Annotated in this window: 45 protein-coding genes and 2 pseudogenes (2 of these 47 running past the window's edge); 30 read left to right on the forward strand and 17 right to left on the reverse strand. The window is 50.7% G+C overall.

From position 1 onward, the window contains the following. Nucleotides 1-240 carry the 5' end (the start) of an Ig-like domain-containing alpha-2-macroglobulin family protein gene (locus ALFI_RS09020; protein ID WP_014775570.1) on the reverse strand. It extends 5,013 nt beyond the left edge of the window, so 240 of the gene's 5,253 nt are visible here — the first part of the coding sequence; the start codon lies at nucleotides 238-240; its stop codon lies off the left edge, out of view. Between the two features lie 39 nt (nucleotides 241-279). Here ALFI_RS09020 and pbpC point away from each other — a divergent pair, with 39 nt between their 5' ends. Then, nucleotides 280-2,589, forward strand: a complete 2,310-nt coding sequence (gene pbpC / locus ALFI_RS09025; RefSeq protein ID WP_014775571.1) for a penicillin-binding protein 1C — start codon at nucleotides 280-282, stop codon at nucleotides 2,587-2,589. Nucleotides 2,590-2,833: 244 nt separating this feature from the next. On the opposite strand, the gene ALFI_RS09030 is transcribed toward pbpC, so the two are convergent. The 4 genes from ALFI_RS09030 to ALFI_RS09045 all read right to left on the reverse strand — a co-directional run bounded on the left by ALFI_RS09030 (nucleotide 2,834) and on the right by ALFI_RS09045 (nucleotide 12,767). After that, nucleotides 2,834-4,978 carry a PL29 family lyase N-terminal domain-containing protein gene (locus ALFI_RS09030; RefSeq protein ID WP_244264957.1) on the reverse strand — a complete coding sequence of 715 codons (2,145 nt, stop codon included), beginning with the start codon at nucleotides 4,976-4,978 and terminating at the stop codon, nucleotides 2,834-2,836. Between the two features lie 348 nt (nucleotides 4,979-5,326). Beyond that, nucleotides 5,327-8,602 carry a glycoside hydrolase family 2 TIM barrel-domain containing protein gene (locus ALFI_RS09035; protein ID WP_014775573.1) on the reverse strand — a complete coding sequence of 1,092 codons (3,276 nt, stop codon included), beginning with the start codon at nucleotides 8,600-8,602 and terminating at the stop codon, nucleotides 5,327-5,329. Nucleotides 8,603-8,625: 23 nt separating this feature from the next. Continuing rightward, nucleotides 8,626-10,176, reverse strand: a complete 1,551-nt coding sequence (locus ALFI_RS09040; protein WP_052312784.1) for a sulfatase family protein — start codon at nucleotides 10,174-10,176, stop codon at nucleotides 8,626-8,628. Continuing rightward, entirely contained in the window at nucleotides 10,173-12,767 is a 2,595-nt protein-coding gene (locus ALFI_RS09045; protein WP_014775575.1) for a beta-mannosidase, read from the reverse strand. The genes ALFI_RS09040 and ALFI_RS09045 overlap by 4 nt, the downstream gene beginning before the upstream one ends. 237 nt (nucleotides 12,768-13,004) lie before the next feature. Here ALFI_RS09045 and ALFI_RS09050 point away from each other — a divergent pair. From ALFI_RS09050 to ALFI_RS09085, 6 genes and pseudogenes are all read left to right on the forward strand, one after another. Beyond that, nucleotides 13,005-13,931 (forward strand): annotated as a pseudogene (locus ALFI_RS09050) (sulfatase family protein); the annotation flags it as partial. 49 nt (nucleotides 13,932-13,980) lie between these two features. Then, complete coding sequence (locus tag ALFI_RS09055) at nucleotides 13,981-15,288, forward strand: beta-galactosidase small subunit family protein (protein WP_353934707.1); 1,308 nt, start codon at nucleotides 13,981-13,983, stop codon at nucleotides 15,286-15,288. Nucleotides 15,289-15,291: 3 nt separating this feature from the next. Beyond that, nucleotides 15,292-17,271, forward strand: a complete 1,980-nt coding sequence (locus tag ALFI_RS09060; protein WP_014775576.1) for a beta-galactosidase trimerization domain-containing protein — start codon at nucleotides 15,292-15,294, stop codon at nucleotides 17,269-17,271. Nucleotides 17,272-19,163: 1,892 nt separating this feature from the next. Further along, nucleotides 19,164-19,496 carry a hypothetical protein gene (locus tag ALFI_RS09075; RefSeq protein ID WP_014774406.1) on the forward strand — a complete coding sequence of 111 codons (333 nt, stop codon included), beginning with the start codon at nucleotides 19,164-19,166 and terminating at the stop codon, nucleotides 19,494-19,496. A gap of 62 nt (nucleotides 19,497-19,558) precedes the next feature. Beyond that, nucleotides 19,559-21,307: a DNA cytosine methyltransferase gene (locus ALFI_RS09080; protein WP_014775578.1), complete on the forward strand. Its 1,749-nt coding sequence runs from the start codon at nucleotides 19,559-19,561 to the stop codon at nucleotides 21,305-21,307. A 1,107-nt stretch (nucleotides 21,308-22,414) separates the two neighbouring features. Continuing rightward, nucleotides 22,415-23,308: a DNA-binding protein gene (locus tag ALFI_RS09085; protein ID WP_014775580.1), complete on the forward strand. Its 894-nt coding sequence runs from the start codon at nucleotides 22,415-22,417 to the stop codon at nucleotides 23,306-23,308. A gap of 139 nt (nucleotides 23,309-23,447) precedes the next feature. Here ALFI_RS09085 and ALFI_RS09090 read toward each other — a convergent pair whose 3' ends face one another. The 10 genes from ALFI_RS09090 to ALFI_RS09140 all read right to left on the reverse strand — a co-directional run bounded on the left by ALFI_RS09090 (nucleotide 23,448) and on the right by ALFI_RS09140 (nucleotide 32,392). After that, nucleotides 23,448-24,305: a DUF4138 domain-containing protein gene (locus tag ALFI_RS09090; RefSeq protein WP_014775581.1), complete on the reverse strand. Its 858-nt coding sequence runs from the start codon at nucleotides 24,303-24,305 to the stop codon at nucleotides 23,448-23,450. 27 nt (nucleotides 24,306-24,332) lie between these two features. Continuing rightward, the gene (gene traM / locus ALFI_RS09095) at nucleotides 24,333-25,430 is read right to left on the reverse strand and encodes a conjugative transposon protein TraM (protein ID WP_042493487.1); all 1,098 of its coding nucleotides are present in this window, start codon (nucleotides 25,428-25,430) and stop codon (nucleotides 24,333-24,335) included. A gap of 299 nt (nucleotides 25,431-25,729) precedes the next feature. Next, on the reverse strand, nucleotides 25,730-26,053 hold the full coding sequence (locus tag ALFI_RS09105; protein WP_014775584.1) for a hypothetical protein: 324 nt from the start codon (nucleotides 26,051-26,053) through the stop codon (nucleotides 25,730-25,732). Between the two features lie 4 nt (nucleotides 26,054-26,057). After that, nucleotides 26,058-26,672 carry a hypothetical protein gene (locus tag ALFI_RS09110; RefSeq protein ID WP_014775585.1) on the reverse strand — a complete coding sequence of 205 codons (615 nt, stop codon included), beginning with the start codon at nucleotides 26,670-26,672 and terminating at the stop codon, nucleotides 26,058-26,060. A gap of 6 nt (nucleotides 26,673-26,678) precedes the next feature. Next, nucleotides 26,679-27,731 carry a hypothetical protein gene (locus ALFI_RS09115; protein ID WP_014775586.1) on the reverse strand — a complete coding sequence of 351 codons (1,053 nt, stop codon included), beginning with the start codon at nucleotides 27,729-27,731 and terminating at the stop codon, nucleotides 26,679-26,681. Then, nucleotides 27,728-28,372: a hypothetical protein gene (locus ALFI_RS09120; RefSeq protein WP_014775587.1), complete on the reverse strand. Its 645-nt coding sequence runs from the start codon at nucleotides 28,370-28,372 to the stop codon at nucleotides 27,728-27,730. The genes ALFI_RS09115 and ALFI_RS09120 overlap by 4 nt, the downstream gene beginning before the upstream one ends. A 31-nt stretch (nucleotides 28,373-28,403) precedes the next feature. Continuing rightward, entirely contained in the window at nucleotides 28,404-30,782 is a 2,379-nt protein-coding gene (locus tag ALFI_RS09125) for a TraG/VirB4 family ATPase (RefSeq protein ID WP_014775588.1), read from the reverse strand. A gap of 3 nt (nucleotides 30,783-30,785) precedes the next feature. After that, complete coding sequence (locus ALFI_RS09130; RefSeq protein WP_014775589.1) at nucleotides 30,786-31,127, reverse strand: hypothetical protein; 342 nt, start codon at nucleotides 31,125-31,127, stop codon at nucleotides 30,786-30,788. Between the two features lies 1 nt (nucleotide 31,128). Further along, the gene (locus tag ALFI_RS09135; protein WP_014775590.1) at nucleotides 31,129-31,599 is read right to left on the reverse strand and encodes a hypothetical protein; all 471 of its coding nucleotides are present in this window, start codon (nucleotides 31,597-31,599) and stop codon (nucleotides 31,129-31,131) included. Further along, nucleotides 31,589-32,392, reverse strand: coding sequence for a ParA family protein (locus ALFI_RS09140; protein WP_014775591.1), 804 nt, complete (start codon nucleotides 32,390-32,392; stop codon nucleotides 31,589-31,591). The genes ALFI_RS09135 and ALFI_RS09140 overlap by 11 nt, the downstream gene beginning before the upstream one ends. 379 nt (nucleotides 32,393-32,771) lie before the next feature. Between ALFI_RS09140 and ALFI_RS09145 the strand changes: the two genes are divergently transcribed. From ALFI_RS09145 to ALFI_RS09165, 5 genes are all read left to right on the forward strand, one after another. Beyond that, nucleotides 32,772-33,134 (forward strand): plasmid mobilization protein, encoded by a 363-nt coding sequence (locus ALFI_RS09145; protein WP_014775592.1) that lies wholly within the window; start codon nucleotides 32,772-32,774, stop codon nucleotides 33,132-33,134. After that, a complete protein-coding gene (locus ALFI_RS09150) occupies nucleotides 33,131-34,291 on the forward strand; it encodes a relaxase/mobilization nuclease domain-containing protein (protein ID WP_014775593.1) in 1,161 nt (386 codons plus the stop codon). Before ALFI_RS09145 ends, ALFI_RS09150 begins: the two co-directional genes overlap by 4 nt. A gap of 160 nt (nucleotides 34,292-34,451) precedes the next feature. Further along, a complete protein-coding gene (locus ALFI_RS09155; RefSeq protein ID WP_014775594.1) occupies nucleotides 34,452-35,258 on the forward strand; it encodes a hypothetical protein in 807 nt (268 codons plus the stop codon). Between the two features lie 21 nt (nucleotides 35,259-35,279). After that, complete coding sequence (locus ALFI_RS16200) at nucleotides 35,280-35,711, forward strand: DUF4406 domain-containing protein (RefSeq protein WP_014775595.1); 432 nt, start codon at nucleotides 35,280-35,282, stop codon at nucleotides 35,709-35,711. A gap of 10 nt (nucleotides 35,712-35,721) precedes the next feature. Beyond that, nucleotides 35,722-36,585: an LPD29 domain-containing protein gene (locus ALFI_RS09165; RefSeq protein WP_014775596.1), complete on the forward strand. Its 864-nt coding sequence runs from the start codon at nucleotides 35,722-35,724 to the stop codon at nucleotides 36,583-36,585. A 149-nt stretch (nucleotides 36,586-36,734) separates the two neighbouring features. Here ALFI_RS09165 and ALFI_RS09170 read toward each other — a convergent pair whose 3' ends face one another. Then, nucleotides 36,735-37,703 (reverse strand): IS110 family RNA-guided transposase, encoded by a 969-nt coding sequence (locus ALFI_RS09170; RefSeq protein WP_014774638.1) that lies wholly within the window; start codon nucleotides 37,701-37,703, stop codon nucleotides 36,735-36,737. A gap of 564 nt (nucleotides 37,704-38,267) precedes the next feature. On the opposite strand from ALFI_RS09170, the gene ALFI_RS09180 reads away from it, so the two are divergent. The 18 genes and pseudogenes from ALFI_RS09180 (at nucleotide 38,268) to ALFI_RS09270 (ending at nucleotide 55,432) form a co-directional block, all read left to right on the forward strand. Then, a complete protein-coding gene (locus ALFI_RS09180; RefSeq protein WP_014775597.1) occupies nucleotides 38,268-40,043 on the forward strand; it encodes a WG repeat-containing protein in 1,776 nt (591 codons plus the stop codon). 61 nt (nucleotides 40,044-40,104) lie between these two features. Further along, nucleotides 40,105-41,958, forward strand: a complete 1,854-nt coding sequence (locus ALFI_RS09185) for a WG repeat-containing protein (protein WP_014775598.1) — start codon at nucleotides 40,105-40,107, stop codon at nucleotides 41,956-41,958. Between the two features lie 206 nt (nucleotides 41,959-42,164). Then, nucleotides 42,165-43,316: a toprim domain-containing protein gene (locus ALFI_RS09190; RefSeq protein WP_014775600.1), complete on the forward strand. Its 1,152-nt coding sequence runs from the start codon at nucleotides 42,165-42,167 to the stop codon at nucleotides 43,314-43,316. A gap of 178 nt (nucleotides 43,317-43,494) precedes the next feature. Further along, complete coding sequence (locus ALFI_RS09195; RefSeq protein WP_014775601.1) at nucleotides 43,495-45,903, forward strand: TraM recognition domain-containing protein; 2,409 nt, start codon at nucleotides 43,495-43,497, stop codon at nucleotides 45,901-45,903. A gap of 131 nt (nucleotides 45,904-46,034) precedes the next feature. Next, nucleotides 46,035-46,403 (forward strand): hypothetical protein, encoded by a 369-nt coding sequence (locus ALFI_RS09205; protein WP_014775603.1) that lies wholly within the window; start codon nucleotides 46,035-46,037, stop codon nucleotides 46,401-46,403. Nucleotides 46,404-46,414: 11 nt separating this feature from the next. Beyond that, nucleotides 46,415-46,942 carry a hypothetical protein gene (locus tag ALFI_RS09210; RefSeq protein ID WP_014775604.1) on the forward strand — a complete coding sequence of 176 codons (528 nt, stop codon included), beginning with the start codon at nucleotides 46,415-46,417 and terminating at the stop codon, nucleotides 46,940-46,942. A 114-nt stretch (nucleotides 46,943-47,056) separates the two neighbouring features. Beyond that, nucleotides 47,057-47,254 (forward strand): hypothetical protein, encoded by a 198-nt coding sequence (locus tag ALFI_RS09215; RefSeq protein ID WP_014775605.1) that lies wholly within the window; start codon nucleotides 47,057-47,059, stop codon nucleotides 47,252-47,254. Nucleotides 47,255-47,716: 462 nt separating this feature from the next. Further along, a complete protein-coding gene (locus ALFI_RS09225) occupies nucleotides 47,717-48,043 on the forward strand; it encodes a hypothetical protein (protein WP_014775607.1) in 327 nt (108 codons plus the stop codon). 39 nt (nucleotides 48,044-48,082) lie between these two features. Continuing rightward, nucleotides 48,083-48,439, forward strand: coding sequence for a hypothetical protein (locus ALFI_RS09230; protein ID WP_014775608.1), 357 nt, complete (start codon nucleotides 48,083-48,085; stop codon nucleotides 48,437-48,439). A gap of 9 nt (nucleotides 48,440-48,448) precedes the next feature. Next, nucleotides 48,449-48,661: a hypothetical protein gene (locus ALFI_RS09235; RefSeq protein ID WP_014775609.1), complete on the forward strand. Its 213-nt coding sequence runs from the start codon at nucleotides 48,449-48,451 to the stop codon at nucleotides 48,659-48,661. Between the two features lie 11 nt (nucleotides 48,662-48,672). Next, nucleotides 48,673-49,254: an ORF6N domain-containing protein gene (locus ALFI_RS09240; RefSeq protein WP_014775610.1), complete on the forward strand. Its 582-nt coding sequence runs from the start codon at nucleotides 48,673-48,675 to the stop codon at nucleotides 49,252-49,254. A gap of 41 nt (nucleotides 49,255-49,295) precedes the next feature. Then, nucleotides 49,296-49,427: a hypothetical protein gene (locus ALFI_RS17615; protein WP_014775611.1), complete on the forward strand. Its 132-nt coding sequence runs from the start codon at nucleotides 49,296-49,298 to the stop codon at nucleotides 49,425-49,427. 17 nt (nucleotides 49,428-49,444) lie between these two features. Then, nucleotides 49,445-51,271 carry a DUF4906 domain-containing protein gene (locus ALFI_RS09245; RefSeq protein WP_014775612.1) on the forward strand — a complete coding sequence of 609 codons (1,827 nt, stop codon included), beginning with the start codon at nucleotides 49,445-49,447 and terminating at the stop codon, nucleotides 51,269-51,271. Between the two features lie 1,066 nt (nucleotides 51,272-52,337). Beyond that, a complete protein-coding gene (locus ALFI_RS16570; protein ID WP_014775613.1) occupies nucleotides 52,338-52,556 on the forward strand; it encodes a hypothetical protein in 219 nt (72 codons plus the stop codon). Continuing rightward, the gene (locus tag ALFI_RS09255) at nucleotides 52,531-53,013 is read left to right on the forward strand and encodes a DUF6169 family protein (RefSeq protein WP_014775614.1); all 483 of its coding nucleotides are present in this window, start codon (nucleotides 52,531-52,533) and stop codon (nucleotides 53,011-53,013) included. The genes ALFI_RS16570 and ALFI_RS09255 overlap by 26 nt, the downstream gene beginning before the upstream one ends. A 425-nt stretch (nucleotides 53,014-53,438) precedes the next feature. Continuing rightward, on the forward strand, nucleotides 53,439-53,783 hold the full coding sequence (locus ALFI_RS09260; protein WP_014775615.1) for a hypothetical protein: 345 nt from the start codon (nucleotides 53,439-53,441) through the stop codon (nucleotides 53,781-53,783). Between the two features lie 4 nt (nucleotides 53,784-53,787). Next, a pseudogene (locus ALFI_RS17440) lies at nucleotides 53,788-54,282 on the forward strand (ORF6N domain-containing protein); the annotation flags it as partial. A 295-nt stretch (nucleotides 54,283-54,577) separates the two neighbouring features. Continuing rightward, on the forward strand, nucleotides 54,578-55,432 hold the full coding sequence (locus ALFI_RS09270; RefSeq protein WP_042493502.1) for a hypothetical protein: 855 nt from the start codon (nucleotides 54,578-54,580) through the stop codon (nucleotides 55,430-55,432). A gap of 89 nt (nucleotides 55,433-55,521) precedes the next feature. Here the strand turns inward: ALFI_RS09270 and ALFI_RS09275 are convergent, their stop codons facing one another. Then, nucleotides 55,522-57,671: the 3' portion of a DUF4906 domain-containing protein gene (locus tag ALFI_RS09275; protein WP_014775618.1), read on the reverse strand. It continues 253 nt past the right edge of the window; only the last 2,150 of its 2,403 coding nucleotides appear in the window; the start codon falls outside the window, past its right edge; the stop codon is at nucleotides 55,522-55,524.

Consider the following 57,671-nt stretch of genomic DNA (forward strand, 5'->3'; position numbering starts at 1 on the left):
GATCCGCAGCATCCGCATTCCCGAAAGGTAGACGTCGAAATCGACGGAGGGCGAGATCGATACGGCTTCCCGGATTCTGTCCTCTTTCGGCTCGACGTTCTCCTTGAACGTCACGAGAATCGGCATTTTGACGCCCGTCACTCCGTTCGGCGACGATTCGATGATATCGGACGGCTGCCTGCCGCATGAGGCGAAGAGCAGGAGAGCCGTTGCAAACAATACGTAGCGGATTGCTTTCATAGTGGTTTTTTTGGTAACTTTGTCAAAGATACATAAAATATGACTGAAAAGCTCAAGCGGAAAACAATATATTTCCTGCTGTTGCCGCTCCTTGCCGCGGCTGCGGCGGGGTATTGTTTCTGCCTGCCCCGGACGCTTTTCGACGAGCCTTTCTCGGCGACCGTCTGGAGCCGCGACGGCCGTCTGATGTCGGCCAAGGTCGCTTCCGACGGACAGTGGCGCTTTTTCCCTACGGACAGCGTGCCTTACAAATTCCGTGTCGCAATTACTACTTACGAGGACAAACGTTTCTACCGCCATTTCGGGGTCGATCCGCTGGCGCTCGGCCGCGCCGTGCGGCAGAACCTCGCTTCGGGAAGGGTGGCCAGCGGCGCCAGCACGCTTACGATGCAGACGATCCGCCTGAGCCGCGGCCGGAAAGCGAGGACCTTCCGGGAAAAGATCGTCGAGGCGGTGCTGGCGACCCGGCTGGAATTCAGATGCGGCAAGGAGGAGATACTCGCCCTGTACGCCTCCCACGCCCCCTTTGGCGGCAATGTGATCGGGTTGGAGAGCGCCGCATGGTACTATTTCGGCCGCAGCGCCGGCAGCCTCTCGTGGGGCGAGAGCGCCATGCTCGCCGTACTTCCGAACTCGCCCGCGCTCATCCATATCAGGCGCAACCGGGAACGGTTGCGGCGCAAGCGGGACGACCTGCTGGAACGGATATGGCGCGGCGGGCATATCGACTCCCTGACGTGCGCTCTGGCCCGGCAGGAACCGCTGCCCGACGCTCCCGAACCGATGCCGATGCAGGCGATGCACCTGCTGGGGCGGATGCGCGGGGGATCGCTCCGCTCGACGCTCGACTATGACCTGCAGCGCAGGGTCAACGAGCTGGCGCTGCGGCACAACCGGCGCAACAGGGGCAATAAGATAAACAACCTCGCCGTCGTGGTGATGGATGTGAAGAGCGGCGAAGTGCTGGCCTATGTGGGAAATGTCTACGATCCCGCGGACAGGAGCGAGGGCACCAGCGTCGATGTCGTCCGGGCGCCCCGCAGCAGCGGAAGCGTGCTCAAACCCCTGCTTTACGCCGCGATGCTGGACAACGGGACGGCCCTGCCCACGATGCTGTTTCCGGATGTTCCGACTTATTACAAGGACTTTACGCCCCAGAACTTCAACCACGACTTCAGCGGCGCGGTGCCTGCCAACCGGGTGATCGAACGTTCGCTGAACGTTCCTTCGGTGAAGATGCTCGACAAATACGGGCGCGAGAATTTTCTGGCGCTGGTGCGGAATCTGGGATTCGGGACGATTGACAGGAGCGCCGACCATTACGGGCTTTCGCTGATTCTGGGCGGTGCCGAGATCACGCTCTGGGACCTGACGTCGGTCTATGCGATGCTGGCCGCCAAGCTCGGCGGCGGGCCGGTCCGCATCCCGCACTGCGATCCGGAGGCCGTAAAGACGGTCAGCGCGGACGACATTCCGCTGTCGAGGGGTGCGATATGGCTTATGTTCAATTCGATAAGCCATGTGGCCCGTCCTGAGGAGGAGGGCGAGTGGCAGTATTTCTCCTCGTCGAAGAAGATCGGCTGGAAAACGGGCACCAGCTACGGCAACCGCGATGCGTGGGCCGTCGGGGCGACGCCCGACTATGCCGTCGGCGTCTGGGTGGGCAACTGTTCGGGCGAAGGCCGTCCGCTGATGACCGGGGTGGGGTATGCCGCGCCGCTGCTCTTCGACGTATTCGGGCTGCTGCCCGGCGGGGAGTGGTTCGCGGAGCCTCACGGCGATCTGGAAGCGGCCGTCGTCTGCCGGCAGAGCGGCTGTCTGGCTTCGCACATATGTCCCGACCGCGATACGCTGATGATTCCCCGCACGGCTGCCGCCGGCGAAGTCTGTCCCTACCACCGGATCGTGAATCTGAGCCGCGACCTCCGCTACCGGGTGACCGCGGACTGTTACGACCCGGCGCAGATCGTCCGGATGCCGATGTTTATCCTGCCGCCCGCGCAGGAGTGGTATTACAGGAAGCAGCATCCCGACTACCGTCCGCTGCCGCCTTTGCATCCGGGACTTTCGGGCAGCGGGGCGGGCGGCAATCCGATCGACATCGTCTATCCCCAGCCGGGGCGCGTGCTGGTGGCGCCCAAATCGCTCGAAGGCGAGGCGCAGAGTCTGGTCTTCACGGCCATACACCGCGACCGCAACGCCGTGTTATACTGGCATATCGACGACAATTATATCGGTGCGACGACCCTCGAACACAAGATATCCGTCCGTCCCGCTCCCGGTGCGCACCGGCTGACCGTTATCGACGAACACGGGGCGCGGCAAAGCGTCTCGTTCAGCTGCCGCTGACCGCAGCCTGTGGCTTCTTGCGGGTGCGGAGGGGCTTTGCGCTGGGTGCCGCGCAGTGCTTTCCGGGGGCCGAAGCCGGTTTTCCCGGAGGGTTTGTACTTCGGCGGACGGTAATGGGAGGGCCGGCCGTTATTGCCGGGATCGCTTGGGAATGGATCGAGGCCGTTTGCGAATTTGATGTGGTGTCGGTTAAACAAGAAGCCGGACTTAAAAAAGTCCGGCTTCCTTGTGTTTGCAATCCCCGTCAGCGGATCACACGGTATGCGGGCCGTGCGCTGACCGTGCGGCGGTGCTTGGCGGCCGAGTTCAGGTCGGGCTGGTCCACCGTTCCCTTGGTGTGGACCTCGACGATCTCCGGCTCGGTCGTGATTCTGCCGTCGGCGGAGCATCCGTACGCGAAGACGATGTAGGCCGATGCGGCTTTCAGGCTTACGACGTTGTAAGCCGCGTCGCCCGTGTAGAAGCAGTCGTCGTCCCCGATCGTCTGTCCCGCTTCCAGTCCCTGCATGCGCCAGTAGAGGTCGTAGGGCGGATATTGCCGCGGCGTGGCGAAATTGTCGCGGTAGGTGTCCCGCTCGTCGATGAACGTGATGTAGCTCGTGTTTTTGTCCGAAGGGATCACCTTGATCGCGAGATCCTGCTTGTCCACGGTTACGTCGATGGTGAAGGTGCACGCTTCGGTCGGCGTGAAGGCTTTGGTATGGAAAAGCTTGCGCGAGACGCGGCTGTTCGAGAATTCGCCGTTTTCGTTGCAGCCGAACGCCACGGCGTAATAATCGGTATTGGCTTCCAGCGGGTAAATGTCCTCCGAGATATAGAGCGGATCGCGCCGCATGAATCCCGGCGAGGAGAATGCGAGGTCGCCCGTTGCGGTGAAGTCGCTCCAGAGCAGGATGCCGTCGCTCAGCTCGCCGTAATAGGGCCACAGGTAGCGGTCGTCGATATAGGTCTGTGCGAAATCGGCGTCGTCATAGGCCATGTCGAAAGTCGATTTCTTGACGAACGTGCAGAAGTAGGGCAGGTCGTCCGAAGGATGGACGGCGCACTTCGCCCCGTACCACGAAATGTCGGAGAGGGTCATCAGATAGGCGGTGTTGATGATTTCGGGGGCTTTGGTGCTGAAGGGAACCCGCATGAGCGGCGTGACGATGTCGAGCGTCTTGGCCGTCAGGTCGTATTTTACGCCGACCACCGAGAGGTCGTAGCTCTCGCCGGGCGTCAGGCCGCTGTATCTGTAGTCGGTTTTGGCGCCTTTGAAGAAGTAATCCACATATTCCGGTCCGTCGACGATGTCGGCTTTGAAACGCTTCTGGAGCTGGGTGATACATGCCTCGTCGCTCTTGGCCGGATCGTAGGGATAGACGTAATAGGACATTTCGGGATCTTTCGGCGTGATGGCGGCCCTGACGCGGGTGTCCCCGACTTCGGTGATTTCGAGCGTGAAGTTGTCGCCTTCGGTTACGCCCGTGTAATCCTTGTCGATCTTGACCTTCATCTTTACCAGCGAGCTGCGGTCGTTGTCGCCGAAGTAGATGACGGCGATTTCGCCTTCCGTTTCGCAGACGGCCTCTTCGGCGGGGGCTTTGATCGTAAGCACCTCGTCGGCGTACGAAACGACCCAGCCGGTGGGCTTGGTCAGCACGACGTCGTTCACGCCCACGCTTTCGGTCTCATAGGTTTTGTTCTCGCCGTAGGCGTAGGTGCCAAGCGCCGGGGCCATTTTGACGAGCAGGTAGAAATCCGAACGCATGGCTACGGTGATCGTCGTGCCGTCCATGAGCGTGAAATAGGCGTATGCGCCGTCCTGCGTCACCTCCTTGAAGAACGAGTCGCTCACGCCGCCCTGACCCAGCGCCGAAACCGGCTGGTCCTTGTCGTCGGTGATGTAGTTCCACGTCGCGCCCTTGTCGCAGCTGATGATCCAGAATCCCTTGTCGTCGATCTTCAGCAGGGGCACGACGGCGGCGGCCGTGACGGGGATCTTTTTGCCGTCGGCCAGCAGCCATTCAGGCTCTCCCCCTCCCGATGTCAGGGTCCAGTAGTAGATCTCGTCCGTATCCTTCGCAACGCCGATTACGGGTGCCGCGGCGCCGTCTTTTCCGTCGGTGATCGTGATTTTGGTGTTTTCGGGGTCGGTGAAGTAGATCGTGTAGGAGCCGTCGGCGTTGGTTTCGACCTTCGAGACGTAGACCTTTTCGTTGAGTTTTTCGATCAGCGTCTGCATGGCCGAAACGTCGGAGTTGAGTTTGGCGACGGCGGTTTCGAGCGCTTCGACGCGTTTTTTGATGTCGTTCACGCTGTTCCACAGGTCGGTGTCGTCGTAGTCGCTGCATGCGGCGGCGAACGTCAGCAGGAGCGCGAGGCTCCAAAGGGCGAATTTTTTCATCATGATTTTGAGGTTAGGATAAATAAGTGACGGCCCTGCATTGTCGGTTGCAGGGACGCGGGAATTGCATGAGGGGCGCGGCAGGAATTTGCAGCCGGAGACCGCAGCCGCCGTTCCGCGGGCGGACGGGATTCATCGATGGACGGGACTTTCGGAGTTAGGTGACTTAACAAAGGTAGCAAAAAATCCGTACATTGTACGAATCGGCCGATTTTTGATCTTTTTTACACCCGATACTTTTGCCGGATCTCCGGTGGTATTGACATTACGCCCGGCCGAATTTCGGCCGGGCGTAATGAATGTTCCGTGACTTTCTGCCGCTCGTGTCTGGACGGCGGAAATTGCAGGGACTTATTGGTTCCTGAACAGGCTGCGGCCGTTGCGTATCGTTTCGGCTTCGCCGTTGCAGGGGATGATCGTGAACCGGCAGGCGTAGTGTTTCTCCAGCAGCCGGTACTGATCCGAAGGCCGGGCCTTGAGACTCCAAGTGTCCGTGCCGCCGACACCGGTCTGCGTACGGTCGATATTGACGGTCAGAGCATCGGCCAAAGGTTCGACTTCGTTGCTGTGGCGCGCCTTGTCCAGACTCTCCTGCGTGCAATTCCATACCGATACGCTCAGCGGTTCGGCCCCGACGAACTGAACGCCCCGGCCGTCGGAAGCTGTCAGCGAGAGCCAGCGGACGTCGCAGCGGTTGCCGTTTTCCTGAGGGGTGATGTAACTGTGCATGAATTTTTCGGGCGTGCTGCGGTAAAGTCCCAGAAAGGCGCCTTCGCAGCGGTCCGAATAGTTTTCCTGCGGACCTTTTCCGAAATAGGCGATTCGCTCTAGCGTGTTGGGGACGCAGGTTTGCAGTCCGACGCGCAGCGGCTCCGGCATCCGGTCGGAGATGTCGAGCTTGTAATCCACGGCCAAGGCCCCTGCGCCGTCGAGGGTATAGGTCAGCGTCAGCCGGACGCTGTCGGGTATCGCCTTCTCGACGGTGACCGAACCCGCCGATTCGTCGATTCGTACGGAGACGGTCTGCAATCTTTCGGGGGCTTCTTTCCAGCATCCTGCGATTTTCCCGACGCGCCAGCCGCGCCAGTCGTTGTCGGTGGAGGCGCGCCAGAAATTGGGGCGCAGCGGGGCGCTTATCAGTTTGCATCCGCGCACCGAGTGCGAGACGACGTACCCGCTGCGGCGGTCGATCTCGGTGCGGGAGCCGGCGGCGCTCAGCACGATGAACTCGTCATCCTGCGCGACGCTTGCCCTGCCTTTGGGCGCACTCCGGACCGGCTCTTTGTAAACGGGCAGTGCAAACTGCTCCTCGGCGGCTGCGTATCCGGCTTCGGCGTACGGCGTACGGCGCTTTTCGCGGGCCTGCACCCGGAGCAGGTATTCGGCGCCGGGTTCCGGTTTGAAGAGCCGGAATGCGATCGCGGCTTCGGAGCGGCAGCCGGCGGCGGTCGGCGGCACCTCGAAACTGCCGTGCTGGAGCACGCCCTTGTCGGTCGAGATTTCCCATGTGAAGTCATAGCGTTCGGTCCCGGCGAAGAAATTGCGGTTGCGGACTGCGATCTTTCCGGCCGCAAGGTCCGAAGCCGTGAACTCGACGGGCTGGAAGACATATTTGCACTCCAGTGCGGCGGGTTTCAGCGTACGGTCGGGATTGACGATGCCGTTGCAGCAGAAAGCGGCGTCGTTATGTTCTCCGGCCGGTTCGAAATCGCCGCCGTAGGCCCAGTAGGTGCGTCCCTGCGCGTCTTTTTTCACCAGTCCCTGTTCCACCCAGTCCCAGATGTGTCCGCCCAGCAGTCCGGCGTGTGTCCGGATGAGTTTCCAGTAGTCGTTCAGTCCGCCGGTGGAGTTGCCCATCGAATGGGCGTATTCGCACATCATCACGGGGCGGTCGAGCATCGGGTTGAGGGCCATCTGTTCGAGCTGCGCGGCGGTCGGATACATGCGGCTGAGGACATCGACATAGGCAGGGTCGGTGGGGTTGCCGCCGTTTTGCGGCTTCTTGACCTGTCCGGCGGCGGGCTGGTTGTCCGCAGCCATTACGCTGGTAAAGGCTGCGGCCGAAGTCCGTTTCAGCGGAACGTAAAGCGGGTGCATAGGCTGTCCCTGCGCTCCTTCGTAATGGATCAGGCGGGTCGGGTCGTAATCTTTGGCCCAGCCTGCCGCAGCCGCGTGCGCCGGGCCGCAGCCGGATTCGTTGCCCAGCGACCACATGATGACCGACGGGTGGTTGCGGTCGCGGATGACCATCCGGCTTACGCGTTCGAGAAAAGGCGTAATCCATTGCGGATCGTTCGAGAGCAGGCCGCCTTTGCCGTGCGTTTCGATGTTGGCTTCATCGACGACATAAAGGCCGTAACGGTCGCAGAGTTCGTAGAAATAGGGGTCGTTGGGGTAGTGCGACGTGCGTACGGAGTTGATGTTGAGCCGTTTCATAAGGCGGACGTCCTCCTCCATCGATTCGCGCGAAACGGTTTTGCCGCCATATTGGTCATGGTCGTGCCGGTTCACGCCGCAGAGCTTTACCGGCACGCCGTTGACGAGCATTTCGCGGCCGCGCAGGCGGACGTCGCGGAATCCGACCTTGCAGCTGCGGGCTTCGGCGAGTTTTCCGGCGGCGTCGCGGAGAGTCAGCACCAGCGTGTAGAGTGCGGGATTCTCGGCGCTCCACTTTTCGGGTGCGGTGATACGCTCTTCCAGCAGGGCGAAATAGACGTTGTCGCGCTGGGGATAGGCTTCCGCAAGAATCTCTTCGACGGGCAGCGTCAGTTCACGCCCGGAAGGGGTTCCGTCGGGTGCGTAAAGCCGTGCGCCGAGTTGCCAGCCTGCGGCGGAGGCCCCTTCGCGCAAATCTATTGCCGGACGGATTTGCAGCAGCGCGTCGCGCATGTCGGCGTCGAAGATCGTCCTGACGCCGAAATCGCCGATCGCGGCATCGGGCTTGGCCGAGAGGAAGACCTCCCGGTGAATGCCCGCCATGCGCCAGTGGTCGGCGTCTTCGAGATAGCTTCCGTCGGTCCATTTGAATACTTGGACGGCCAGTCTGTTCTCTCCCGGCTGTAAAAGTCCGGTGATGTCGAATTCGCTGGGCAGGCAGCTGTCTTCCGCATATCCGGCCAAGGCGCCGTTTACCCAGACGTAGAATCCGGAATAGACTCCCCCGAAGTGCAGGGTCACACGGTTGCCGCTCCACGCTTCCGGCACCGAAAAGGTGCGGACGTAACAGCCCGTGGGATTGTCGCGCGTGATGTAGGGCGGCTTGAATTCGAAGGGATAGACGACGTTGGTATAGATCGGGTAGCCGTAGCCCTGCATCTCCCAGCACGAAGGGACGGGTATTTCGTCCCAGCCGGTCAGGTCGGCTCCGGGGAGCCAGAAATCCGCGGGGCTTCGGGAGACGTCTTCGGCGAAACGGAATTTCCACATGCCGTCGAGCGATTGGATGCGCGACAGCGTGCGGTCGCCCGCAAGGGCGTCCTGTTCGGAGCTGTAAGAGTAGGAGGTGGCTCGTGCGGGAAGCCTTCGCAGGGCGTTGACGAATTGGTCGGCCGGAGCGTTCCGTTCGGAAGCGGCTGCGGCGGTGCAGAGGGTCGTTCCGCAGAGGAGAATTGCCAGAAGTCGGTTCATCGGTGAGGTTTTAGAATACAAATTTAATAAGTTTTCGCATTGCGATGGTCGCCGTGCCGGTAATAAACGCTCCGTTTGAGCGGAATCTGCATGCCGCCGGTCGTTTCGAGCCAGTCGTAGAGGTCGTTGGCCAGCGAGCGGATCGTATCCTGCAGCTCCGGACGGTCGATCAGGTTCACCGTCTCGTAGGGGTCTTCCTGCAGGTCGAAGAACTCGTTGGTGTCCCAGATGCCGTGGTAACGGATGTATTTGTAGCGGTCGGTGCGCACTCCGAAAACGGTCGGAGTCTGGGGGAACGCATATTCCCAATAGTATTCGTAATAGATGCGCTTGCGCCAGTCGGCTGCCGTGCCGCCCTTGAGCAGCGGCAGGAACGACTCGCCGCACATCTGCGGCGCTTTGGCGAGTCCGCAGGCGGCCATGATCGTGGGGGCGACGTCGATGTTCTGCACCATCTCCTCCACCGTGCGGCCCGCCGGAATGAGTTCGGGACAGTAGGCCAGCATCGGCACGCGTACGGAGGGTTCGTAGAAGTTGCGTTTGTCGATCAGTCCGTGTTCGCCCCACGTGAAGCCGTTGTCGCCCATATAGATCACCAGAGTCGATTCGTCCAGCCCTTCGGCCTGCAGAAAATCCAGCAGCCGCCCGATGGCGTCGTCCATGCTGGTCACCGTCTCGCAGTAATTGCGGAAGTCCTCCTCGTACGGCAGTGCGCCGTGATACTGGTAATCGACGCCGTGCCAGCTTTCCCGCTGGTTCTTTACCCAGTCGGGGAGCCGGCTCTCGCCGTACCAGCCCCGTCCTGCGAGCGGCCTGCCGTCCGCATCCTTGCCGGGCAGTCGGGGGATTCCGTACTCCGGCACGTTGAACGACGGCGGATAGACCGCTTTTTCGTCCTTGTACATCCCTTTGCGGGAGGGCGAAGGCTGAAACCCGGAGTGTACCGATTTGTAGGAGAGGTAGATGAAGAACGGACCCTCTTCGTTGTCGCGTACGAAGTCGATGGCGTGGTCGGTCAGTATGTCGGTGGAGTAAAGTTCCGGATCGAACTTTACGCGCTCGCCGTTGATGTTCAGTACCGTGTCGTAGTAGGTCCCCTGTCCGCGGAATCCCTCCCAATGGTCGAATCCGGGCTGGGGCATGTCGTCCTGATTGCCCATGTGCCATTTGCCGAAGAAGGCGGTGCGGTATCCGTTCTGCTGGAGGTACTGCGGGAAAAAGACCAGATCGTCGGGCTTCGGTGCCTGATTGTCCACGACGGTATGGGTGTGCGTAAACAGACCGGTGAGGATGGAGGCCCGGCTCGGCGAGGAGAGCGATGTGGTCACGAACGCATTTTTCAGGCAGGCGCCTTCGCGGGCCATGCGGTCGAGCGCCGGGGTCTGCAGCCACGGAACGGCTCCCGTGAACCCCATGAAGTCGTAGCGGTGGTCGTCGCTGAGGATGAAGATGACGTTGCGCGGTTTTTCGCCGTTGCGGGCGACCGGGACCGGAGCGGCCGGTCTGGCTGCCGCCTGCGAAATGGCGAGGGCTGCGAAGCCTGCGGGCAGCGTGATTCGTTTCAGGTGCATCATAGCTTTATGATTGTGGTTTCAGGATTGAGTGCCATACATTCGATGTGTCGCAGGATTTCTGCGGCATCTTCCGGCGCCGTAAGCGTGACGCTCCGGCTTTCGCCCGGCAGCAGGTCGAAATAGTTGTCGGAGAAGATTCCCGCCGTACCCCTGTAATGCAGGGTGAGATTCTTCGCCAGTTTGTCGCTGCTCACCGTAATCCGGCAGGTCGCTGCGTCGGGCTTCTCGGCGCGGATGCGGACCGCCGCGGCCGGGAGTGCGGCGTTTTTCATCGTCTCGAAATATTGCAAAGTCCGGTACGCGGTCTTGTCGGACCGGAATTCGCAGACCAGCACCGCGTTGCCGGGGTCTGCACCGTCCAGATAATCGCGTACGCCGTACCGGAGCGCACGCTGCGATGCGGCGGCTCCGACGGTCACGGGGTGGGAGCTGCTTTTCAGCTCGTTGCCTGAAAAATCCGTCAGCGTGAGTTTCATTACTCCCCGGAGCGGCTTCCGCAGGTCGGAGACGACGAAAATGTCGAGCGTATCGCCTTGGATGTAAGGGGAGACGACGACCGGTTCGCACGCTTTCCTTACAAAGTAGTGCATGGCTTTCCACCGGCCGTAATAGTCGATTCCCGACCAGCTGGCGCAGGGCCATACGTCGTTGAGCTGCCAGATGAGCGACCCCATGCAGTAGGGCATGTTGCGCCGATGCGCCTCCATCGCCGTCTTCATCCCTTCGGCCTGCATCAATTGGCTGAGGTACAGCGTGCGTGCGAAATCGTCGCTGCGCAGGTATGACCGATCGACATATTCCAGCATCCGGGCGTCTCCCTTTTTCCGGTCGCCCTGATGCGACGTCATGGACGGAGAGGCGAGGCGGCGCTCCCCTTCGGGGATGAAACGCTCGACCGAGGAGAGTTCGGGGTAGGATTGGAGTCCGTATTCCGAGATGAAACGGGCGATTTGGGTGTTGTAGGCCGATATGGGGTCGCCTTTGTGCCAGACGTCCCAGTTGTGTACGTCGCCGTAGCGCCAGCGGTCCGCCGTATCGAGCCCCCAGCCCGGCGAGGGCGACGAGTGCCAGTAGGGTACGGTGCCGCCGCAAAGGCTGTCCACCACGCCGGGCAGGATATTCCGGAAGATGGTTTCGTTTACGCGGTCGAACTGTTCGGCCTCTTCTTCCGTATAGAATTTGCGGAACCGGCTGTTGCGTTTGTCGTGGGGTTTCCATGCTACGTCTATTTCGTTGTTGCCGCACCAGAGGACGAGCGACGGGTGGTTGCGCAGCCGGCGTACGTTGTCTTCGGCTTCGGCCCGGATGTCGGCGTAGATCTGCGCCGATCCGGGATACATGTTGCAGGCGAAGACGAAATCCTGCCACACCATGATGCCGTACCGGTCGCACATTTCGTAGAAATCGTCCGACTCGTACGTGCCGCCGCCCCAGACGCGCAGCATGTTCATATTGGCTTGGGCGGCGCTCCGCACGAGAAATTCCGTTTTCTCCCGCGAAATCCGGGGCAAAAACGCGTCGGCCGGCACATAGTTGGAGCCTTTGCAGAATACCGGGATGCCGTTGATCTCGAAGCCGAAACCGCGGCCGCGGCCGTCCGCATCGTCGCGGCAGCGGAGCGATACGGTTCGTACGCCGCATCTGACGGCCGTGCGGTCAAGCTCCCTCCCCTCTTTTTCCAGCACCAGCTCCACGTCGTAGAGGTAAGGCTCGCCCATTCCGTTGGGATACCACAACCGCGGAGAGGGAATCTCGAACGGCTCTTCGATTGAATGCGTCCCGGCATCCAGCGTCTTGTCTGCCGTGAGGATGCTCTTGCCGTTCAACAGTATCCGGATGCGATAGCAGCCGGCCGCATCCGTCCGTAATGCGGCCGATGCGCTCATCTGCGCCTTTCGCGGCCCTGTCGAGCGGGTGCGCACGTGGAAATCCTCCACGCGGGCTTCGTTCCACGCTTCGAGCGCGACCGGACGCCACAATCCGGAGGTGACATAGCGCGGCGCCAAGTCCCAGCCGTACTGGTAGCCCGACTTGCGGGTGAAAACGCTTACCTTGTTGGGGCCCAGTCCGCCCAATGCGCCGAGGTCGTTGTTGGCGGTGAGACGGCCGCCGTAGGCCGCCATGTTTTTGAGCCCCTGCATGACCGGGGAGTGAAAAACGACGTGCAGGCGGTTGTTCCGGGATTTCAGCAATCCCTTGACGTCGCTTTTCCATGTGCGGAACATGTTGCCCGTGCGGTGAAGCAGTTCGCCGTTCAGCCTGATGTCGGCATAGCAGTCCACTCCTTCGAAGACGAGCCGCACGTTGTCGTACGACGCCAATTCGGGTGCGTCGAACGTGCAGCAGTACTCCCAGTCGGTCTTGTCGATCCACTGCAGATCGCTCTGGCTGCTGCCGTAGAACGGATCGGGGATCTGCCCGTTTGCCAGCAGGTCGGTATGCACGGTTCCGGGGACTGCGGCCGGGAGCCATTCGCCGAGTCCGTATTGCCGGAATTTCCATCCTTGGTTCAGTTCGGTGCGGCCGGCGGCCGAAATCCGGCTTCCCGCCGCGGCGGTCAGAAGCCATAGGATCAGGAGAAGTCTTTTCATCGTTTGTCGGGTTGGGTTGTCGCAAACATAACTCAAACGGCCGGAAATGATGGTCAGCGATCCGTCAAAAAATAACACACCGCCCTGATGCGGTAATTTTCCGACGCTGAAAACGCGCTTTCGGCTTTTCTGTTAGTTTTGGATGAATCCGTGCTTCGTGAGCTGCCCGGAATTTCGTAATATTGCCGTCGGGACAAAACGTATGCAGGTATGAAAACAACACATCTTTCAGGACTTTTGACCACCGCGGGACTGGTGTTCGGCGGCGGGAATTCGTATGCGCAGCAACGGCCGAACATATTATGGCTTACGATCGAAGACACGAGTCCTTATGATTTCGGCTGTTACGGCAACAGGCATGTCGCCACGCCCACGATCGACAGTCTGGCCGGAGCCGGCATCCAATATATGCGGGCCCATTCGGTCGGCACCCAAAGCTCGCCTTCCCGGTCGTGCATCATCACCGGATGCTACGCCTCGACTTTCGGCATGGAGTGGCACCGCTGCCGGTTTGCCACGCCGGAGACTGTTTTTCTGCCCGACTATATGCGTGCGGCGGGATATTACTGCACCAACAAATCCAAAACCGACTACAATACGCTGTGTGACAATAAGGCCATGTGGGACAGCTGCGGTCCGGCGGCGACATACAACAACCCGGCGCGGAAGAAGGACCAGCCGTTTTTTGCCGTATTCAACTCGATGGCCACCCATATGGGGCGCATCCGTTCCTATCATACCGACCAGCGGCGGGATTTCGCCCTCGAAGGGCTCGATCCGGCGCGGCTGGAACTGCCGCCGCATGTGCCCGACATTCCGGAAATCCGGTCTGACTTCGCGTTTCATATGGAGGGGTCGCAGGACATCGACGCATGGGTCGGGATGTTTCTCGACGATCTCAGGCGGCAGCGGCTCGATGAAAATACGATCGTCTTTTTCTTCAGCGACCACGGAGGATGCCTGCCCCGCGGCAAGGGGTTCGTCTATGAGACTGGGACCCACGTGCCGTTCATCGTCTACCTGCCTCCCAAATGGAGACATCTGGCCAACGGTCAGTCCGGCCGGACCGACCGGCTGATCGGGTTCCCCGATCTGGCGCCCACCGTACTCTCGCTCGCCGGCATCGAACCTCCGGCCTATATGCAGGGCAAGGCGTTTCTGGGCCTACGGCGGCGATTTCGGAAGCCGCGAGAACCATGACGCCAACTTCAATATCAACGGAATCATCAATCCCGACCGGAGTCTCAAGCCGGCCGCGGCGGAGGCGAAGCATGTCTTCCAGCCGCTCGAAATCGCGCAGCCGCGGCCCGGAGAGGATTTTTTCACGATCCGGAACCGCAATTTCTTCGTTTCGACCGATGAGTATGTTTTCGAATGGCGCATTACGTCCAGCATGGGCGCGACGCTGGGAAGCGGGACTTTCGAAGTGCCGCGCACGGAAGCGGGAGCCTGCACGGAGTGCCGCGTGGGGTACAAGGCGCCCCGTCCCGAATCCGGCGTCGATTATTGGCTGGATATCGTTTACCGCCTGAAAGAGGATAAACCCTATGCCCTGCGGGGATTCGAGGCGGGCCGTTACCAGTTCGCACTGCCCGCTGCGGCGCCCGTGCGCGCTGCGGCCGCCCGCAGTGCCGTCGTCAGCCGTACGGAACGTTCGGTGACGCTGACTGCCGGGAGTGTGACCGCGACGGTCGATGCGGCGACGGGATATCTGTCGGGATATGCGGTGCGGGGCTGCGAGCTGATGCGGAGTCCGCTCGTACCGAATTTCTGGCGGGCATCCACCGACAACGACCGCCGGGGCTGGCGTACGCGGGAGCGCATGGGCGCATGGCGCACGATGCCTGAGCGGCTGAAACTCGAAAGCCTGAATGCGGCCGACGGTGCGGTGACGGCCGTCGTGTGCGGCGGGGGCGTCAGGCTGGCTTTGCGCTATCGGCTTGCGGCGGACGGGGAGCTGGCCGTTTCGTACGACCTGCGGATCGCAGACACGCTTCCCGAACCGCTGCGCATCGGTCTGCAGGCTCTGTGGAGCGGGGAGCTGGACCGCTATGTCTACTGCGGCCGCGGTCCCGGAGAGAATTATGCCGACCGGAAGGAAGGCTCCCTGTTCGGGGTCTACTCCGGCAGTACGGCCGATTTCAGTCCCGCCTATATCTATCCGCAGGAGTGCGGCAACCGCTGCGACGTCCACTATCTCCAGCTTGGGGGCAAAGGCGGCGGAGTAGTTTTCGCCGGCCGGCAGCCTCTGTGCGTCTCGGTCTGGCCCTGCACGCAGGAGGCGCTGGATGCGGCGGAGCATACGCACGAGATCGTGCGGCTGGACGACGCATGGCTGGTGAATGTCGATTGTGCGCAGGCCGGCGTGGGCGGCACCGACTCGTGGAGCGTGAAATCGCGTCCTTCGGAGGCGTACCGGCTTTTGGAGAAGCACTACGGATATGAATTTGTAATTGCTCCTGCGGGAACTCCGGCCGATGCGGCGCGGACGAGCCGCCGGGTGGCGTATAAAAATGAATAAACGATGAAAAAGTGGTTGATGGCGTTCCTACTGCTGGCCGGAACGGCCGGGGTGCGCGCCCAGCAATGCGATGTGCCGCAGATCGGCGCTCAGGTTTTTGTAGAGCCGGGACAGACGCCGGAGGATATCGACGGATTTTTCCGCCTGTTGCACGATAACGGGATGAAGGTGGCCCGTATCCGGATGTTCGGGGCGCACATGTACCGCGGCGGGGAGTGGGATTTCTCGCTTTACGACGAGGCGTTCCGTGCGGCGGACAAATACGGCGTCCGGCTTTTCGCCACGCTGTTTCCCGTCACCGACGAGCTGAACGACGTGGGCGGTTTCAAATTCCCCCGTTCGAAGGCGCACCTGCGCGAAATCGACGATTATATCACGGCCGTGGTGTCGCATTTCCGGCAGTATGAATCGCTGTGGACATGGGTGCTGCAGAACGAACCCGGCAGCGGCGGGACGCGCGTCGCCATGACCGACCTCGCAAGGGAGGTCTATGACCGCTGGCTGGCGGACTTCCCGCCGGAAGAGCGCGGGGAGGGTTATCTGAAAGCCGATTTCACGCAGGAGAAGTTCCTGACCTACTATACGACGTGGTATCTGAACCATATCGCGCAGCTGGTCGAACGGCTCGATCCGCAGCGCGGGCGACATATCAATCCGCACCAGATTCTGGGCACGCTGCCCGATTACGACTTTCCGGCCTACTCGAAATTCCTCACCTCGGTCGGCGCGTCGCTGCACCTGAGCTGGCATTTCGGCATGTTCAGCCAGCGCGAATATCCGCTCGGCGTCTCCCTGATGTCGGATATCATCCGTCACAACGCACTCGGCAATCCGTTCTGGATCACCGAACTGCAGGGCGGAAACGTCACCGCCAGCGGCAATGTTCCCTACTGTCCCACGGCGGCGCATACGGCGCAGTATCTCTGGACGGCGATCGCTTCCGGCGCCGAAGGGGTGATCTTCTGGTCGCTCAATCAGCGGGCGGCCGTCATGGAGGCGGGGGAGTGGGGGCTGCTCGACTTCCTGCGCAGGCCCTCGGACCGTATGCTCGAAGCCGCGAAGGTCGCATCGGTATTGCAGCGTCACGGTGAAGAGTTCCGGGAGTTGAAGCCTGCGCCTGCTCCGGTGACGCTCCTCTATAACATCGCTTCCCTGCGCATTCAGCGGCGCAATGCCGAAACGCTCGCATCCGGTGAGGAGGGACGGCAGGCTTCGGCCTGCATGAAATCGCTGGCCGCCGCCTATGAGGCCGTCTCGGCATGGGGCGTTACGCCCGAAGTGGCCGATATGGCGACCTTCGACTGGGACGACGCGGCGGGCCGTACGGCCGTGATCCCGCATATGGTGGCGCTGCCTTCCGAATTCCGGCCCCGCATCGAGTCGTTCGTCCGCAACGGCGGCAAGCTGATCGTTACGGGATTGTCGGGATTCTACGATGAAAATATGCGATGTCTGTTTATGAACGGCTTCCCGCTGAAATCGTGTTTCGGAGCGGAGGTCAGCGAATTCAAAGTCGCCGGGGAGTATTTCACGCTGGGCGAGGAGCTGCCTGCGCATCTGTGGCGGGGGATATTGGTGCCTGCTTCGGGCGAGACGATGATGACGGACGGCGGCGATGTCGCGGCCGTGCGCAACCGCTATGGCCGCGGCGAGGTCGTGTGGGTGCCCTCCCCGATCGAATTGGGCGGATATCACCGCGATATGGTTCCGCTGACGGCTTTCTACGGGCGGGAGTGCCGCGATGCCATAGACGCGGCTCCGGCTTCGTTCCGCACGCCCGAACCGGACGTGCTGATGCGCACCATGCGCAAAGAGGGCGTTTTGACGACCGTGATTGTCAACAAGCGTCCGGAAAGCGCGGCCATACGGCTGCGTACGGGTCGATACGGCGTTCCGCGCGTGATCTACGGGGATGCCTCGGTTAAGGGGGCGCAGGTCACGGTCGGAGCGGATCGCTGCGCCGTGGTGGTCTGGAGCAGGTGACGATTTGAGGATAAGCCCTTCGGCCGTTCGGATAGGAATGCGCATCCCCGCTTGTTTGTCGGCGGATGCGCATTTTTTCGTGTGAATACGCCGAGAGCGGCCGGAACAGGCCGGGATTGTTGTTTCGGACATATTGGAGTCCGGCTGCCGGCGGGGATTTCACACAAACAAAAATCCCCGTAATCGTAAGATTACGGGGATCACCAAGTGCCCAGGACAGGAGCAATGGTATCAAGCTAAGATATATAAATAAGCAAGAAAAACGCGCATGAAGATTCTTCATGCGCGTTTTTTTCTGCTAAATCAATATTTTTACGGGATAAATTTTGCCGCCAATTTACTCATTTTATCATTAATTTTTGATAAGTTCTTTCTGGTTTTATCTGCCTTAAAGCGGAACCGCTCCATGAAGCGGCGGCCGGCCTTTAGGCCGTCTATTTCCCGCGCGGATCTTCTATCCTTTGCGCGGTCTTTCTCATCAGTTTTTATCACGGCACTTGAAGTACTCTCCCTGGTACAAAGCTAATAGTGCCAGTCTTGACACATCTCCCTTCGGCGCACTTCTTTGAAAAAATTAACCCCGGCTCCACCGGGGCGTCCTGAAATAATTTTTTCAAACAACTGCTTCTTCGCTCGCTTTAGTCACCACATTTCTCCGAACTGTTAGACTGGCCCTATATGTTTTGTACCAGGGAGAGGGAGGTAACCCAACCGACCTCACCCAGAGTTCTTTGACGTACTTGAGGAGCTAATAACAGCGGGTACATTCCCGCGTCTATCAATTCACAATTAAAACTCCGGCGCAGGAGTATAAAGTCTGCAAAGTATTATGGAAAACAGAGCGAAGAAATGTATTGAATGTGGCAAAACGCTCACATTGGATTACTTTCGGAGAACGCCGTTATCTCCTGACGGCTATGCCAAGATGTGCAAGTTATGTGCAAATATCAAGCGCACGCAAGGCAAGAATGAAGAACGGAATCCGGCACTGCTAAATTTTAAAGCACGAGAACTGATTGACGAACTCCGTGCGCGTGGTTATAGGGGGACATTGAGAATAACAAAGGATATTCAGGTATAGCCGGTGACTGAAGAGCCGGTTTATTCCGGCTCTCTTTTGCTTTTGTTTGTACTGCTGTACCATGCCCCGCCAGCGGGGCCTTGATCGCTCCTAAAAAGCACGACTTGCAGGGCGTTGCAAGTCGCGCTTTTCTCCACGTCGCGGCAGTGCACCCCTCGCGTTGCGAGGGAGAGCGGTATTTTCTCTCTGGGTCTGACCGGGCTGCGGTTTTACCCGGCCTCTGTCAGAATTCAAGCTTTCTGCGACCTGAAGGGTCACCCCTTACACGTTGCCTTCAGAGCCTTTCTGATACAAAGTAGTAACCCTGCATTTTGCCGGGCAATGAACCCGCGAAATATTTTCTTAGAAGTCCCTTCGGGAGAAGTGTTTATGATGAAAAAATTTACCCCGGCAGGCCGGGGCACACTGAAGAAATTTTTTCAAAAATATTTCCCGGAACCCTTGCGCCGGTTCAGCGGTAGAGAGCGGCCGCCTATGCCCATTCCAGAGGAACGGGCGGCCGCTCCATGTTCATTACAAAATGTCAGCGTCCCATACGAGTATCAGAAAGGCTCTGAAGGCAACGTGTAAGGGGATGCCCCTCGTTCTTTGAAATCTTGAAAACATCCATCGGCAGGGAAATCACAGCCCGGCAAACCTTCGAGAAAATGATAGTTCGATAGAAAGGATAAAGGGCGTGACGAGGATGTTAGCGAGTTTTCAACCACAAGTTCTTTGACGTATTAACCAGCTCCGCTCGATGTGGTCGGCGGATGGCGGGGAGCGAAGCCCCAGCGGAGCGCAAATACAAACATTTTAAAATTTTAATGCTATGGAAATATCACTGGATGATTATTTAGGGCAACGAGGGCTGAGGTCTCCGATAAGTGGGTACATGGATGACAAATGGCGAAACATGCGCTTAACGGCTCGGGGGCAAAAAAGATTCGAGAAAGAGGCGGAGGCTGCAATTATTGAATACAGCAAGCTACGCAAAGCCGCCATAGACGAATATAACAATTTGGTGAAATCGGGCGAGATAATCCCGCCGCATGAAACGAAATTGGAAGCCCTCTTGAGTGTGGCCAGAGGACACCCGGATAACGAAGGAACACAAGCAGCCCGTAGGTTGCTGAAAAAAAGATATGGTATAATATCCTGGTAATATGCCGCATAATTCAAATTCTTAAAATTACAGTTTTCTCCTGTTTAAAAAAAGCTATCCCAATGAATTCAAACGATAAAATCCGACTTTTGTACATCGACCTTTTCTGCGGTGCGGGCGGCACCTCGACCGGGGTACACCTTGCGCGGCATGCCGGAGATCCTTGCGCCAAGGTGATCGCGTGCGTGAACCACGACGCCAACGCCATCGCGTCGCACGCTGCCAACCACCCCGACGCGCTACACTACACGGAGGACATCCGTACGCTGGAGTTGGGGCCGCTCACGGCCCATGCGGCCCGGATGCGCCGCCAGTATCCGGATGCCTTCGTCGTCCTCTGGGCCTCGCTGGAGTGTACGAACTTCTCGCGGGCCAAAGGCGGCCTTCCGCGCGACGCCGACAGCCGCACGCTGGCCGAACACCTGTTCCGCTACATCGAGGCGCTGACCCCCGATTACATCCAGATCGAGAACGTGGAGGAGTTTATGTCGTGGGGCGATCTGGACGAGAGGGGCAAGCCCGTCAGCAGGGATGCCGGGCGACTGTACCGGAAATGGATCGACAACGTGCGGGGCTACGGGTACGACTTCGGCCACCGCATCCTGAACGCCGCCGACTTCGGGGCGTACACTTCCCGCCGGCGGTTCTTCGGGATCTTCGCCCGCCGCGGCCTTCCGATCGTCTTTCCGAAACCGACTCACACCAAGAACCCGGCACAGGGCGACCTGTTCGGCCAGCAGCTTCGCAAGTGGCGGCCAGTGCGGGAAGTCCTCGACCTTGAGGACGAGGGCGAGTCGATCTTCGACCGGAAGCGGCCGCTGGTCGAGGCATCGCTTGCCCGCATCCACGCGGGGCTGGTGAAGTTCGTCGCCGGCGGGCGCGAAGCGTTCCTCGTCAAATACAACTCGATGAACCAGTGCGGGAAGTATGTTGCACCCGGCATCGACGAACCGTGCCCGACCGTGGCGACGCAGAACCGCCTCGGCGTAGCCAAGGTGTACTACCTCTGCAAGCACTTCGGCGGGTCTCCGGAGGGGAAATGCACTGCCGTCGATGCGCCCGCGGGCGCGATCACCTGCCGGGATCACCACGCTTTCGTCTCGGCCTACTACGGCAACGGGTTCAACTCGTCGATCGAGCAGCCGTCACCGACGGTTACGACGAAAGACCGTTTTCAACTGGTGCGTCCGTTCTTCGCCAACTACTATTCCGGCGGCGTCCAGACGTCAGGAACGGACGGCCCGGCTCCGGCCGTCATGACGAACCCGAAGCAGCGGCTCGTCGCGCCGTGGATCATGAACACCAACTTCAGCAACGTCGGCAGTTCGCTCGACGCTCCGGCCCAGACCGTGACGGCCAACCGCAAATGGCAATACCTGATGAACCCGCAGTTCGCCTCGGCGGGTGCCGCTACCGATCGGCCGTGTTTCACGCTGATCGCCCGCATGGACAAGCGGCCTCCGCGGCTGGTGACGGCCGAAGCGGACGGCGAGGCGCTGCCCTCGTTCATCAGGCTGGAGGACGAAACGTTGGTTTACGAGATTTACCCGGAAGATACGCCGATGCTGGTGCAGATAAAGGAGTTCATGGCGCTGTACGGACTGGTGGACATCCGGATGCGGATGCTTCGTATCCCGGAACTGAAGCGGATCATGGGCTTCCCGGAGAACTACGTACTGATCGGCACGCAGGAAGAGCAGAAAAAATTTATCGGCAACGCCGTCGAAGTGAACATGGCGCGGGTTCTCTGCGAGGCGCTGGTGGCGAAACTTTACGAGTTGAACATCGTGCCGCAGCGGTTTGCGGCGTAATGGCAGTCCGCTCATACGGTGACAGCTCTGGAGCATTGCTTCAGAGCTGTTGTCGTTTAAGATATCCTCCTGCGGGATGCTAAAATGTAAGTTGGGGCAGTTCAGTGTTACCATTTTTGCGTTTTTTAAATTCAGTGTTACCATTTTTGCGCGCGAACCCCCTTTCAGTGTTACCAATTTTGTAGCTCTGTGTTACCATTTTTGCGCTTGTATACCTTATATATAATCAGAAAAATATATTTATATATTTTTCTTCTTTTATTCAAAATAGAACTCAAAAAAAATGAACTCAAAACGCGCATACGCGCGTAGCGCGCACGCGCGAGGGAAAAGGTATTTTGTTTATTCGCAATGGGGAAAAGGGTGTTGCAGTTTCAGTTTTTCGTGTCTACCTGCTATTATGACAAAAATTGTTCTTAATGTGTGTTACCATTTTTGCGCTTGAAATATTGATTCGGGGGCAAATTCCCCTCTTTTTTATGGTCTGTGTTACCATTTTTGCGTTTTTTGTATTGCAACATGCTGATATTTTTGAAATAACATAAGATATTTGGGGGTGTTTGTGTGTTACCATTTTTGCATATTCTATTTGTAATTTACTGATATACATATTTTTATGTATATTTTTTGAGTTTTGCTCTCATCAGTGTTACCATTTTTGCGCTTCTATTACACAAGATATTGATTAACTGTTAATTATCCAATATCTACCTCGCGGTGGGAACAGGCTGTGTTACCAATTCTGCGTTTTTGCTTTATAACATATTGTATTTTAATTGCTTATGTGCTTATTTGTTGCGAAAAAATAGTCAGAAGCCTAATCTGCTGTTGCTGGTATAAAAAATTGCGATCTGCATGTTTCGGTGAAATAAAAAGTGTAAGCTGCCTGTTGGTTGTTTTGTCAGTTGAGACCTTATCGAGACAGGAGCGTCTATGTCCAGTGCCTTAGTTTATGTTCGGGCTTGCTACCCGTTGATGATTCCTGATGAAACCTGCACGGCTATAACCCCTGTCCAAGCCCGAGGCATTTGCTTTATCGGCAAAAAAATGCTATCTTTGTCGTTGGAGGTGTAAGGTATTTGCCGATAACGGCAGAAATGAAATCGTATGAATTATCTTTCGGTCAGTGAGATCGCCCGAAGATGGGTCGTGTCGGAGCGTACGGTGCGCAACTGGTGCGCCGTAGGTAAGATTAAGGGGGCCTTCTTAACGGGCAAGACATGGAATATCCCAGAGGATGCCGTGCGCCCGCGGCGCGGCAAGGAGAAACCATACAGCGACAATCCGCTGCTCAACCTTCTGAAAGAGCAGAAGGACATGCAGCTCCGGGGCGGCATCTACCACCGTGTTCAGATCGAGTTGACCTACAACTCCAACCATATCGAGGGCAGCCGGCTCACGCAGGAGCAGACTCGTCATATTTTCGAGACCAATACGCTGGGCGTTACGGATCAGGCGGTCAACGTGGATGATGTGATCGAGACTTCGAACCACTTCCGCTGCATCGACCTGGTAATCGACAAGGCTGCTTCCGGACGCCTGACCGAAGCATTCGTCAAGGAGTTGCACCGCATTCTCAAGGCGGGTACCTCCGACAGTCGCCGCACGTGGTTCCGCGTCGGGGAGTATAAGAAATTTCCCAATGAGGTCGGGGGACAGGAAACCACGCCGCCCGAGCAGGTCGCAGCGCAAATGAAGGCGCTGCTTTCGGACTATAATGCCCTTACGAATAAAACTCTTGAAGACATCGTGGCGTTCCACCACGCTTTTGAGTGCATTCACCCCTTCCAGGACGGCAACGGCCGCGTGGGTCGGCTTATCATGTTCAAGGAGTGCCTTGCCAACCGCGTCGTGCCCTTCATCATCGACGAGGATCTCAAGCTGTTTTACTACCGGGGGCTGCACGAGTGGGATCGAGCCCACGAATACCTGTTGGATACCTGCCGCACGGCTCAGGATAACTTTCGGGCGGTGATGCGGTATTTCAAAATTGAAATGTGAGATAATATAGATAATTATGGCAACTGACCAACCTGTACTGCACTTTCCGGTAAACGATAATCCACAATTAATGTTATTTATAACATTTTTACGTTTGAGTGCAGGTAAAAAATGGGGAGGGGCGAAACCGCCCCTCTTCTTATATTTTTCGCGCCTTCAGGAATGTGGATGATGTCACCCTGAAGAACAGTCCCCGTTCCCCGTTGTCTTCGACCATTTCGATCAGCAAAACCCTGTCGTTGGAGAAATTGAATTTGTCGAATTTATAGATCACGGTCATCGTCTTTTTGTACTCGATGGTGTGTGCCGGGACGTAACTGCCTGCCGGCGACAGATCTGTCCGGTCAAAGGACGTCATTCGGCCTTTCTTTTTTGTGACGATTGCGAAGCCGCAGTAGTTGTAGGTGTACGGCAGCTCGCTGTTATTGGTGATGTCCAATTTGAAATAAACGTAATTATCTCTGGTGTATATGCCCTTCAGGAATACTTCCATTGCTTTGTCCGCAACTCCATTTTGGGCCACGATGAAATCCCGCTGCTTCAGGATTGATTCATATTCTCCGGTTTCCGGATGTGCTGTGGCCGGTGCCGGTATTTTATCTCCATCAAGTTGTGACCGCAATGGGGAAGATGGCTTCAGTCCTGCCTCGGATGGGTCTGGAGTATTGACGTAGATTCTGTCGGCAATGTCGATGATGTAGGCATTCTTCTCGCTCTTTTCCGTATAACATAGGTCGAGCATGTAGCAGCTCGTATCCTCTGTAATGATGGATAGGTTGGTACTCGGAAAGTCTGTCAGGCATTGGATATAGAGGATATTGTCATACTTGTCGAGGGCAAAGTAATTGGGATTGAATCCCCCGCGGATCTTGGCGATCTTATCCGGGAAGATAATTTGGCAGACTTTGTTTTGCTGGAGAGGTATTTGTTCGGGTTTTGCTCCATACCCCGATGTGGCCAAACAAACGAATACGATGGCGAAAATATAATTTTTCATTACTTAAAAGTGTTATTTATAACATTTTTATTTCGGCAGGCCGGGCCGGAGAAAGACCTTTTGGTTGTCGAAGAATGATACATATGTTTCTTTGCGTGAGCGCCCCGCATTTGAAATGTCTCGGACGACGGAGCCGACCAGTCCGCCGGTCACTGTCGAGATCTTCCGGTCGATCGCCGACGCTGCGGCCGAGCTTGTGGCATCGCCCACGATCTTCTGGTTCTGGTCATTTTGGACTGGCAGTCCGGGGCTGCCGTCTTCAGAGTACCCGGAAAGCTCCAGAGAATATATTGCAGCGCCGAATTTTATGGATTCGACAGTGACCTGTACCCGATTATTGTTTAATGCGATCTGTGCATATATTATGGAATTTCGGGGAATGACCTGCCCGTTTGAAAGAATTACCGATGTGTCGATACGCAGTGCCAGCCTATTGCCGACCATGACGGTTTGCGGCCCGTGTATGAAGGCCGGAATCTCACTGGGTGATGCAATGGAGACTGCTGCATCGGAATCCGTGTTCATTGGATCTTGCAGATCCGAAAGGTTGAATCCTTCTTCCATCAGTTTCTTTTGCTGGGCCAGGATTTCATCTTTTGTCAGCGGACGCGATGGCGCGGTCTGGGACTCGTCTGTGGCCGTGGCATTGGGTTGATTCTGCGACTGTGAATTGTAGATCGCATCGAGTTCCTGCTGGATGGCTGATTTCTCCATGGCGTTTCGTTCCGCGGCCGGAGCGTAACTCGTCGTTGTGCCGGGAACTTGTGAACTCTGCGCAACAGGGGAAGGTGTTTCTCCCGTAGGCGTTTCTGGAACAAATATGGCATCGAAAGATATTTTTACATCTTCAGGCACTGTCTTGCTCTGGCTATTTGCGAGTCTTTCCTGATAGAGTTTTTCATCGGTATCCCCTTGTGTCCGGGGTGTTTCAGCCACAATGTCAAATGCAATATCTTCAGATGCCACCCTCTCATCCGTACTTGTGTTCGACTGTATTGATAGTACTCCTCGGATTATAAGTCCGAATATCAGTATAAGCACAACGGCCATACCTAATAATAAGATTATTTTTTGCTTATTACGATCGTACCATTTTTTGAATTTATCTGTCCTGCTGCTGTCCATCCTGTCGTAATTTTAGTGCGTAATTGACCCGGGCAATGTATTGTCCTGTTTTAACATGAGCATGTCGCGGTCGCTTTTTACTCCAGCCGAAATTTCCGGCAAAGAAAGTGTTTATGGTGTAGATCACGATCACGAATAATATGTCGATAATGATGAAGAGCCTCCACATCGAGGAGGCCGCAGCTCCAAGAACGCTTGTGACCAGTACTGCAAGCATAAGGAGAAATATCCCCAGCGGAAGTTTAAATACGGGGGGATAAACGCAAAGTCTGCATCTGTATCGTGGTCTCTGGGGCATTTTAGAGTTTTTGCGTGATGAAATCTGAAATCGACGAGGCGAACAACATTACCGAAAGACCGATGATGAGATATCCCAGCTTTGTTATTATATCCTTCGTTTCCTTCTGGGATATCTCTTGTCCGGATAGGATGCTTTTGGTGGCCGTACTCAACCCTATTTTGATTACAGCGATAAGGGCGATCAAGCCAGCCACGATTTGTACGCCATCTTTGATTACACCCTTTAGCTTTGTCGTGGCTGCTATGTCCTGTCCACCGGCAGCCCACAGAAAGATTGGGATGAAAAGTAAAATTGGCAGTAAAACAATGATTTTCCGTTTCATAGTGCTATTGTTTTAAATTAAAGTTTTTGAAGTCGATTTTCGTGATAGCGAGTGCATGCGGATTCTCTTTCGTCCTCTCTTTTGTTTCCTCGAGATAGAATGTGATGGATACTTCGTAAATTTGCGGTTTACTATGGACTTCCGAGGTGATCGTTACCGTGAATATGGCGTCTACCGTCAGCGGATTCTCTGCGACACACTTCAAGTCGGTTATCTGCACGCTTTGGGAAATGTTGTATTGGCGCATGTTCGTAAACCAGTTGTCCTTGTCGAACCGCTGTTTGAGTGCGTATATTGACGAGTTTCCAAGGGCATAGGTGCTGCTTATGCGTTGCTCATAGGTGTATTTGTCGATGTCGAAGAACAGCATGATGAAGAGCCGTACATGGGCTTCTGCCTCGATCTTGCGGAACTCGGCGGCCCTAATCCGGGTTGCGATCGCTACATCACCATCCTGATTGAGTATGTAAGCCGAGGAGGTCGCCTGCAATATCCTCGTTTCAGTGTGGATATACATGGCGGTCATAAATATCGCGCAGACAATGAGTATCGCGATGATACCTTTGCGATAGAAGCCGACTGCGTTGTCGAGCTGTGTCAGATGTTCAAAGATTTTCATGGTCTATTATTCAAAGTATCGTCCGGATACTCCTTTTTTTTGTTTCAGATAAGTTTCCTTGAAGAATTGTCCGGATGTTACCGAACGACTCTTGAGTATTCCCCAAGTCATCGCGCCGACAGTCATGAACGAAGTGGTAATTTGTTGGGGAAGTTGAGCTGCGGCTTCAGAACCACCGACACAAAGAACCGTCAGCGTCGGAGCGCAGAGATAGGCCGCTCCGAAGGCGAATGCCATTAATGCTATTCCCAATTGCGCTACGGAAAGTGAATTGCTGGCGACATCGAAGAGCAAAAGGTTCTGCAATATTTCGATGGCCGCGATGATGAAACTCATCATCGTTACCGTTATGTAACTTTGCCACCATGCGCCGATGGTCTTTTCTGCTCCGTATATAAAGGACAGGGCGACCGCAACGGGGAAAGTAATTCGTAGCAATGCCTTAATGATAAGTACAAAAAAGGTAATTATCAGCTTGCAGAATGCTCCGACGATGAGACATATATTTGCGAGCAATTTGACCAAGCCTCCTTTGATCAGACTCCAAAGCGATTCTTTTTTATTGTCCTCGTTGAAGTCCGAAGCATTGTCTATTTTTGCTCCATTATAGTTCCTTTTCGACACCCGGGCTTGGGCGCGTTTAACATTTCTTATGTCATTTTCACTCAGTGCGTACTCGCTTGCCTCAATGCGGCCGAGGCCATCGCTTTTGTCAATTGCGACCTGCATAGCATCTTGTCTGTTCGGATACAGATATTCAATGGCGGTTTCCCCAAAAAAATCAACCGCAGGTATTATGCAATAGCCGAATATGAGTATTAGGAATAGATGTACGCACCTCATTATCTCAGCTTGTAAATCTTTTCCGGTTTTTTCTCTGAGAGCGAATAATGCTCCGTTTACTATAAGGAAGAACATTAATCCCGCTCCGAGGACGCCATAATAACTGCCTACTTCTGAGGAGAGGAGCGTTAAAAAGTTTGAATTGAAGTAGGTTTCGAACTGTGTAGTGAACGAATTGATTATATTCGCGAGACCAGAAGTGAGTATTGGGTTCATTTTTTCCGATTTGTTAAATATTCATCGAGTTCGTACATCCCCAGTTCGTGTTGTTTGCGATTGACTGAACATATGAGATAGGTGTGGTAACTACAAATGATGCCATATGTATCGTCCATTTGTTTACGGACATCATCGAGATATCGCGCCATTTCAGTGAGTGTGGTTTGTGCGCCGGATTGCATACTATTGAGTAAGTCTTTCAGATCACCCATTGCTCCGTCCATGATATTATTTACGGACAGTTTCCCATCTTGATCCGCTTGGCCGAAGACGACCTTATTCAGAACCGCCACATGGTAGCTGGCCTCTTCGTCTTCGAAATAAATGCTGTTGTCATATATATATTTTATGGTTTCGAGATACTCGATGTATATCTCGTGGGTTCGTGACGAGACCCGGTATAGTCTGTTTCCGGCGTTATAGACTTTGGCCAGAGAACTTGTGAGCTGTATTGATTGCTGGGTAATTTTTTTCAGGTCGGATATTTCCATTCCCGACGCTTCGGACAGGGCTTCCAATGCTCCGAGGTACGGAGTGAGGAATCCTATCAGAGCTGCTGCATCCTGCCCAAATTGCGCTTTTGTTGGGAGTGGGTGTAGTAGCACGCCGGCCAGAATGATGATGAGTATTTTTTTCATAGGCAAAAGTGTTATTTATAACATTTTTACATTACTTGTTTTGGGCATGGCAAAAGGCATTGATGGCCATCTGTACATTGCCGTTATATTGGTCGATGTATTTCTTTATCGTAGCCTTGTGTTCTTTCGATGTCGTATAAAGGGCGAGTTCTTCATGGGAAAGTTGCACGATATATTCTGTGGTATGTGCGCCTTGCCGGATACATATCGCGTGGTCGGATTTCTTCATTGACAGGATGATCTCCAGATCCCGGGATGTGAGTGATAATTCTGATTGATATTTCTTGAGGTTAGCCTCCTTGCCTTCATGCGAGAGGAAGAACATGGTGTCGGAATTGTTGATGATCGCCTCGTGGTGTTCCGAGTGTATAATGTCGGGCACGTCTTGGACGATCAGTCCGATGCCGCTGTCCTCTTTTCTGATCGTTTTGTACAGGTATTTGATGAAATCCCCGAAGTACGGATCATCGAGGAGTTTCCATGCCTCGTCGAGCCAGAAGATTTTATATTTCGTGGGGGCTTCGGCCAATACTTTCTTGGCCATGAGCATAACCAGATAAAGTACAATTTTGTAGATTGATTTAACATTGGATACAGCTTTCAATTCGACTATGCACATGCGCAACTGGGGTGCGAGGTTGAGTGAATTGTTTTGGCTGTTCAACAAAAGCGACCATTCTCCTTCTTTGCTGTATTGATGCAATACGAGTTCGAAAGAATCGAAATCGAAATATTTGTCATTTAAAGTCCCTCGCTCGTGCTGCTGTATGATATACTTATAGAAGGAATCGAAATTGACGTACTCTGTTCGCTGTTCATAACGGAGAGAGTAGAAATCGTACAATAGCTTTTTGATATATGCAGTTTTGCCGGGATCGTCTTTTAATCCGAGTCCATTGTTTTGATCCCATAACAGGAGTATCAGGCTTGCCAGCATTTCGAGTTCCGGAACCAATAGTTTTTCCGAATCGTTTTTCGGATCGACGAACGGGATCAGAAACGGGTTGAACGATAACTCCTCTCCCGTAGGCGTCATTCGCATATACCCGGATTTCTCTCCCATGAGATAGTGCAGCATTTCATAGCTTTCCCCATCGTCGAGAATGAAGTTGAAATATTCGTCGGTTTGGACAAGGCCCGAGATCAATTTGTTTGCGGACACCGATTTCCCACTCCCCGATGGGCCGATAGCTGTAAAATTTCGATTAGAGATCTGTGAGTTTCGCATGGTCTCGTTGAAGATATCGACGACGACAGGTTTCCCATGTGTATCGTTCAGAACGATACCATCTCGGGCTTGGGCATAATCGGCTTCGAGATTTGAAAAAACAGTGACTTCATCAAGAAAAGTCGGATACATGTCAAGCGGGAATTCAAGCCCCGAACAGCATCCGCCGATCGACGACATGAAGATATGTTCGAAGTCCAGTGACAGCCTAGTCGGGGCGATCTGCATTTTTTCCAGTGCGATGTCTAATTTATCCTCGATCGCGGTTTCTTCATTTTCAGGATAAATCAGGAAGGCATTGAAATGGTGATATACAGGGAGGCTTTCTCCCGTTTCTATGATCTCGGCCATCGTTTCGGCCGATGCAATGTGCGACGCGGCTGCCTTGCCCAAAAAAGCTATGTTTCGGGTAAAGGTTTTCAGATGCTTCCTTATTGCAACGGGATCCTCCCGGCTTATGATGTTGTTTATTATTTTGTAGCATGGGACACTCCAGCATAAGGGCGATACCAGAGCGTTAAACCGTTGTGCATAGGGACTGCTGGTTGCATTGTTTCTTACTTTATCCCGAAGTGATTTGATGTGCGGATCTGCGAGAACTGCGATGCCGGCCATCTTGTAGTTTCCGAATTTTTGATCTTGAAACGAGAGGTCGAGGGCGCATCGTCCCTGCATGGAGAAGAAGTCCCGGAGATATTCTAACCAGTCCTTGTCGTCCATGCGCCTTGGGGAGAATTGAGAGAGCGCAGCTCTGAAGCGTTTTATGACACTTACTATTTTGTCGATCGCCTCGTCCGAATAGTCGCTTTGTATCGAAATGCTTTTTTGTTTGGTTATGAATATGTATGATTTGCTCGAGAGCCACCGCTTCCCATTGTACATGCGGTTTACAGTTTTCGAGAGGTAGTTGTCGTAGTGCGGTAGATCCTGCGGTGCATAATAGATAATATCCTGTTGGTGGAAAGTATATCCTTCGTCAAGATCTTTGATCGCAGCTTCCAGTTGCGTATACAACCGCATTCCGTCCCCCGAGCCGTCGTCTCTGAAATCAGCCTTTGAGAGTGTGTCGTATTCGGGCAGTGTCAGTATAAAGCCGACGGTTACGCTGCCATCTTTAGCTATGACATAGCCGTCGCCGATCCTGTATATGGGAATGATGTTTTCCAAGTTCGTCCGTGCCATGACTCATTCTTCAAAAAGGTCGCGTGTGTTGAAATCTCGTTGGGGTAAAATCGTAGTGATCTCTTCTTCGGTGCCGGTGATCTGCTGGATGATCCTTTTGTCATGCTTTATATCATCATCCGAAGAATGCAGCGTTGAGTCGTAATCGACCGGGATCATCGCCAGAATTCTGTCCAGTTTCGATATTATTTCGTCTTCGACCGGGGAGATTTCCTTGACGGCCATTTCAGGGATAGATTTGACTGGCTTTTTCCGATAGAAATATACTGCAATGTATAGCAAAGCGAGGACGATGATTATCAGGGCGATCTCGATCAGAAAAGAGTATTTGATATATGTGTCCATTTTATTTTCTGTGCGTAGTACGATTGGAGATAAGGTAGTCCTTCAGCATGTTGTTGCTGTCTGTGAGCAGAGATTTAATCGCCGTATGAGTAGGGTTCAACGGCCCGTCAGGATTGAAAAAGAGTGCAAAAATGTTATTTATAACATTTGTAATAGGTATCTCCCCGAGAATAGCTATCGCTCGTATCCGGTGCAGGTATTCTTCGCAGATCGGGTACGCTGTCCGCGAATTCTTGTAGTTCTGTCGGATGAGGATCTGCGTCGCGATTTTTTGCAGATCTAAAGCGGATTCGTAGTCATTCTGATTCTCTCTCTCCGGTTTGGGCATTGGTTCTGGGATAGACGCAGGTTTAGGTTCAGATGCTATTTCCTTCCCCATTGCGCTTTGGTCTTCTGTGGGGTCTTCGGGCACAATCAGCTCCGCAGATTCTGCCAGACCCTGTATACTCTGGTATTTGCGCCTACTTGCCATTTGTAATCTTGATTATTTCTGCCGCCATTTCTTGTAAATAGGGTTTGGCCACGGAGTAGGTGCCGAGGTTAAGGTTGACCTTGAGGGATGCAGGAATGACCGTGTTACAGTCGTTCAGGGGAGAGTAGGGAATCCTTGCTTGTAGGAATGGGATTCCGTAGTCGTTGGAGAGGCGCTTCTCTGTGGAATTTGTTTTCCGGAGCCGGGATACCTCGAACTTATTCCAAAGAATATATTTCGACTGAAAGTCGATCGGAAGTCCTTGCAGAGTTTTTAGAAAACATTCTGTGCCCAGTACATCACTCGGGTTAATCGAGGTGGGGATGAAGATGTGTTGTACTAATTGCAGAAATGCGCCGGTACCATCTTGTGTCAGGGTTCCGGGGAAGTCGATAAAAACATAGTCATATTCCTGAGACTGTATATTCTCCAATGCTCTGGATATTTGTGTGTCGTTTCCCAGATCGACGTATTGCATTTTGTAGGTTTTGAATCCTGCGTCGATGAGCAATGCGTAGCGGCGCTGAAACTGGCCGATCTCGGTCTTTTGTCCGAGATCCATCGCCAAGAACTCCGGAGAGGTTTCTTTGTATGACAGTTGCTCTATATCTCGTTTCCGCTTTGCCGTATTGGTTTGCTGGGGGTCGATATCGACGACCAGAACGTTAACTTGTTTGCCTGAGTGCAGTAGGTGCCACAGGATTATTTCGTTGGGTAAGATGTTGGTAAGGACGGATTTTCCCGCACCACCCTTTTGCGTCATGAACGCGCATATTTTGCTGTCGGTTGCCATCTCTCGGGGATTATTTTCTGAGCAAAATTATCGTGTCATTTTTTGCGAATGAAATTATACATCGTTTTTGAGGCGAATTCTACATGTGTTTTCGGGATTTATTTAATGGATTAATTAGCTTAATAATTAATTAGTTAAATAATGAATTCAATAATTCGTGTATTAATGCGCGAGATCGTTGGAAAGGCAGTATTATTTGGTTATCGTAGTGAAGGACAGCTACTTTTGCTTTTAGGGTCGAAAGAAGTGGCAAGATGTGAGTTTGTCGGACAAACTCTCACAACAACCTGCTCCGCAGCCTGTTGCATCTTGCGTCAATGCTCCGGAAGCGGTGCATTTGACGAAAATTTGCCCTTCGGTTAATTTTTGAATTAGGAATATGGATGATAAAAGAAACCATAGAATTTACTGCCGTTTGACATCTGCCGAATATGGTCGGTTTAAGACGGAGGTCAGAAAGACGTATCTGTCGGATTCCGAATATATCCGTCGCAAGTTGCTTCATCCCCAAATGCGTATCCGCAGCAGGGAGGAAACGGATCTGTTGAATTTCGTTATCGGATCACTGTCGCAGGTCAATAACAATATCAACCAGATTGCGCGGGTTATGAATGCCTTGAAGGGAAGCGGGGCTGTTGTGATCGGCAGCGTCGCTCAGAGGCAGCTCAACCAAGTCGAGGCCATATTGAAGGAGTGGAATACGTTTGAAGGCCGCCTCCGGCAAAGTCTGAAGTCGAAATGATTATAAAGATTATACGGAAGCCTCCGAAACCGGGCAATAGGGGAACCCGGGCGCGGGGCTTCGCAGCTCTGCTCCATTATCATGATCGACATGAAAGCGAGCTATGCCATACGGAGAATATTATTGGCAATACTTCGGTTGAACTTGCCCAGTACTTTATGGATGTCTCTACACGAAGCTCGTCCCGGGTCAAAGATCCGGTTTTTCATGCCGTTGTCAGTTTTGCCTACAATGAAGTAGATCCTGCGCCGGAGGTGATTGAGGCAATGGCCCGACAGTATCTTCAAAAAATGGGATATGCAAATCAACCCTGGGTAATTTATCGTCACACGGATAAACAGCATATTCATTATCACATTATCTCCAGTCGGGTTGATGTGCGAAGTGGGAAAGCTATTTCGAGTAGTTACGAGGGATTACGGACGAAGACCGTGCTGGATCAGCTTGCGCCATTATTCGGATACCAGGTAGGCAAAGGAGCGGATAAACGTCAGCAACAAAATCAGGGATTGGTCAGCGAGATAGATCAAGTAGTCCAAAAAGTCCTGCTTGAAGATCAACCATACAGCATGTATCGGTTTTGCCAAGCGTGCGAAAAACGGGGACTGAAGGTAAAGAAATTGCCTCGAGGATATGTTATCTCGCAGGGTAACTCTTATCCTGTTGCCCTGTCAAAATTACCTGTTTTTGCAGAGCGCAGGTTATCGCATATTTTAAGAGCAGTCAAGCAGGAACGAATCCGTGAAATGCGGTATATCCGGAAATGCCTGTACCTGGTTCTCCGGAATATGCCTCAGATTGATATGCAGTCCGATATGGCGGCTGAATTGTTTGGGGACAAGCTACTGAATCAGTTGGCGCAATACAATATAAATGTTATTTATAACAGAAATAGCGCCGGAATAGTCGGAATTTCTTTTGGCCGGCCGGACTTGACTTTCAAGGGGAGCGAGCTGAAGCTGTCATGGGAAACGATCCTACATTATGTTCGGAGCAAGAGGGGGGTATCTGCAAAGAAGAAACCTATCCTTCAAACAACTGTCCGGCCGCAGGCAGCACACCTCCAGACGCTCGTACAGGGAGCCGCAGTTGGGAAGAAAATAGCTGAAGACGAAGAGGAAAAAAAGCGTCGCGGACAAGCCGAGCAGGAAATATAATTCATGGTTTATGCTATTATGCTGATATATAGATATATGCCAGCTCTAAAATATTATAGTATTTAATATAAATAATTTATATTATTTGAATAATTGAAATTATTTGAAATAATCTGTTTATATTTGCTGAGAAGGCATAATCACAAAACACGAAATAACAATGGAAGCATCACAGACTTTTAAAGACAAGAGAAGCCGGCTGACAAAAGAACAAAGAGAGCGGGTTACTCCGGAACTGGTAGAGGAGATCATGGAAAAGCATGTGTCACCTGAACATTGGCCGTCGTTTCGAAGACGGCATAAAGCCGAGTTCCGGAAAATCGCCGAAGGCTACGTTTCTCAGTGTATGACTTTTTCAGCCAAAGATACAAAGAGGCCCTATAAAGCACGGATCAAAGGGTTGTTGGTGAGTGAGGTAAATGGTGAGGAAAGGATCTCCTTTGATTTTCTGTTTGCCCAGCGGAAATTGGTCATTCCGAATCGTATGCAGATCAAGAACGGTCAGGATGCGATCAATATATCCGACGAGCAGATTGAAAAGTTGAAGGCCGGAGCCTTCCTTGATGAGCTTTTAGTTTCAGAGAAGGGGGCAAAGTTTTTCGCCGAGGTCGATACCGAACTTAACCGTCTTGCTATTGCTGAAGCGACGTATGTTCGTGCCCCGAAGACGCTGCACGGTTCAATTCTTACCCCGGAACAGAGCAATGCCATTATGAGCGGAAAGTCTATGGAGTACGAACGTGAAAACCCCAACGATAAATCGCAGGTATTCGTTCTCAAAGCCCGTTACAGCCCGATTTATTATACGATCAGGTCGGAGTCGGTTCTCGATAAGGATGGGAAGCCTCTTGTTCGGAGTGTATCCGTATCTGTGGAACCGAGTCAAACACTCCAGTCGGTAGAAGAGACGGTTAAGATGTCTGCTCAAAAAACGAAAAAACGGGTTAGTCAACAAAGACATATGTGATATTGAATAATCTTGGTTATTATGGATGTATATATCAGTGGGAAAATCAGCGGAAAAACCCAGCAAGAAGCAGAGGCTGATTTTGGGAAATATGCAGAAATCATCCAGGCCGCCGGCCATACTCCCGTGAACCCGATGAAGAACGGCCTGCCTTTCGATGCTCCCTGGGAAGATCATATGGAACGCGACCTTGAAATGTTACGCGCGAGTGATGCTATCTGTTTATTGCCGGATTGGGTCGAGAGCTACGGAGCGAAGATCGAGTTGCACCAGGCACTCGAGATCAGGATGCCGGTTCTCAATGACTCGAATCTTCGTCTGTACCTCGAACAAGCCAATCATCAGGGAGTTCAACAGGAAGATTCCCGTAGTAAGATTCTGCGCAATATAGAGAGGAGCTACCAAATGCAACAAAGGACGATAAAAGATCCATCACAGAAACATAACCTTTAAATGAGCAATTATGAAAATTGTCCTTGGAGAAGCGAAAGAAGAGTATGATACCGATGTGCAGATGGCCGTTACACGTCAGTTAATTCTTCGTGTTAATACAGAAATAAAACCGGAGGCTGCCTATGTGGTTTCGGAAATAACCTATTCCCGACGTACGGGCTATTCGTATACGCTGATAAATACTCAAACAAAAGAGAGGCGTACGACAAATTTAATTCGACCTCTTAGTAAACGGTTTGGTGTGGGATTTTATAAAGATGATGTGCGTATGATGTTAATGCCGGAACCCGAGTTCAAAAGATTATGTGAAGGGGCGCAAAACATAGTCAAGAAAGAGGAAGTGAAAAAGGATAAAACACGGTATCAGCTCTCAAATGATTATCAAGGCTTCAGATACGATACCAAGCTCACAACTAAAGAAATTGCAATTAAGATCCGTGCATATTGCAAAACCCAGTATCCGGATTATAAATTTTCTGTACGTGTGGATCGTTCTGAAATAAATGTCAAGATTCTTTCAGGCCCCCAAGAGATCCGGGCAGGAAAGGGACTTGCTAAGGGAAACTGGCAAACAATCGGGATTACGGACTTTTATAGGGACTGGTTATCTGATGGAGCTTATAAAATGTTATACGATATAACGCAGTATGCTAAGTCATACAATCGCTCTAATACTGATATTCAAAATGATTACTTTGACGAAAATTTTTATTTTCGATTGGATATTGGTGCTTGGGATCGGCCATATACTGTAACGCCTGAAATAAAGCCGCAGACCGGGATAACAAAGTCTGGTACTTTACAGAAAATTGAGTCTCGGATCGTATCTCAGCAGGAAGCGAATCATCGATCAGGCCCGGAAAAAACCATTTAAATATACAATTATGTATGCACACTTTGAGGGCACATCGCAGGAACTTGCCGACCTGCAAAACGATGTGAGTGCTGCGAAAACTGCACTTGAATTACGAACTATATTAAAAAATGCGGAAAAAGAGTAATAATATCGGAGAATGGTTCCTACTAAGGTCTGTTGGAGACGAATCCGTCGATATACTCTTTATCGTGCGCGACAACAGCAAAAGCCTGCCTGATGAGCTTGTTTGCGACAGCGATCATAGCGAGTTTTCCCGATTTTCCGTTTTGCCTGAGCCTCGTATAGGTCTCTTTGCATTGGGCATTGAACCTACTGGCAGGCCAAGCGGCGATATAGAGAAGTCCTCTAGTGTATGCGTCTCCGTTTCGGTTGATATGCCCTTTGATGTTTACCGAAGTTCCGGACTGTTCGTAAGTGGGACAAATTCCGAGATACCGGGACACCTGCTTGGCATTTTGGAAGTAGGTAAAGCCTCCAGTAGTGATGATGAGCGCCGTGGCAAGCGTTATGCCTATCCCTTTGATGGTCGTCAGCAGCGCGAGTTGTCGGCTGAACTCCACTTCGACAAGATCCGTGAGTTCCGCCTGGAGCCTGTCACGCTTCTTTTCAAGGAACTTGATAGTTTCGTCTACGGTATGAGTTGCACCTTTGTCCGGGACAGGCAGACATGCAAGAGAGCCACGAAGGTTCGACATGGCGGTAATCTGCTTAGTAAGTTGGCGAATGACGGTTCTTTTCTGTCGGAGCCGCAGGATGGCCTCTCCCTGTACCTTGAAAGGACGCGGGTTCATCTTCTCTCCGTACAAGGTAATGAGTCGTGCATCGCTCTTATCGGTCTTGACCGTAGAGAGCAAGGCTTTGGCGAAGTTCTTTACCTTCAGCGGATTCTCCATGCTGACAGTAATTCCGGCGACATTGAGCATATACAGCAGCAAGGCGCTGTAATTCCCTGTCGCCTCCATAACACAGTGGATACTGCCGTCTTTGGGGAGAGTCCCGATAAACTGTCTGATACCAGCGGTCGTGTTGTTAAAAGTACGGATCTCCCCGCCTTTGTCGGAGGAGTAAGCTACCACGAATGTAGCCTTGCTCACGTCGATTCCAATGTACCTCATGGCCGTTCATTTTTTGGTTTTAACGACATCGCTTACATCTTGGTCCTTCATTGCGAATACGGGCTCAGACACCTTACGAACTATCCGGATTCTGATGTAAAGAGTATGGGGTCAGAACATAATTCCCGGTTTAGAAAACCAATGAGAGATCGGACTTATTCCATACTCTGATGTCTTAACTATTCAAATTTAATTAACTAATTACAAATATACAACATAGAGAATTCAATATCCAGTACGCAAATGTTGCCGCTCACCGGAATCCGACCTTCTCAATGTATGAATACCTGATGGAAAAGTATGAGGCTCTCAATAAGCAGCAAATTGCCGAGGGGATAGAGCCTTTGAAGCTATCTGCTCTTGAGGCCCGTTGTCAAGAATTGAAATCGGGATCTTTATCTACATCGGAATCATTGGCATTCATTGAGCGATGTTTAAAGACGTCGGAAGTCGGACGTCAGTCCAATCAGAATAAGAATAACTCAATTCCAGCAAAGGGGAGAACCTGCATCGATTGAGTTGCTGTCTGAACTTGGGAAAATGTTATAAATAACACGGAAAGCTATGGCAACAATAAACTTCAGGATCGAAGCCCCTATTACAAAATATGAGACTCGATTATCAGTCGTTGAAAACCGGTTGGTATCGCTTATCAAGGATTTCATTCGGGATGCTGGACAGATTCAAGGCTTGTCGGTCGGCATGAGTCATGTCGAATTTGCAAATGGAGCGTATTTTACCAATGTGTCGATTAAGAACGAGTGGTATGAATCTGCGCGGGGATTGAAAAAATTGGCACGGAAATATGATCCGAATTATGATAAGCGTGCGCATCAGGCATTTCCTGCTATGTATGCCACCGACTTATCTTCGTTGGGTGAAGAAATTGTGCGGCACTTCCAAAAAAGCTGTGACCAGTTGATCGTTGAGCAGTATGCGTATGCACCCATTATCAAGAATGAAATAGGATCGCTGCACACAAAGTTAGAAAAGGATGTGTCGATACGGAATATCAATGAAGGCAGCTCTTTATTTTTTGTCTGTCGGGAAATAGACGGGAAGGAGAAAGTCGGGATTGTAGATAGATACGGACGAACCCGTATCCCACTGAAATATGACGATCTGAAGGAAATAATAAACGGTTATTACTTAGCTAAAGTTGCTGGGAAATTTGGCGTTGTTACGCTTTCAAACAAAGTTATTGTACCTCTGAAATGTTTTAAGCTGCATGTATATCCACTTCAATTTTCCGGGAAATTATTGCATAATAACTACCTGCTTGTGGCAGGGAAAGAGACGAGTGATGGAATTCGTTACGGAGCAGTCAACCTCAAAGAAGAGGTGAAAATACCGTTTGAGTTTGAAAGTTTAGAAGTGCAGTATAACAGGGATCGACGCTTTGTCAGATATGGATTCATGGTTGCGCAGAAAGATGGCAAGTATGGGATGATAGATAAGGAAGGAAGTGTTATAATTCCTTTCGAGTATGACCATCTTGGCCAAAAAGGATATTCCAGACAATATTATGAGTTTGGAGACGGATATTTGGGGGCGGTCAAGGATAATAAATTTGGGGTTGTCGATGTAAACAATAACGTCGTAATCCCATTCGATCGTTCAAAAGACACTCTTCTCGACATGGTTTATCCTGATGTCTATTTTCTACGTCGTCCGACGGATAAAACTCCTGAGCAGCGAATCGCTGATTTAGCTGAACTTGAGAAAGGACTTATTAAACAGGATTGGGAATGCTATAAGAAGGGTTGCTTGTCTGGGAGCTATATGCGGGAACAATTGGATAAACTGAGAATACTATATTGCAATATTGACGATCGGGATGCCGGCAAAGCAAATGAACTATGGGATAAATACTCCCGAAATGGATTATTCCGTATTCCAGACTTATTTGAAGATAGTAATGGCAATCTATGGCGAACACGGGGCTATATGACGGAGATTGCTCACTTGGAAAAACCAAGTGCCGATAATGCGGTTGGAGTTTTCCTGTCTCCCCGCAAGCGTATGCAGCGGATAGAAAAGGAACTTCGGGATATAGAGAATCAAGAAATAATGGGGGTGCACTACGGGGAGTTTCCTCCGGAACGGGTCGATGCTGAGATAAGTGCAAAATTGCTCGAGAACGACAGAAGAATTGAAGAGCTGCACGATTCTTACAGGGAGATCAGAGCAAATTATCGCAAGTACAGAGCGCGTGGCTCTGAGCAGCAAGACCGAGGCGGCCTATCGAAGACTTTGCAAGTTGTCGAAGGGCAAATCCATGTCAAACGTAGCAAAGCCGAACATGTCCATAATGATAACGCGAACATATTGGCAAAGTGACGACGGAGACTGACCAGTGCAGACCTGAAAATTAAAAATATTATAAATAACACGAATAGCTATGGCAACCGTAAACTTTATGCTAACCTCTCCTATCGCCGTGGACGGTGATATGAATGTGACCGAAACAAAAATGGTCATGAGAGTTAACGAACTCTTTCAGGAGCTTCGGCAGATATCCGGAGTCCAAGTGGCCATGAGCGACATCGGATATGCCGATGGGACGGATTATTGTGCCACCGTATCGGTAAAAAATCAATGGTATGCGTCGGCTGTGCAACTTCGGAGAGTTGCAGAACAATTCGATTCCCAATATCGGGGGCGAGAGTATGCCGATGTGGGGCATATGAAATATTATACCGATTTGGCCCACTTGGAGCAAGTGAAAATATCAGGGTTTTGTAAAGATTTCAATGAGTTGGTATATATGACTACTGAAGGTCGTGATCGAGTTGAAAATGCGCTCGGTGTTGAGTTCGTGCGATTGCCGGTAGGGACACATATAGATTACTATAATCAACATAATTCCCTGTTCCGAATACGAGTTCAGCAATTTAACGGAGAGCTGAAGGCTGGGTACATAGACAAATATGGCATGCCGGTAGTGAAAGCGGTCTATGATGAGATTACTGCACCGGACTATAAAGGGATATGTTGTGCGAGCTTTCTGGGGAAAAAGGGTCTTGTCGCAACCGGAGACCGGCAACTTATACCGTTTGTGTATAACGAAATAAAAGGGGCGAACCTTGACTTGTTGAGAAACCCGCAGAGCCTCGATAAAGAGGTAGAAAAGAGTATTTCGATATTTTCAGAAAATGGACACATTCTTGCGGAAAAAGCGACTGATGCCGGGCAGCGCTGGGGGGTTATTGACCGAGATAACAAAGTTGTTATTCCCTTTGAGTTTGAAGCCTTGACCGAGGTTTATGCCGATGATACACGCTATGCCAAATATGGACTTCTCATTGCCGAAAGAGACGGGAAGTTCGGTATGGTCGATAAAGATGGAAGCGTGGCTGTCCCGTTTGAATATGATTATCTCGGATTACATGATCGTGATAATCCTCAATTGGGGCGAGTCGATGATGGCTACCTGTTTGCCTACAAAGATGGAAAAGTCGGAATTATTGATGTAAACCATAGAATTGCTGTTCCTTTCCGATATTCTCCCGAAGAAATATATCAGTTCGAGTATCCTCAAATTAGATTTTCAGTCCGTCCTGTGAGTAAAAATGAGATCGAATGCCAGGCTGATCTGTCTCGATTGGAAGAATTATGCAAGCGCCAGAATTGGACATATGAATGGTCTGCGGTTATTCAGGTGCGGCAAGATGGTGCGGACAGTATGAATAAGCTTGTTCAGCATTTTAAGAAAATCTCTGAATCGAGTTTGCCGGAAGCGATAGCTATTTGGGAAAAACATGCTCTTGGTAGGTTTCCAGTCCCGTCTATTGAATTGTCCGAGGAAGAACAGAAGGTATTTCGATTGGACACACCCCGGGAGAGTGATATATACCTTCGGCCCGAAGAAAGAACAGGAGTATACATTCCCCCACAGGAACGGGTCGACTCGCTTATCGAGAAGATTCGGGATGCGGAGGCGGTACGTTCCGAGATATCACATTATTCATATCATGATATGTGTGTCGCTGCTTTAGAGGGAGGTTTTTTTGAACCGGACGGAGGAGAGTATAATCGAAATAAGGAGCGTCAACTGGCCGAGATTGGACGTGAAATAGATGCCTTGTATGAACAGTTGGATCGTGCGGAAGCAAATGTCCGGAAGTTTGCTCCTCCCCTTGAGAGGCGGAAAGACATATTGGCTCCGACGACCACTCTGTATAATATTGAGCAGGGGATAAAAGAGAAAATGTCAAAACCCCGATCATCCCCAACCTGCGAACAGAAGATGTAAAAGTGTAGTCTTTAAAATACTCCTGATCCCATGAAAGTTTTAATCTCGATTAACCAAAAAGGGTCGTGTTGGAAAATTTTTGCCATCCAATCGTGGGAAGGTTCACATGGGGAGACGATTACTTGAACGATCATAGCTGTGAGCATTTTATACGAGAGATTGAGCAACATATTCATAATTTTTTTGATTGAAAAATTTAATAAACCATGATTGATTATAAAGAAGCGAAGAAATACCTTCTTCCAACATTATTGGATTATGGCTTCAAGGAGCGTAAAGACAAATCGTGTAAATCATGTCTTGTCTTTTCGGACGGCTCGGAAACACTTCTGGTATATCGCAACCAGGGGGGAGTCTACGATCATTATGTCAATAAAAGTACGTCGGACGATTATGGGGACGCCGTTCACTTCATTATGAAGCGGGTACTCAATAAAACGACCAACCTGTCCGCAGAAGATTTTTGCAAAGTGGAGGCTGAGCTGTCACGGATTGCCGGGCTTGGTGTAATTAAAGATGTTATAAATAACACATCTACGATACAGGAAAAGCAACCGTTCGATATTTCAAAGTATACGGTAGAGCGCCTTGATCTCGCGGCTGTTCCCGGGGCATGCCGGCGGTTTTTCGAGCAGCGCCACATTGATCCCGGGCAACTGGCTCCGTTCAAGTCCGTGATAGGTATCCTTGTTAGCGACCGCGGGTTTAAGCAACCGTTGTTCTATTGGCAAAATATGGACGGGAATATAGTCGGGGCGCAGTATAAATATATCAAGGACAATGTGTGTCAGAAAAGGTTCCTGAAAAATACCGATCGCAGTAATTCTCTTTGGATGACTCCTATCGAGGGTAGCAAGGCGCTGTTCGTTACGGAAGATCCGCTCGATGCAATCGCGCATAGCCAACTTTTCCCTGGCGCCCGGTATGCTTACTTCTGTACCGGAGGAACATCGACCAAAGCCCAGCGGGAGATGATTCATAGCTTTTCTCAAAAATTTAAATTACCTATCATCCTCGGAAACGATAATGATTTAGCCGGACAGTTGGAAAACTTTAAACTTGCACTTCATACGGCCAATATTGAGTATGCCATCAATAGTAAAACGCAGCGAGTTCTTCTTACCGTCAATGGCGCAGAGAGGGAATGGGGGAAGGATGAAATAGTTGCTGCCCTACAAGCAGTAATGAAGCAGAGGCCGAATATAATCCTGTCAATACCATGGGCAAAAGATTGGAATGACGATCTACGGAGCAGCAAGAAGTCTATCTCCCTGCGGATTGCTGAAAATATGGCTCGAGTGCAGATCGAGACAACCAAATCAGAACAGCGGGGAGTGATTGCCGGGAAATTGCCCTAATACTTCTGCTATACTGCTGGAGTTTCGGAACTGGACTAAAAATGTTATAAATAACATTTTAATAATCATATGTTTATATAGCGTTCGGTTTTTTGTGCAACAGCTTTTTTTTATCGGAGAAAACAGTTAGTTTTGTCAATAATATAGATTATTTAAATAATATAAATAATTAAAATGAATGGCAACACTATCTCAAATTGAAGAAGAGGATAATGAAATATATGCGTATGTCGTACTTGGTGCCATTTGCATAGGGTTTCTCTTGCTGCTGACACAATTGTATTATGCCAATTACGATTTGGTGCAACGCCTTCATATCGACATTCCGTTTCTGGATAAACATGTTTTCTCGAAAGAGGGGATGAAGTTGTTGCTGGGGGACTCCTATAAAGTCAGGAATGTTGTGCTGTTTCTTTTTGCGTTCTCGTTGACGTCTCCATCTAAAGGAGAGAAACCGACGTCTCTCTGGCGGCAGCTCGCAGGACTAGGCATTTCCGTTGCAGTATTTCATTGCTGTCGTTTTTTCTTACTTATCCCCCTTACCACAGTCGGACAGTCATTGAATATTCTCGGGTCGCTCATCAGTGCCGTGTGCATCCTCAGTTATTGTGGTCGGATTACGAGGTTTTACCTGGCGCCGGATAGTTCTCTTAACGAGAACGAACGGTTGGCAGACGGGTTTGAGCAGACTACTGAATTGATCGAAACCCCTACTTCTGTCAATTGGAAGTATGAGTTCTCGTACCAGGGTAAAATCCGCACCGGATATATCAACGAACTTGCGGTGTATAGGGCGTCATTTGTTATTGGAATGCCGGGCACCGGAAAAAGTCATTCATTTCTCGATCCTGCAATGAAGCAGCTCATTGCAAAACATTTTTCGGCAGTGGTTTATGATTATAAAGACCCGACATTAAGCAATGCGGTATATCAGTATTACGTGGCGTATAAACGGGAACACCCAAATTCCCCGTTGCGGTTCGGGTATCTGTCATATGTAAATATCAACCATACCTATCGGTGCAATCCGATGAAAGGGATCTCGACATCGGCCGAAGCGGTCAATTTCGCCATTACGATTCTGACTGCTCTGAATAAGAACTTTGTCGAAAAACAAGGCGAGTTTTTTACGGAAAGTGCGAAATCCTATACCGCGATCGTAATATATGCACTGGGGGTATTGTTCGGGGGACGTTACTTGTCATTGCCCCATACGCTCACTATGCTGTCTCAGGTGCCGTCTGTCCTGTTCCCGGTGCTGAAGCTGATCTCCGTGCTGTATCCCGATATGAAGACCCTGTTTTCGCCTTTCAAAGAGGCATACGACACAAATACGTTGCCGCAACTTCAGGGACAGTTGGCCTCGGCCCAAATCGGGTTGGGGTCAATGTCAGACGCATCATTGGCCTATGTTATGACTGAAGATGAGGAATCTCAGGATATCGCTGTCGATTTGGATACGATCTCGTCGAAAGAATCTCCAATGTTGTTATGTCTGGGCTCGAATCCACGGTTAGGGGCGGTTCTCGGGCTTGCTAACGCCGTATACCTTACACGCATTGCCAATCTGCTCAATCGCAAGGGCCGTAATCCGACAGCTTTTTTTGCCGATGAAGTGGTGACAACCTATATCAATGGTCTTGATAATTTAATCGCAACGGCGAGATCCAATAAGATTGCGGTTTTTCTGGGCTTTCAGGATTTCAGTCAGATGGTACGCGACTATGGGCAGAAGATTGCCGATGCGATCGTCAATACGGTCAATAATGTTTTTGTCGGAGCTGTCAAAGGTAAGACTGCAAAGGAACTGGCAGAAAGTTTTGGTAAGAAGACCGTAAAAAAGATCAGTAAGTCCATAACTGAAGAGGGAAAGGTGACAACTTCGATTGCCGAACACAAAGAAGACCGCATTACTCAGAGCATGATTGAGGAGTTGTCGCAAGGTGAGTTTGTCGGGCGCGTTGCGGATGAATATGGCAAGGAGATCAAATGTAAGGTTTTTCATGGTAAAGTGATCGTCGAAACGCCTGAGAAAGAGCAGCGCCTTCGGGAAGAGTTGGAGAGCCAAGCGAAAAGTGAATGTGAGAGTGAAGGCCGGCCATATCTTCCTGATGAAACCCCCTGGATGCCTAAAGTCAGGAATTGGTCGGATGAGGAGATTAAGCGCCGACTGCGGTTGAATATGATTAAGATAAATAACGAGGTTTCAGACGTGCTGCTGAGGCTGAATGAGATTGCCGATACATATAAGATTCTGACTCATTTGACAACAGGGAATGACGAATTTTGTTTGCGGCATTACCTTGCTGACCCGCAAAATCCGCAGAAACGAATTAACCTCTTCGTCTGGCTGGAGGAAGCCTACCGTATTGTGTGGCGAATGGAGGAACTTGAACTGAAAGATGATATTCTTTCTTCCGAGGAGAAATTTCTGCTTCTATTGCGGGACGTATATACGACCTCATATGAAGGGCTTCAGCAGATTCTTAAAGCCCGGGAACAATATCATGCAATGGACTTGAATTCTGTAAAACTATTGATTGATGAATATGAAGATGAATATGGAACCAATCTGGTCAATCCTTAAAATGATCGGTTATTTCCTCATGGAGCTGTTGGTATGGATCGGGACGGTTCTGTTGCATGTAACTACTTTCCTGCTCTTGTTCTTTGTGCTTAGGAAAGTAAAAAATAAACCAAAAATAAAAAAATATTATTATGAGAAAACTGGAATTTGACGGCATCATCGGTGCCATCGACGAAAAAACCAATAAGCTGGTGCTGCGAGTTGGTTCGGAAACTTACGTGAAGACTGATGAGGGAAATTTTGAAACCAAGACCGACTGGATCAATTGCTATGTGGCGCTCTCCGAAAAGGGGCGTTACCGGGTCGGTGATCGTTACTTCTTCAGGGGTAATATGATTGTTGAGCCATATGTCAGTAAGAAAGAAGAAGGTGTGGCCAAAGCTCAGATCAAAGTCTTTGTATCCGAGAAGCCGGAACTTCTTTATCGCAAGAAAGACACTGCACCTGTACCCGCTGCACCGGCTGAACTCTGCAATGATGTTGAAGACCTGCCATTTTAAATGCGAGCCTTATGAAAAGAATAGTAGCAATATGCTTATGCTTGGTAATAAGTAGCGTTTGCCGGGCGCAAGTCGGATACCAGGGACAGAGTGCAATCAGTTTTGGTGCGTCCAAAACCAACTACGGAGTTATGGCAGACCTCCGGTTCGTGAACCAGGTTACACCCAGATCCGCAGTAGGGGGTGAGGTAGTATATAACCGGGAGCAGCTCTCGACGACGGACGATGCAGATTTCAATGCGCAGCAGGTTCTTGTTGGTGTCGTATATCAGTATCCGATATTGTTCGGTCGACTCGGGTTCTTCCCCGCGGCGTCATGTCTGATCGGGGGAGAGTTCGCTGATAAAACAACATCCAAAGGCGATATGCTGAGTTTTAGCAATGGGTTTGCGTTTGGTGTTTCGGTCAATATTCCTGTCGGAGTCGTAATCGGTAAGCGATTCACAGTTTATGCAGATCCGCGGCTTATGTACATCCCCACGACTAACTTTGAGAGCTGCATCCTTTCGATCGGCGTCGGCCTGAAGTATTATTTTTAGGAGTTGTTGATATAGTCTACTCAATGGTAAATATAGTTTTTTTTGTGAAAAATAATGCGAAACAAATTTGTTTCGTAAAAATATATTTTTACCTTTGTATCAAAGATATATCTTATGACACTGAAAGAAGCATTCTCGCTATTGATAACGCAACCTCTTTGGTATAAAAACAGCGATTATATCAGACAGCAGGCTGTGCGGGACAAACGCCTGTTCTTGGCCGGCAAGTCTATTCCCGAAGAACGAATGCGAGAGTATTTGCGAGCTGCAGGCTGGGAACAGATTCAGGAAGAACAATGGGCTGAAAAGTGAATATAAAGAGAAATGAAACCGACCTTTGCGTGTAGCGTATATGCCAAAACAGAGAAACAGTGGCGAGCTCTCGCCGAACTGCTTCATAAATTGGGATACGTATGGTGTGTGGGCGTATATATGGCATACCATACCGGCATTCGGTATGACAGGTCGCAGATTGTCGTTAGAGGGCAGACTGTATACTCAAACTGGGATGAGCCTGGTATAATTGAATGTAATGGAGATACGGGGTTGTTCATGGCGCTGGTAACGATAAACGCAAACAGGGAGAAATATCGACTGTTTTCAAACGGGACTCAATATTTTGTAAGTTTGAATCGCAAAATGAAGTTGGAGTACATGGCACGTGGCTATCGTGAGGTTACGGCCGAAGAAATCCAAGAATCCCGGCAGGGGATCAAGATACGTGACTTGGAAGTGAGATAAACGGGAGAGGACGTTTTACTATTACTGAAAAAGATGGAAAATAAGGATATAGCATACCAGCTTATCGCTAACGATGTGGTCAAAATGAATAACGGAGATAACATGGTCGATGCGTCTACGGCTTACCAGGCCGTTGACCGTGCCCGAGCCGATGAACGGCATCGGTTGTTGGCCGGCTGGGAGCCGACAACGAAGCCAGTGCCGACGACCGGCCTTGTTGATGTCCTTTTTTCAGACGGGACGATCCGGGAGATCGTGGGTGACCATGTACACAACTGGGTTTATCCCTATATCGAGACTGGATATGCTGTTGCCTGGCGGCTGCGGAAAGTCGAGACCGAACAGGTGGAGAATAACTGACAATTTCTTCCCTTCACGAATCAACAATCGGATGATAATATGCCGGAGACTGAAGATAAATTGAGTTTGAGCCTGATGGCCTACCCATTTCCCGAGATCAAACGTGTCGAAGAGGTATTCTCCACGCTGAAGGCAGATGCGGCATTGCTTGAGGAGGCGAAGCGCCGCGGGTTCTACATGGGGCATACGAAAGCCAACCAGATGTTCAGCCGGTTGTTTGGCGGCGGCCGCATAATGATAAAGCCGGAAGCCGATACGGAATTTGTCCGGCGGGTGATCCCGTATCTGAAGGCATTACTGAACAGCTATGCCTTGAAACATGAAGAGAAAGAGGCGATATGTGCCATGATCTTGGACGAGATCGCTGATGACGTACTGCCAGAACCTAAAAAATAACTGTAATAAATGCCGAAGGGAGAATATACACGCACTGAAGCGGGGCGACGAGCCTATTTCGTTGTTACAGGAATAGAGTTGCCGAACACGCTTACCCATGATGAAATCAAAGCGTATTCGCATGCGCTTCCTGAAGAACAGTGGAAACGCTGCCATGAACTCTATCTCCAGTATATGAGCATCGGCCGGCCTGAGTATATGAAGAATTATGCTGAAAACTAACCCTAAATAATATGGACATTCAAATTATACAGAATAAGATCTACGAGATCCGCGGCCAACGCGTGATGTTGGATTTTGATCTGGCGAACATGTACCAGATACCGACCAAAGCCCTCAAGCAAGCCGTAAAGCGTAATATTGAGCGCTTCCCGGATGATTTTATGTTTCAATTGACAGAAAATGAATGGCGTGAACTGGTCACAAATTGTGACCGGTTGCCATCGACGATAAAACACAGTTCAGTTTTGCCCTCAGCATTTACTCAAGAAGGTGTTGCCTCATTATCTGGTGTCCTGAAGAGCCCTATGGCAGTGAATGTATATTTGTCGATTATGAGAGCTTTTGTGGCCATGCGGAACTATATTATGCAATCCTCGGTGATCCAGGCCGAGCTTGCCGAAATGCGTAACCGTGTTCAGCTCCTCGAACGCGACTGCCGGGAGAACCTGGAGGCCATGAACGACTTGAGCGAAGACGTGCGGAGAGATTTTGATACAGTATTCGAGGCAATCGGGGCCTTGTCTGTGAAACTACCGGAAGCCAAGAAGTCGCGTCAGCCGATTGGCTTTGTAACCGGCAATAAAGAAGATTAATTGTTGTTAACCAAATAAAAAACTTGCGTAAATCCACTATTATGAAAAAGATTCTGAAGCTGATGCTTACCGCCTCTGTAATCGCAGCTATGCAATTCATCGCTGCTTGTGGCGATGATTCTAAGGACGGCAATTTCCCCCCCCCTCGGAGACGGAGGTTGCAGTTCAAATAAGGCTTGCTGTAGATGATATGACGGCAACACGTTCCATAGATGAAAATGCGATTGCCGATGTGAACATTTATTTATACAGTTCCAAAAAAAACTATCACTTTTATTATGCTGAAAATGCACCGTCATTTGAGTTGCAGGTGCTTCCGGGAGAATACACCCTTTGTGTGATTACCAATATGCACAAAGATATGGGCTTGATGTCGAATTCGTTGCTTATACAACAAAAATACTACATCGAGAAAATGCAGAACGATATTCCAATGACGGCAAGTATGAAAGTCAGGATTCTTGGCGCAATGACTCTGCCTGCAATAGAAGTTACTCGAATAGCTGCAAAGATTACCTACAGCATTGCCGTAGATGATGCCGTTGCATCAGCGATAAAGTTACGTTCAGTTCAGTTTTGCAATGCTCCTTCAATGACAGTTATGTTCGGCACAGGTTCTTCATCTACAAATAAGACTTATTATTATGACGATGTTGTTGTAGACATCTATAATGACAAAATATATACCGGTGATTATTATATGCTGGACAACTGCCAAGGCGAGGTCAACAGTATTACTGATCCTAAAGACAAATCACCCGAAAATGCCCCCGAATGCGCTACCTACATGCGTATTTTAGCTGACGGGGAAAATGGTAAAATTTTAGAATACATTGTTTATTTAGGTGAAAACAGCACCTCAAATTTCGATGTCAAGAAAAATACGAAGCACACGATGAACCTTGTTATCAAAGGGGAAAATGAAATTGATAACCGGGTTACGGTTTATGAAGGAATCTACTACGGTTCTGCTAACTGCTATTTAGTCGGCCCGGATCAGACCTCGTGTGAAATTGACATCACGCCTTATCTCACAAACAGCAAATACGAGCGTACTGGAGTGAAGGCTCCCGACGCCCCGCAAGTTGCTTCAGTCACGGCGCTTTGGGGGGAAGAATTGATCCTACCGGAAGTCTCATTAGACACCGATAATAATAAAGTTACCGTATCGAGCGTACCGACAGGCAATACAGTGGTTGCCATTAAAGATAATTTAGGAACAATTCTTTGGTCGTACCACATTTGGAAACCCGAAATTGATGCTACGAAGACATTGGCATATCCCATAGCGAATCCATCTACGGGGAACTATATAGAAACCCTTCATGTTATGCCTTTGGCGTTGGGGGCTGTTAATACTGCGACTACAACAAGTTCCGACGAGCAGAAAGCCAAGGCTTGCGGTTTCTATTACCAGTGGGGACGTAAAGATCCGTTGGGACGACTGGCCTCGCTGACAACAGCTTCTTATGTTAGAACCTATCCTGCGATTGATTGGGAAACGGACATAGCTCAGGCCGGTGGGAGAACCCGTACTGAAGCTATTGCTTATTCCATAGCACACCCCACGACTTTCTTATATGGCAATAATTGGCAAAATGATTGGGTTTATGATATGTGGGATAAAACAAAAACAGTTTTTGATCCATGCCCGGAAGGGTATCGTGTTGCTAATGGTAATTCGGGATATAATTTTTGTAAAAGGAATGCTGGAAATTTTACAACTCCGAATGTCAAAGGCAGTTTCAATCTTGGATACGATTTTTATTACAATGGACAGGGATTAGGAAATACTGATTTTTATCCTACTTCGGGGAATCGTAAGACCGATGGAACCTTACAGTACACTTGTGGTATTAATCGTAATGATGCTGGCCATTATTGGTGTGGCAACGCTAATGCAAGACATGATAAAATATATAGATTTATTTTCATGGAAAATGATGTGGATGTATATTATCAGAACTTGTCATCCGGAAGTGCCTCAGCAAAGCCAGTTCGCTGTGTAAAAGAGTAAGCGTAGTTGTCGAGAAAAGACTGAAAATAGGGGGATGGTTAATCCATCCCCCATTTCAAATTCTGACCAACCCGTAGCTGTCCAGCAGACCAAAATTCTGGCTTAATAAAAGCAATTAAGCTTAAACGAATCGGAACAGCAAATCTAAAAGCACGGACAGCAGCGCAATCAGTAATTGTAACATCGCTACAATATTTGCATTCCTTTTGCGCAACCCCTCTTTTCGGTAATGTTTCATACGAAAAACTTTTGAGGTTCTCGTTTTAACCTTCCAATGAAGAACAACTGTTCTTTATGGTCTTGCGACCACCGCCCGGTTAAAACACTGGCGCTTTCAATGCCTAAAGGCACCACAAAGATAGCGATTTTCTGTTTATGTATGCAAAAACTCTTATATTTGCGGTAGAAATTTTAGAAAGTTCTTTTGCAACTAAAGATAATGAGCCTCCCAAACAGACTGAAAACAGGACGTATCTTGGGGGCATTTCTCATTTTATTTCAATACGTAAGAATTTTTTATTTCATGTGATTAATCACAAAAAATAAGTTTCTACCTTTGAAATGTTATTTATAACATTTATATATGCAATGTTCAAAGATACAATGAGGCAACGATGCCCACCCCGGAGAGGTGGATTTTTTATATCCACGCCTTTCTTGTAATTAGCGGTATTATACACCCGTGCGAAACTGTAATGGTTAGCAAAAGCCTCATTGGCCTATGAACAGCGGGGCAGGAAGAGATCATTGTGCATGGATGTTATGGGACTTGCTTCGCATATCGGTCGAATCAAAGTTCAACAAGACATGATCGGGGCATATCCGCCGACCTCAGAGTTCTGGCGATATCTTCATCTTAACGAAGAACAGGAGGTATCCGATAGTCCGGAAGGCGGTGTATCCGTTCTCTGTATAGAAGGTCGAGTCGAACAAGAAAGACCGAGATAAGCAGCTTTATGTTGTAGCTCCATAGCACTCAGATTTTATCTTTATCATAGCAATTTCAGAACACAAACAGGTATGTTATTTGTTTATATATAACCTGAAAAAAATGAAATTGTAATGGATGAAGTACAATAAATTCAGGAAAAAGCGTTATCTTTGCAAAAGCAAAGTATCCGAACATCAAACAAATCGCACAATGAAACCGACTGCAAAAAAATCTGTCAATATCTTGGAAAAGATGTTGGAAGATAAAAAGGCGATACAGAAATGTATTCGTCAGGGGGGCGATTTGAAGAAACTCGCCCAAAAACGTCATGTCAGATTTGTTACACCCTTATGACTATAAGGAGCAAGACAAATTCTATGAGTTCACCACAGCAAGAGGAATCGTATATGTCGCTTATTTCCTTGCTATGGCCGAATACGGCCCTGCTTTTACCAACGTCTATACTTTTAACTTCGAACCTCGCACTAAGGTAGACGATGCTCCACACGATGAGCGCATCGCAGATACCATTTGCTCCATCATAGAAAGGATATTTGTCAATGACCGCAATGCGGTTATCATCGTTTGCGACAGTACGGATCACCACGAGCAAGGACGTAATCGTCTGTTTCAACAGTGGTATGCGCGCTTGAACAATAAATCGATAAGTAAAGTAGACAAGCAATATCAGTCAGAAGATTACGACATCTATTCTTCTTTACTGATCCATCTTGACAATCCTGATCTGGAGGAAATAACCTTTGCATTTAACCAGTTGGCAGAAACCGGATTTATCCCGGAAGAAGATTAAGGAGATCGATCACAGGACTCTGGGACGAATACAATCGGGTCGAGCGTGAAGCTCTGTCCGCTTACGACGGTTTTGGAGAAGGATGTTGCCGACGTGAAGCTCCCGCCGGCCGCACAAGTCGCCTTTATCGTGACAGGCCCGGAATAGTCGGTCACGGTCATTTTTAGCGTAGCCAGTCTATTTGGGGAATTAATCACAAAAAATAGGTTTCCGCCTTTGAAATGTTATTTATAACATTTATATTTGCAATGTTCAACGTTCACATAGGCGGCAGATGTCCGCCAATAGCGGGCATTTATTATGCGCGTAAATTTAGGTTTCGTACCCCCGTGCCGAGTGGTTAATGCCCCGGTAAGCCTATGTGGTGTTGAACAGCGGGTCAGGCGAAACCTTTTTATTGTTTAACGGTTTAATGTTCAAACCACATGCAAAACAAACCTATCCGTCCGGGCTACGTGCCTGTGACTATCGAATTGCCGGCCGCTTTGGCCGAGAAATTCCGGCAGCAGAATTACAATTGGCAGCCTCTTATCGAATTAATCGGAGGCGACTGTTCTTCTCCTTTTGCTATTGCCGAAACCCTTTTGACGCTTTACTTTGAGTTAACTCGTCTTATCGTGCGGCAACGCGAGGAACTTACCGGTAACGATTTGGAACTGATCGAACATTTGTTTACGCTCGAGCAACTCTATCGGGCCTTGCATGCGATGTCCGTTCCAGTTGCTACTTCCCCTGATGCGCCGGTTGACGCCTTGGGGCAACAGTCGTGATGCCATGGATGATCTCCAGCTAATCCAGAACAAGATCTACGAGATCCGCGGCCAGCGGGTCATGCTGGATCGTGATCTGGCGGAAATGTACGGGGTAACAACAAGTGCCCTTAATCAGGCTGTAAAGCGTAATGCTCAACGTTTTCCGGAAGAATTTATGTTTCAGATGACCGATGTTGAAGTAGAAAATTGGAAATCACAAATTGTGATATCCAATTCTATTACCAGAGGCTTACGACATAAACCTTACGTGTTTACCGAACAAGGGGTGGTCATGCTTTCATCAGTACTCAGAACCCCTATCGCAATACAGGTCTGCATTTCTGTTGTGAAAGCATTTGTTGCGATGCGTACTTACCTCACGACTACGTCACCCGAAACTCTTGCTGCTCGTCTTGAGTCGATAGACCGCCGCCTGCTGGAACTTGAGCAGACCCGCATCGCCGGCGAACTCGGCCCCGTCCGGGAGCATCCCCTTCCCGAACGGCTGTCCGATGAAGCCATACTGGTAGACTATTCTGAGCGGGCCGTTGTCGTTTTCACCGACAACCGACTGGATCGGAGGTTGCTCAAGTGGCTCGGCGCCCGTTACAACGGATGGTTGATATGGAACGGCGAACGAGTTGCGGGCTGGGTCTATCCCAAGTCCTGCATAGCAAAACTCGATAAGTACCTTCCGGCAGATATTTCACGGGATAAGTCAAAATTTAACAAGTAATTTTGCCGGACGAGGAAAAAACCTTATTTTTATTATTGTTAACCAAAAAACTTGCATAAATATTAATTCTCACATTATGAAATCCTTTGTAAAATTTCTGTTTATGGCTGCCTCTGCCATGACGGTGATGTTGTTCCCCTCTTGCGATAAGGACGACGACGGCGGTTCAGCCGGCGGGTTCGATGTGCATGTCCCGAGTTTCGTGAAAGGCACTACTCCGATCCGCGTGGATCTGGGCGTAAGCTGCGACAAAGCCCCTACGGTCACTTTCGCTACCGAAGGCGATGCGCTGGGCGTTGTCAGCCCCGTTGAGAATCCGGAGTTCGACACGGATTACGTCTATGCCGGCGAGCCGATCGACGCGAGCTTCGTGAACGGCCGCGCTACGGCTTCGTTCTGGTATATCCCCCTTACACCGGGCAACCATGCCGTTACCTTCACGGTCAACTATACGCAAAACGGTGCGGCCAAGACCGGCACGAACCGCAAGGTATTGAAGGTATCCGATGCCTCGAACGGCGGGTTCTATCCGGAGGTTGTTGGTGAAGCTGCGGGTTATTACTTTTCTTTTAGAAATGAACTTGAAAAGTTTAAACGAGGTTGTGATTTTTACGTGGCTTTTGTTTCCCTCAATGGCAAAACCGATCCTAAGCCGTTTAATATCCTGATTTCTCAAGGAAAGAATAATGCTGTTATGGCAAAGGATACCTTCTATTCAATTAGTGGCGGCAAGTGGGATGATGGTTGGCAAAATTGGATTGATGGTGATGGCATGGTAATACGGGAAGGTGTTTCCGGGGAGATTACACTCAAACTCATTTTTAGGGACAATTATAATCGCTGCCGAGATGTCGAGGTTAAGACTGATGCGAATGAGGAGGTAATTTCATCCATAGCCAGTGATTATTATTTGTGGCCTCGTAATAAGTAATATATTGTTCCCCTGTAATACACAAGTCCCCAGAAACTTTGCAGTTTCTGGGGACTTTGCTCATTGTTTAAATTGACGAGATCTGATTACTAAAGGTTATTTGTTATGTTGATGAGTTTTATATCAGTAACTATTTGTAAATCATTCTTTGGATAACTATTTGACACAGATATTTGCGAGGGTAATAGTGTCGGTTTATTAAAGAAATACTTGATAAACGTCCTGTCCATCATTTTCGCCGCAATAGCTTCGCTTTCGGTAAATGGCAACAGGAGTATCGTGTCGCCTTCGGTGTAAGGAGCGAGCAGGGGATTTTTGGCATCGAGCCCGGTCATATTGCTCACGCTGGTCAATGTGTATGAAATACCTTGTGCATCGGCATATGTTGTGTTTATGGGGGCGAACTCATGCCCGGAAATACTGGGGCTGTTAATCGTCCGCTCGACGGGTGCCCACTGTCCGCTGCTGGTGTCTTCGGCACCGGTTATCTCATATGCCCGAAAGGTGGGGTATAGCTGAATCTTGAGGAGCTGTGCGGACTCGATGGGTGCAGGGTAGTCGAGCGCCGGAGTAAATGCTACCCGTGCAATCACAGTCTTATACCCGAACCAGTATACATATGTCGAAGTGTATGCCGGCTTATAGGACGTTTGCCGTGTATTCGAGTCGTAGGATATACTGATCTTAGGCGTTAGCTTCGTTGCCACGATGTTGTTTGTTACGGTTTTTGAACCGATCTTTATTCCCGTCGAAGTGGTAACGTCGAGGGTATACGATATGTTTCCGACCGCCGTGGGGACGAATACGATCGGGTCGAGTGTGAAGCTCTGTCCGCTGACCACGGTCTTCGAGAACGAAGTCGTCGATGTGAACAACCCTCCGGCCGCACAAGTCGCCTTTATCGTGACGGGCCCGGAATAGTCGGTTACGGTCATTGTTACGGTGTTCTTATTGTACATGTAGGTCGAGTTCTTGTTCTGCTGGTTGCAGGAGATCTCGACCTTTGGCTGTTTCTCCAGTGCGAACTTAGCGTATATGGAACTCTTGGCCTTTGTCGGGGCATACATGTACGAAGCCGAGGCGGACAGCAGTTGCGTATAAGCCTGATCTGCATACCATCCGTCGAAAGCGTATCCGTTGCCGTCCACGGCTGTGAACGTGCAGCCGTCTTCGTAGCAGTATGCAAGCACGTAGTTCGTCCCCGCGGCCTTGGCCAGTTCGCCGCTTACGGTCACCGAGCCTGTCCCGGTGGTAAAATATGCCTGTACCATGTTCGCGAATTCACAGGCGAAGTTGAATTTCGTACTTTCGCCTGCATTGTCGTTTACGACGACCTGGTACTGCACCTGCGAGTTTACGCCCTTTTTGACCAACGAGGGAGCATATCTCAGGTCGTAACGCTGGCCGCCTCTTTGGGGTATATATAACTCCACGTCGGGGCCGAAGTTCCAGCCGCCATCCCCGGCTGCGAATTTCTCGCCGTCGCCTTTCATCACCTTCAGCGTTCCTGTGAACGTATAGTCGCTCTTGTTCGTCACGTAGATGTCGAGTCCTCCGTAATCGTTGTCCGGGACGTTGTATTTTCTGGGCCACCAGTCCGTGATGTCGAGCGTATAACTGGAGATGCGGGTGTCGGTCTCGTTGTCACCGGAGAGGGTGATGTTGTAGGTGTGTGCTTCGTTGGGCCAAACGTTGAAATCTGAGGTGTTGTTTGCCCCGAGGTAGACTATATAATCCACGATTTTATTTTCCCCGCTGCGTCCGCGTATGCGGAAGAAGGATGCGTTTTCCGGCGCGTTTTCTGCGTTTTTCTGTTTCTGGTCTTTAATCGTACTATTCTCCCCACGTCGGTTGGAAAGCATGTAGAATAAGCCGGACGCACTCTTTGCCCCTTCGGGCAGCGTGCGGACTTCGCTGTCATAAAAACCGTAGGATGGATCAGTCAAGTCCATCTGTTCCTCGCAGATGAGATAATCCTTATTGGGCATGCTGCACAACTGCACAGAGAGGATCTCTATCTCTTTGTCGGGTGCAACAGTTATGTTGTATGCGATCTTCGCGGCGTTACGCTTGACGCTTACCTGAATTACTTTTGTTGTCAGGTCGAGCTTTTGGTATGCGTAGCCATACATGGTGAGTGTTCCTTCCTGGGGTGCGTCTGTCCTGTAATTTATGAGGGCGCTATAAGGGAGTTCGCCGAGATCCTTGTGCTGATTGACCGCAGCGTGAATGCTGTAAG

Source organism: Alistipes finegoldii DSM 17242 (assembly GCF_000265365.1).
Lineage (GTDB): Bacteria > Bacteroidota > Bacteroidia > Bacteroidales > Rikenellaceae > Alistipes > Alistipes finegoldii.

Bases quoted from the DNA above. Each gene is read 5' to 3' on its own strand.
- pbpC (WP_014775571.1), top strand. From the start codon at position 280: ATGACTGAAAAGCTCAAGCGGAAAACAATATATTTCCTGCTGTTGCCG.
- ALFI_RS09030 (WP_244264957.1), bottom strand. From the start codon at position 4,978: ATGATGAAAAAATTCGCCCTTTGGAGCCTCGCGCTCCTGCTGACGTTC.
- ALFI_RS09035 (WP_014775573.1), bottom strand. From the start codon at position 8,602: ATGAACCGACTTCTGGCAATTCTCCTCTGCGGAACGACCCTCTGCACC.
- ALFI_RS09040 (WP_052312784.1), bottom strand. From the start codon at position 10,176: ATGATGCACCTGAAACGAATCACGCTGCCCGCAGGCTTCGCAGCCCTC.
- ALFI_RS09045 (WP_014775575.1), bottom strand. From the start codon at position 12,767: ATGAAAAGACTTCTCCTGATCCTATGGCTTCTGACCGCCGCGGCGGGA.
- ALFI_RS09060 (WP_014775576.1), top strand. From the start codon at position 15,292: ATGAAAAAGTGGTTGATGGCGTTCCTACTGCTGGCCGGAACGGCCGGG.
- ALFI_RS09075 (WP_014774406.1), top strand. From the start codon at position 19,164: ATGGAAATATCACTGGATGATTATTTAGGGCAACGAGGGCTGAGGTCT.
- ALFI_RS09080 (WP_014775578.1), top strand. From the start codon at position 19,559: ATGAATTCAAACGATAAAATCCGACTTTTGTACATCGACCTTTTCTGC.
- ALFI_RS09085 (WP_014775580.1), top strand. From the start codon at position 22,415: ATGAATTATCTTTCGGTCAGTGAGATCGCCCGAAGATGGGTCGTGTCG.
- ALFI_RS09090 (WP_014775581.1), bottom strand. From the start codon at position 24,305: ATGAAAAATTATATTTTCGCCATCGTATTCGTTTGTTTGGCCACATCG.
- traM (WP_042493487.1), bottom strand. From the start codon at position 25,430: ATGGACAGCAGCAGGACAGATAAATTCAAAAAATGGTACGATCGTAAT.
- ALFI_RS09105 (WP_014775584.1), bottom strand. From the start codon at position 26,053: ATGAAACGGAAAATCATTGTTTTACTGCCAATTTTACTTTTCATCCCA.
- ALFI_RS09110 (WP_014775585.1), bottom strand. From the start codon at position 26,672: ATGAAAATCTTTGAACATCTGACACAGCTCGACAACGCAGTCGGCTTC.
- ALFI_RS09115 (WP_014775586.1), bottom strand. From the start codon at position 27,731: ATGAACCCAATACTCACTTCTGGTCTCGCGAATATAATCAATTCGTTC.
- ALFI_RS09120 (WP_014775587.1), bottom strand. From the start codon at position 28,372: ATGAAAAAAATACTCATCATCATTCTGGCCGGCGTGCTACTACACCCA.
- ALFI_RS09125 (WP_014775588.1), bottom strand. From the start codon at position 30,782: ATGGCACGGACGAACTTGGAAAACATCATTCCCATATACAGGATCGGC.
- ALFI_RS09130 (WP_014775589.1), bottom strand. From the start codon at position 31,127: ATGGACACATATATCAAATACTCTTTTCTGATCGAGATCGCCCTGATA.
- ALFI_RS09135 (WP_014775590.1), bottom strand. From the start codon at position 31,599: ATGGCAAGTAGGCGCAAATACCAGAGTATACAGGGTCTGGCAGAATCT.
- ALFI_RS09140 (WP_014775591.1), bottom strand. From the start codon at position 32,392: ATGGCAACCGACAGCAAAATATGCGCGTTCATGACGCAAAAGGGTGGT.
- ALFI_RS09145 (WP_014775592.1), top strand. From the start codon at position 32,772: ATGGATGATAAAAGAAACCATAGAATTTACTGCCGTTTGACATCTGCC.
- ALFI_RS09150 (WP_014775593.1), top strand. From the start codon at position 33,131: ATGATTATAAAGATTATACGGAAGCCTCCGAAACCGGGCAATAGGGGA.
- ALFI_RS09155 (WP_014775594.1), top strand. From the start codon at position 34,452: ATGGAAGCATCACAGACTTTTAAAGACAAGAGAAGCCGGCTGACAAAA.
- ALFI_RS16200 (WP_014775595.1), top strand. From the start codon at position 35,280: ATGGATGTATATATCAGTGGGAAAATCAGCGGAAAAACCCAGCAAGAA.
- ALFI_RS09165 (WP_014775596.1), top strand. From the start codon at position 35,722: ATGAAAATTGTCCTTGGAGAAGCGAAAGAAGAGTATGATACCGATGTG.
- ALFI_RS09170 (WP_014774638.1), bottom strand. From the start codon at position 37,703: ATGAGGTACATTGGAATCGACGTGAGCAAGGCTACATTCGTGGTAGCT.
- ALFI_RS09180 (WP_014775597.1), top strand. From the start codon at position 38,268: ATGGCAACAATAAACTTCAGGATCGAAGCCCCTATTACAAAATATGAG.
- ALFI_RS09185 (WP_014775598.1), top strand. From the start codon at position 40,105: ATGGCAACCGTAAACTTTATGCTAACCTCTCCTATCGCCGTGGACGGT.
- ALFI_RS09190 (WP_014775600.1), top strand. From the start codon at position 42,165: ATGATTGATTATAAAGAAGCGAAGAAATACCTTCTTCCAACATTATTG.
- ALFI_RS09195 (WP_014775601.1), top strand. From the start codon at position 43,495: ATGGCAACACTATCTCAAATTGAAGAAGAGGATAATGAAATATATGCG.
- ALFI_RS09205 (WP_014775603.1), top strand. From the start codon at position 46,035: ATGAGAAAACTGGAATTTGACGGCATCATCGGTGCCATCGACGAAAAA.
- ALFI_RS09210 (WP_014775604.1), top strand. From the start codon at position 46,415: ATGAAAAGAATAGTAGCAATATGCTTATGCTTGGTAATAAGTAGCGTT.
- ALFI_RS09215 (WP_014775605.1), top strand. From the start codon at position 47,057: ATGACACTGAAAGAAGCATTCTCGCTATTGATAACGCAACCTCTTTGG.
- ALFI_RS09225 (WP_014775607.1), top strand. From the start codon at position 47,717: ATGGAAAATAAGGATATAGCATACCAGCTTATCGCTAACGATGTGGTC.
- ALFI_RS09230 (WP_014775608.1), top strand. From the start codon at position 48,083: ATGCCGGAGACTGAAGATAAATTGAGTTTGAGCCTGATGGCCTACCCA.
- ALFI_RS09235 (WP_014775609.1), top strand. From the start codon at position 48,449: ATGCCGAAGGGAGAATATACACGCACTGAAGCGGGGCGACGAGCCTAT.
- ALFI_RS09240 (WP_014775610.1), top strand. From the start codon at position 48,673: ATGGACATTCAAATTATACAGAATAAGATCTACGAGATCCGCGGCCAA.
- ALFI_RS17615 (WP_014775611.1), top strand. From the start codon at position 49,296: ATGAAAAAGATTCTGAAGCTGATGCTTACCGCCTCTGTAATCGCAGCT.
- ALFI_RS09245 (WP_014775612.1), top strand. From the start codon at position 49,445: ATGACGGCAACACGTTCCATAGATGAAAATGCGATTGCCGATGTGAAC.
- ALFI_RS16570 (WP_014775613.1), top strand. From the start codon at position 52,338: ATGAAGTACAATAAATTCAGGAAAAAGCGTTATCTTTGCAAAAGCAAA.
- ALFI_RS09255 (WP_014775614.1), top strand. From the start codon at position 52,531: ATGTCAGATTTGTTACACCCTTATGACTATAAGGAGCAAGACAAATTC.
- ALFI_RS09260 (WP_014775615.1), top strand. From the start codon at position 53,439: ATGCAAAACAAACCTATCCGTCCGGGCTACGTGCCTGTGACTATCGAA.
- ALFI_RS09270 (WP_042493502.1), top strand. From the start codon at position 54,578: ATGAAATCCTTTGTAAAATTTCTGTTTATGGCTGCCTCTGCCATGACG.